Annotated in this window: 41 protein-coding genes and 3 pseudogenes (1 of these 44 running past the window's edge); 23 read left to right on the top strand and 21 right to left on the bottom strand. The window is 68.0% G+C overall.

Features of this window, described 5'->3' with window-relative positions; genetic code table 11:
* On the top strand, positions 1–558 hold the 3' portion of the coding sequence (locus ACO0M4_RS28890; RefSeq protein ID WP_430374026.1) for a hypothetical protein. The gene continues 957 nt to the left of window position 1, outside the view; the window shows 558 of its 1,515 coding nt (coding positions 958–1,515); its start codon lies beyond the left edge, outside the window; it ends in the stop codon at positions 556–558.
* Here the strand turns inward: ACO0M4_RS28890 and ACO0M4_RS28885 are convergent.
* From ACO0M4_RS28885 to ACO0M4_RS28840, 10 genes are all read right to left on the bottom strand, one after another.
* Positions 529–1,131, bottom strand: coding sequence for a hypothetical protein (locus ACO0M4_RS28885; protein ID WP_430374025.1), 603 nt, complete (start codon positions 1,129–1,131; stop codon positions 529–531). The genes ACO0M4_RS28890 and ACO0M4_RS28885 overlap by 30 nt on opposite strands.
* A gap of 146 nt (positions 1,132–1,277) precedes the next feature.
* On the bottom strand, positions 1,278–2,066 hold the full coding sequence (locus ACO0M4_RS28880) for a class I SAM-dependent methyltransferase (protein ID WP_430374024.1): 789 nt from the start codon (positions 2,064–2,066) through the stop codon (positions 1,278–1,280).
* A gap of 11 nt (positions 2,067–2,077) precedes the next feature.
* The gene (locus ACO0M4_RS28875; RefSeq protein ID WP_430374023.1) at positions 2,078–3,136 is read right to left on the bottom strand and encodes a hypothetical protein; all 1,059 of its coding nucleotides are present in this window, start codon (positions 3,134–3,136) and stop codon (positions 2,078–2,080) included.
* The gene (locus tag ACO0M4_RS28870; RefSeq protein WP_430374022.1) at positions 3,136–3,861 is read right to left on the bottom strand and encodes an SDR family NAD(P)-dependent oxidoreductase; all 726 of its coding nucleotides are present in this window, start codon (positions 3,859–3,861) and stop codon (positions 3,136–3,138) included. Before ACO0M4_RS28870 ends, ACO0M4_RS28875 begins: the two co-directional genes overlap by 1 nt.
* A gap of 70 nt (positions 3,862–3,931) precedes the next feature.
* Entirely contained in the window at positions 3,932–4,984 is a 1,053-nt protein-coding gene (locus tag ACO0M4_RS28865) for a nucleotidyltransferase domain-containing protein (RefSeq protein ID WP_430374021.1), read from the bottom strand.
* On the bottom strand, positions 4,984–6,009 hold the full coding sequence (locus ACO0M4_RS28860; protein WP_430374020.1) for a hypothetical protein: 1,026 nt from the start codon (positions 6,007–6,009) through the stop codon (positions 4,984–4,986). Before ACO0M4_RS28860 ends, ACO0M4_RS28865 begins: the two co-directional genes overlap by 1 nt.
* 5 nt (positions 6,010–6,014) lie before the next feature.
* Positions 6,015–6,881, bottom strand: a complete 867-nt coding sequence (locus tag ACO0M4_RS28855) for an alpha/beta fold hydrolase (protein ID WP_430374019.1) — start codon at positions 6,879–6,881, stop codon at positions 6,015–6,017.
* Complete coding sequence (locus tag ACO0M4_RS28850; protein WP_430374018.1) at positions 6,878–7,774, bottom strand: SMP-30/gluconolactonase/LRE family protein; 897 nt, start codon at positions 7,772–7,774, stop codon at positions 6,878–6,880. The genes ACO0M4_RS28855 and ACO0M4_RS28850 overlap by 4 nt, the downstream gene beginning before the upstream one ends.
* A complete protein-coding gene (locus ACO0M4_RS28845; RefSeq protein ID WP_430374017.1) occupies positions 7,771–9,099 on the bottom strand; it encodes a phosphomethylpyrimidine synthase ThiC in 1,329 nt (442 codons plus the stop codon). The genes ACO0M4_RS28850 and ACO0M4_RS28845 overlap by 4 nt, the downstream gene beginning before the upstream one ends.
* Positions 9,083–10,633: a condensation domain-containing protein gene (locus ACO0M4_RS28840; protein ID WP_430374016.1), complete on the bottom strand. Its 1,551-nt coding sequence runs from the start codon at positions 10,631–10,633 to the stop codon at positions 9,083–9,085. Before ACO0M4_RS28840 ends, ACO0M4_RS28845 begins: the two co-directional genes overlap by 17 nt.
* A gap of 477 nt (positions 10,634–11,110) precedes the next feature.
* Here ACO0M4_RS28840 and ACO0M4_RS28835 point away from each other — a divergent pair, with 477 nt between their 5' ends.
* The 9 genes and pseudogenes from ACO0M4_RS28835 (at position 11,111) to ACO0M4_RS28795 (ending at position 25,857) form a co-directional block, all read left to right on the top strand.
* On the top strand, positions 11,111–14,539 hold the full coding sequence (locus ACO0M4_RS28835; RefSeq protein ID WP_430374015.1) for an amino acid adenylation domain-containing protein: 3,429 nt from the start codon (positions 11,111–11,113) through the stop codon (positions 14,537–14,539).
* A gap of 20 nt (positions 14,540–14,559) precedes the next feature.
* On the top strand, positions 14,560–17,514 hold the full coding sequence (locus ACO0M4_RS28830; RefSeq protein ID WP_430374014.1) for a type I polyketide synthase: 2,955 nt from the start codon (positions 14,560–14,562) through the stop codon (positions 17,512–17,514).
* Between the two features lie 20 nt (positions 17,515–17,534).
* A complete protein-coding gene (locus tag ACO0M4_RS28825) occupies positions 17,535–18,344 on the top strand; it encodes a hypothetical protein (RefSeq protein WP_430374013.1) in 810 nt (269 codons plus the stop codon).
* Entirely contained in the window at positions 18,341–19,630 is a 1,290-nt protein-coding gene (locus ACO0M4_RS28820; RefSeq protein WP_430374012.1) for an MFS transporter, read from the top strand. The genes ACO0M4_RS28825 and ACO0M4_RS28820 overlap by 4 nt, the downstream gene beginning before the upstream one ends.
* A complete protein-coding gene (locus ACO0M4_RS28815) occupies positions 19,528–22,431 on the top strand; it encodes a non-ribosomal peptide synthetase (RefSeq protein ID WP_430374011.1) in 2,904 nt (967 codons plus the stop codon). The genes ACO0M4_RS28820 and ACO0M4_RS28815 overlap by 103 nt, the downstream gene beginning before the upstream one ends.
* Before the next feature lie 156 nt (positions 22,432–22,587).
* A pseudogene (locus tag ACO0M4_RS28810) lies at positions 22,588–22,737 on the top strand (serine/threonine protein phosphatase); the annotation flags it as partial.
* 196 nt (positions 22,738–22,933) lie between these two features.
* Positions 22,934–23,929, top strand: coding sequence for a UDP-glucose 4-epimerase GalE (galE, locus tag ACO0M4_RS28805; protein WP_430374010.1), 996 nt, complete (start codon positions 22,934–22,936; stop codon positions 23,927–23,929).
* A gap of 722 nt (positions 23,930–24,651) precedes the next feature.
* Positions 24,652–25,389: a hypothetical protein gene (locus ACO0M4_RS28800; protein WP_430374009.1), complete on the top strand. Its 738-nt coding sequence runs from the start codon at positions 24,652–24,654 to the stop codon at positions 25,387–25,389.
* A 147-nt stretch (positions 25,390–25,536) separates the two neighbouring features.
* Positions 25,537–25,857: a hypothetical protein gene (locus tag ACO0M4_RS28795; protein WP_430374008.1), complete on the top strand. Its 321-nt coding sequence runs from the start codon at positions 25,537–25,539 to the stop codon at positions 25,855–25,857.
* Positions 25,858–25,919: 62 nt separating this feature from the next.
* On the opposite strand, the gene ACO0M4_RS28790 is transcribed toward ACO0M4_RS28795, so the two are convergent.
* The 3 genes from ACO0M4_RS28790 to ACO0M4_RS28780 are packed head-to-tail and all read right to left on the bottom strand — an operon-like array spanning position 25,920 to position 28,005.
* On the bottom strand, positions 25,920–26,135 hold the full coding sequence (locus tag ACO0M4_RS28790) for a hypothetical protein (protein WP_430374007.1): 216 nt from the start codon (positions 26,133–26,135) through the stop codon (positions 25,920–25,922).
* A 51-nt stretch (positions 26,136–26,186) separates the two neighbouring features.
* Positions 26,187–27,485: a hypothetical protein gene (locus tag ACO0M4_RS28785; protein WP_430374006.1), complete on the bottom strand. Its 1,299-nt coding sequence runs from the start codon at positions 27,483–27,485 to the stop codon at positions 26,187–26,189.
* A 7-nt stretch (positions 27,486–27,492) separates the two neighbouring features.
* Positions 27,493–28,005, bottom strand: a complete 513-nt coding sequence (locus ACO0M4_RS28780; RefSeq protein WP_430374005.1) for a hypothetical protein — start codon at positions 28,003–28,005, stop codon at positions 27,493–27,495.
* Between the two features lie 181 nt (positions 28,006–28,186).
* On the opposite strand from ACO0M4_RS28780, the pseudogene ACO0M4_RS28775 reads away from it, so the two are divergent.
* The 8 genes and pseudogenes from ACO0M4_RS28775 to ACO0M4_RS28740 form a co-directional block, all read left to right on the top strand.
* Positions 28,187–29,095, top strand: a pseudogene (locus ACO0M4_RS28775) (transposase domain-containing protein); the annotation flags it as partial.
* A gap of 394 nt (positions 29,096–29,489) precedes the next feature.
* Complete coding sequence (locus tag ACO0M4_RS28770) at positions 29,490–31,106, top strand: Mu transposase C-terminal domain-containing protein (RefSeq protein WP_430374004.1); 1,617 nt, start codon at positions 29,490–29,492, stop codon at positions 31,104–31,106.
* On the top strand, positions 31,103–31,927 hold the full coding sequence (locus ACO0M4_RS28765; protein ID WP_430374003.1) for an AAA family ATPase: 825 nt from the start codon (positions 31,103–31,105) through the stop codon (positions 31,925–31,927). The genes ACO0M4_RS28770 and ACO0M4_RS28765 overlap by 4 nt, the downstream gene beginning before the upstream one ends.
* Positions 31,921–32,754 (top strand): AAA family ATPase, encoded by an 834-nt coding sequence (locus ACO0M4_RS28760; protein WP_430374002.1) that lies wholly within the window; start codon positions 31,921–31,923, stop codon positions 32,752–32,754. Before ACO0M4_RS28765 ends, ACO0M4_RS28760 begins: the two co-directional genes overlap by 7 nt.
* Positions 32,755–32,825: 71 nt before the next feature.
* Positions 32,826–34,217, top strand: a complete 1,392-nt coding sequence (locus ACO0M4_RS28755; RefSeq protein WP_430374001.1) for a hypothetical protein — start codon at positions 32,826–32,828, stop codon at positions 34,215–34,217.
* Positions 34,214–35,023, top strand: a complete 810-nt coding sequence (locus ACO0M4_RS28750) for a hypothetical protein (RefSeq protein ID WP_430374000.1) — start codon at positions 34,214–34,216, stop codon at positions 35,021–35,023. Before ACO0M4_RS28755 ends, ACO0M4_RS28750 begins: the two co-directional genes overlap by 4 nt.
* Positions 35,014–36,165 carry a hypothetical protein gene (locus ACO0M4_RS28745; protein WP_430373999.1) on the top strand — a complete coding sequence of 384 codons (1,152 nt, stop codon included), beginning with the start codon at positions 35,014–35,016 and terminating at the stop codon, positions 36,163–36,165. The genes ACO0M4_RS28750 and ACO0M4_RS28745 overlap by 10 nt, the downstream gene beginning before the upstream one ends.
* A 19-nt stretch (positions 36,166–36,184) precedes the next feature.
* On the top strand, positions 36,185–36,868 hold the full coding sequence (locus ACO0M4_RS28740) for a hypothetical protein (protein ID WP_430373998.1): 684 nt from the start codon (positions 36,185–36,187) through the stop codon (positions 36,866–36,868).
* A gap of 313 nt (positions 36,869–37,181) precedes the next feature.
* Here ACO0M4_RS28740 and ACO0M4_RS28735 read toward each other — a convergent pair whose 3' ends face one another.
* The 8 genes from ACO0M4_RS28735 to ACO0M4_RS28700 form a co-directional block, all read right to left on the bottom strand.
* Entirely contained in the window at positions 37,182–38,360 is a 1,179-nt protein-coding gene (locus ACO0M4_RS28735) for a Wadjet anti-phage system protein JetD domain-containing protein (protein ID WP_430373997.1), read from the bottom strand.
* Entirely contained in the window at positions 38,357–41,800 is a 3,444-nt protein-coding gene (locus tag ACO0M4_RS28730) for an ATP-binding protein (RefSeq protein ID WP_430373996.1), read from the bottom strand. Before ACO0M4_RS28730 ends, ACO0M4_RS28735 begins: the two co-directional genes overlap by 4 nt.
* Positions 41,797–42,387 (bottom strand): DUF4194 domain-containing protein, encoded by a 591-nt coding sequence (locus ACO0M4_RS28725; protein WP_430373995.1) that lies wholly within the window; start codon positions 42,385–42,387, stop codon positions 41,797–41,799. The genes ACO0M4_RS28730 and ACO0M4_RS28725 overlap by 4 nt, the downstream gene beginning before the upstream one ends.
* Positions 42,384–43,871, bottom strand: coding sequence for a DUF3375 domain-containing protein (locus tag ACO0M4_RS28720; RefSeq protein WP_430373994.1), 1,488 nt, complete (start codon positions 43,869–43,871; stop codon positions 42,384–42,386). The genes ACO0M4_RS28725 and ACO0M4_RS28720 overlap by 4 nt, the downstream gene beginning before the upstream one ends.
* A 130-nt stretch (positions 43,872–44,001) precedes the next feature.
* Entirely contained in the window at positions 44,002–45,363 is a 1,362-nt protein-coding gene (locus tag ACO0M4_RS28715) for an AAA domain-containing protein (RefSeq protein ID WP_430373993.1), read from the bottom strand.
* The gene (locus tag ACO0M4_RS28710) at positions 45,353–46,861 is read right to left on the bottom strand and encodes a hypothetical protein (RefSeq protein WP_430373992.1); all 1,509 of its coding nucleotides are present in this window, start codon (positions 46,859–46,861) and stop codon (positions 45,353–45,355) included. Before ACO0M4_RS28710 ends, ACO0M4_RS28715 begins: the two co-directional genes overlap by 11 nt.
* Positions 46,858–47,997 (bottom strand): hypothetical protein, encoded by a 1,140-nt coding sequence (locus ACO0M4_RS28705; RefSeq protein ID WP_430373991.1) that lies wholly within the window; start codon positions 47,995–47,997, stop codon positions 46,858–46,860. Before ACO0M4_RS28705 ends, ACO0M4_RS28710 begins: the two co-directional genes overlap by 4 nt.
* A 48-nt stretch (positions 47,998–48,045) precedes the next feature.
* On the bottom strand, positions 48,046–48,891 hold the full coding sequence (locus ACO0M4_RS28700) for a hypothetical protein (RefSeq protein ID WP_430373990.1): 846 nt from the start codon (positions 48,889–48,891) through the stop codon (positions 48,046–48,048).
* A 133-nt stretch (positions 48,892–49,024) separates the two neighbouring features.
* Between ACO0M4_RS28700 and ACO0M4_RS28695 the strand changes: the two genes are divergently transcribed.
* From ACO0M4_RS28695 to ACO0M4_RS28675, 5 genes and pseudogenes are all read left to right on the top strand, one after another.
* Positions 49,025–50,347, top strand: a complete 1,323-nt coding sequence (locus ACO0M4_RS28695) for a metallophosphoesterase family protein (protein WP_430373989.1) — start codon at positions 49,025–49,027, stop codon at positions 50,345–50,347.
* Positions 50,344–53,526: an AAA family ATPase gene (locus ACO0M4_RS28690; RefSeq protein WP_430373988.1), complete on the top strand. Its 3,183-nt coding sequence runs from the start codon at positions 50,344–50,346 to the stop codon at positions 53,524–53,526. Before ACO0M4_RS28695 ends, ACO0M4_RS28690 begins: the two co-directional genes overlap by 4 nt.
* A 117-nt stretch (positions 53,527–53,643) precedes the next feature.
* Positions 53,644–53,850, top strand: a pseudogene (locus ACO0M4_RS28685) (IS6 family transposase); the annotation flags it as partial.
* Between the two features lie 484 nt (positions 53,851–54,334).
* Positions 54,335–54,838 carry a hypothetical protein gene (locus ACO0M4_RS28680; protein ID WP_430373987.1) on the top strand — a complete coding sequence of 168 codons (504 nt, stop codon included), beginning with the start codon at positions 54,335–54,337 and terminating at the stop codon, positions 54,836–54,838.
* A 45-nt stretch (positions 54,839–54,883) separates the two neighbouring features.
* Positions 54,884–57,379, top strand: coding sequence for a Helicase associated domain protein (locus ACO0M4_RS28675; protein ID WP_430373986.1), 2,496 nt, complete (start codon positions 54,884–54,886; stop codon positions 57,377–57,379).
* The last annotated feature ends 292 nt before the right edge of the window (positions 57,380–57,671 follow it).

Below are 57,671 nucleotides of genomic sequence, written 5' to 3'. Positions count from 1 at the left end.
CGCCGCCTCGCCATGCTCCGACGCGTCCTCAATGACGGCTCGCTACCCCTGCGGAGCCGCGTCGTTGCCGCGCTCGTTCTCCTCTACGCCCAACCCGTCAGCCGCATCGTCCGCCTCACCACCGACGACGTCACCGACGACGGAACAACCATCGCCGTCCGCCTGGGAGAGCCACCGTCTCCCCTCCCCGAGCCCGTCGCCGAAGTGATGCGGGACTACATCCGCTCTCGCCGCCAGCACATGGCCTACGCAAGCAGCAGAAGCTCCCGATGGCTCTTCCCCGGCCGCCAACCAGGGCAGCCGATGAACCCGGTCAGCCTCCAGGCCCACCTGCGCGAGATCGGTGTCCCTCCGCAGCGCGGCAGGACTTCCGCGATCCGCCAACTCGTCCTCCAGGCCCCAGCCCCCGTCATTGCGAAGGCCCTCGGCTACCACGACAAGACCGCCACACGGCTGGTCACCGAAGCCGGAGGAACCTGGAGCCGATACGCCCCAGGCGACCACTCACGGCAACCGGCAACTCGACCATCAAGGAGTACGGGTCGTCCCCGCACCTGATCCGGAGCGGCCGTTGCTTCTCCGAGCCCACGGAATGCGAGATCGCAGAGCCGCGAGCCGACTCGGATCTTCACGAGGCACAGCGAAGCCGAACGGCGGCGGCGGCTTGAGCCCAAGTTCCCTGCGGGCAGCCACCAGGAAGGCATGATGCGCCTTGGCGAATGATCCATAGAGGTCCCAGCATTTCTCTCCTGCGCTGTTCCCTTGTTCGAGCCGGTTGCAGTAGTACAGCCGAATCGCATCGGCAGCGTGAAGTGTGTCGCGAGCTGCCCTGATGGTCTCCGGGTGGGCGAACACCTCCAGCTTGTTCAACTGCAACATGGCTTCCTTCGCCTCGTCCATCCCGTGATCGCCACGACTATTGGGCGGCAAGGCGTCCCAGTCGATCGCCCACACTTCCCTCATGAAGCGAAAACTGGCGTCGCCGAACGCCTCGATGACCGCAGGCAGGTGCTGCCACGCCTGCCTGTGACTCTCTTGTCGGCGGACAAGGTGGGCAGCAAGCGCGACGTTCACGACGCCGAACATGACTGCTGCTACTGCTGCGTAGGCACTCACTACGGTGGCGGACATGTCGATAACCTAACGCCGCCATCACAGAATGTGATCGGAGCTTACGGCCGCTTGGCGAATACGCGACACCTCAACATGCGAGCCCACCAGTCCCGAGGCCGGGGTAGTCCGGGCCACGGCTCAAGGTGGCCGCCCGGCTGGGCGGGTCAGCGGCTGCCGGTGCAGACCACATAGCCCTTCGGATCGCGCCACGGAATCGAGTTGCTCGCGAACCATCGCCGTACCTCATCGCCGATCCCCGCCGCGACCGCCTCTCGGTGTGGAGAGTCGTCTCCGACGCCGTAGAAGTTCATCAGTGCCTGTCCGAACGCGATGACCGGTTCAGGGGAGTCGAAGACAAGGTGGTTGTCGTGGACGACCGTGCTCACCTCGCTGAAGACGTCGGACAGTTGGGCCGGCAGGCCGGTGGAGTTCACGTCGGCATTGGGCGAAGCCATCGGTGCAAGACCGTGCAATGCCGCCTGCTCCCGCACGACGGAGGCGATGCGAGGGGTCACGTCGGCGTGGTTGACGACGGCCACGAACCGGCCCCCGGTGCGCAGGACCCGGCCAGCCTCCTGCAAAGCCCGCGGTACGTCGGAGACGTGGTAGAGCATGTGTCGGGCGGTGACGGCGTCGAATTCGCCATCTGGAAAGGGCAGCGCGATCGCGTCCCCGGTCACAGCCCGCACGTCAGGCAGGGCCAAGCAGACCTCGGTCGCGGCAGGGGAAGAGTCCAGCCCGCTCAGCTGGCCTGTGTGTCCGGACTCTCGCAGCCGGGACAGGAAGGAACCGGTACCGCAGCCGACGTCGAGCAATGATTCGGCCCTGCCCAACCGGAGCTGCGCGAGTACTGCGGCCTCCACGTCATCCGTGTGCTCGCTGTACCGGCGATGTGTCTCGATACGGGTCTGCAGTGGGCCGAGCCGCAGGTACTCGCCGGAGAAGATGGCCATGGGTGTTGTCCTCACAGTTGGCTTGCCGGGGCGGCGGGGAGCTTCATCATCAAGAGTGTCTGCTGGATGGAGCGCTTGTTGCGCTCGAAGTACGCCGCAGGGGTCTCCGCTGCCTTGATCTCCGGATGCCTCGCCATCACCTGCCGCCACACGTCCTGCAACAGGAACGGGAGTTTGCTCTGATCCGCGCCGCCGTCCGTCTCCCGGACGAGGGCGCCCATGTACTCGAAGGCCAGCTGCTGGTGGACGGTCACGTAGTCGGACCCGGGCCTTCCCTGGTATTCGGTCCCGGAAACGGCGTCCATTGGCCCCACGCCGAAACGGGCAGTGTGCGCCTCCAGTGCCAGACTCATCACTGGGAGAAACCGCTCGGCGGGCAGCACTGGGACGTTGTCGAGCGCATCGTGGGCGGCGAGCTCGGACGTAAGCAGCCGACGCAGGTCGTCAGGCAGCTCCCCGTCGAAGTGGTAGGCATAGCCGCCGTGGAGCATGACCACCGTCCGGAGGGCCTTCAAGGTCAGGCGGCAGTAGCTGTAGTCGAGGTCGGCACTGACCTCGCCCTGTGCCGAGCGTAGCCCGAGTGCTTCCCAGAGGTAGATGAAGATCGTGTACGCCAGGATCTCCCGCGCGTCGCGGGGTGTGATGGAAGTCGATTCGAAGGCAGGGACACTCCCTTCCGACAGAACGATGCCGTTTTCCTTGAAGTCGTAGCCCAGAGAAGTATCCAGCGCCGCGAACTGCCCGGACGACAGGGTCATCACATCGGCGTTGGGCAACTCGTTCTCGAGGAAGGAGGAGAAGGTCGCAGGTAGCACAGGCGGAAGCACGTCGTCATGGACCAGGAGCAGGTCGAGGTCGCTGTGCAGTGTCCACGCTCCAGCGGACGCACGGATGCACGGCTCCCCGCGTGACAGGGATCCCCCGATGATGAGGCAGCTTCCCGCCGGTGAGCGCCGCCCCAGCTCCACCAGGGACTCGGCGAGCGACGCAGTCGCACTTCCGAGCCGGTCCCGGTCCGGGTGCCGCCGCACGAGCCGGTCCGCCAGCGTCGCCACGGTCAGTTGGTCCATTACAGTACTCCCCAGCCGCCGTCTATCGTGATCGTCTGACCTGTCATCCATTGCGCCTCTGGCCGCAGCAACGCCGCCGCCCACCAGGCCACTTCCTGCGGCCGCCCCAGCCGCCCCAGCGGCATCCGGCTCGACGAGGACATCCGCAGGGCTACGGCCGCCGCCTCGTCGAGGCCGGCATTGCCAAGGATCGGAGTGTCCGTCGGGCCGGGGGCCACAGCGTTCACCCGCACGCCGTGCTCGGCCAGCTCAGATGCCCAACTTCGGGTGAGCGATTCGACCGCAGCCTTCGTCGCCGCGTAGGCGGCCTCCCTGGGCGCCGGGAGGCGGGCGAAGGTGCTGGAGACGTTCACCACGGCGCCGCAGTGCTCGATCAGCGCCTCACGGGTGTGGCGCATCACCGAGATTGGTGCCAGGACGTTGGTGCCGAACAGCTCCGCGGCGTCGCTCGGGCTGATCTCTGTACCGCTGATGTGAAACAGCCCGGCTGAGTTGATCACGTGATCCAGCCGTGCGAACCGCGCCAGAACGAACTCGACGGCCTGCCCCACCGCGTCATCCGCAGTGACGTTGACCTCAACGCTAGTGACGTTGGGGCGACCGCGAGCTACACCGGCAAGCCGCTCGCCGCCTCGGCCCCAGACCACTACCTCATGACCGGCCTCGGCCAGCAGATCGGCGACAGCCTGGCCGATACCGCTGGTCCCGCCTGTCACCACCGACACTGGCGGAGGACCTTTGTCGGCCGGCCACGTTAATGACTGCATGAGCATCTTCCACTGTTCCCTTGGTCTGTCAGAGCTTCATCTGAAGGAGTTGGTCCCGGTAGGTCCCGCTGCGGGCGGCGAAGAACGGCCATGGTCTATCGGTCGCGCCCGCGAGTTCCGGGCGGGCTGCGCAGACGGACCGCCATGCCTGCCGGAGTAGCCGGGCCACTTCCTCGTCCGGCAATGCGTCGGCCTGCTCGGCCCCGACGCGCAGCTGATCGAAGAGGTCGAGCACAAGGCGCTGGAGGTAGCCGACGTAGCGTCCCCCGACGGCCGACTCGAACAAGGAGCCGGTGATCGCGTCGGGATGAGTCGTCAGCCATCCTCTCCGGCGGTGCTCCGCCAGCCCCTGCATCAGCACGCGCAGGACAACGGCCACCGACACGGGCTCGCGATCCAGCCGGTTGTCCCGAAGCCGGAGCAGCCACTGCGACGCTCCGCCGAACTCGGGTCGGCCGTGATGGCCGTCGTGCAGGGCGAAACCGCCGTCGAGCATGACGACCGATCTGACCATGTTGAGTGCCACACGCGTCCGGAGGTACTGGACGTGACCTGGAGGCGCGTCCTTGGGCACCAGTTCGAGAAGGCCGGTCTCAAGGCATTCCACGAGCGCGAACACTGCCAGTTCGAGGGCGTCGCGCGGGTTCAGGTCCACGACTGCGTCTACGTCGGCGAAGTCCATGGGTCCGATCAGGAGGCCGTTGGTCCGGTACTCCCGGCCCAAGGCGGTCGTCAGATGGCTTGCCTGGTCGCTGCGGAGGCAGTAGACGCTCGCCTGCGGCACGGTTGCGCGGAACGCTGCCGACAGCTCCGAGTAGGGGCGATCGGCGATCGTGGCCGAGTGGACCACCAGGATGTCTACGTCGCTCAGGGGCGATGCGTCGGTGCCGGCCGCGAGGTAAGGCTCACCACGTGCGAAGGAACCGCCCAGCACCACGGCGGACTCCCGGGGAGCGAGCTCTGCGATCCGGTAGAGGCCGCGAGCCAGTGATTCAGCGAAGGCCAGACTCGCGGAGTCCGGTCGTTCGATCCGTCCGAGGAGGCAGTGCGAGAGTTCCTCGATACCGGACTGCCGCCTCATCAGATCCTCCTGTGAGTTGATGAGAGCTTCATGACCGTGACCTGGTCGGAGTAGGAGAAGAGACGCATGCCGAAGTACTCAGCTGGGTGGTGCGAGGCGCGCATCCCGGAGAAGGCGCCTGCGGTGCGGACCCACGCATCGAGGAGCCGCTCGGGGAATGCGCTCGGGGATGCGGTCCCGGGCGGGGCCTCCCAGAGACTCGACAAGACGTGGAGGGCCAGTCGTTGTTGCAGAGCGATGTAGTCGGCGCCGACGCCGGATTCGAACGGTCCGCCGCTGACCGCGTCGCCACTGCGGAATCCTGTACGGCCACCGTGTGCCCGGTATATGAGGCGCAGCGCCTCGATCGCCTCCCATGTGCCCAGCGTTGATCGCCGGGTCGGAGCGCTGAGCCACTGCGCAACGGCCGCTTGCATCTCGGACAGGCTGGGAAGTCCGACGAAAGGGCTACCCGGCAACGAGTCGAGGGCCTGCTGCACGGTGCGCATAACGCGATAGATCGCGAGCGGGTCCTCGCACGATTCGAGTGGCAGACTGTCCGATGCGGCCAGCAGCCGGATCGCCGCGGACCCGAACTCCATTCGGCCGGAGGCCGCATTCCCGGGCCCATAGCTGCCCATGTCGACAGAGCAGCTCAGCGGCCTCGCGCGGACGATCACGCTCTCGCCGAACCTGTGCGGGTCACATTCGCGCAGTTCCGCGTCTTGGGACTGGCTGACTACCTGGGCGTCGGTCCTTGCGGCCTCGAGCGCGGTGAACGAGTGCACCGCACTGTCGGGCAGCATCGACCCGTTGGGATGGACGAGAAGCACCTCAAGTGCGCTGAGGGCCCGTGCGTCATCGACGATGGCCGGATCGCCGCGGCCGAAGGCACCGACAACCCTTACCTGGCAACCAGGTGGCAGCGCCGCCGCCACTGCGAGGAACTGCCTCGCCAGAGGCTCGACCAGGACGCCATGCACCCCTGGACGGGGATGTCGGCGGACGAACAGCCCGGCCAGCACGGCCGCCATGTCGGTCGGCATCTTCCTCACTTCCCCCCCGCGCGAACCCAGGACGCGATGCGCCGACCGATGGCCGGCCCAGCATCCTGCGGAAGGAAATGGGAGCAGTCAGGCATCCAGACCACTTCCACCGGTGCTCGGTTGGTCAGAGCCGCGAGCTCGGTGTCGCGCGCGTAGCGCTCCGGGTTGCCCGGCAGGAACACGAGCATGCGCTGCGAGCGCTCGCCCATGAGCTCGTGGCGGGTTGTGACGGGCGTTTGTCCCATGGCTACCCTGATCGCGGCCGCCACCTCGGGGCGCTGGCGCATCACGAATCGGCCGTCCGCGAGGACCATCGAGTCCTTGTACGCCTTGTCCAGCGCGTCGGACCACCGTGAGAAGAAGGCCCGCTCCTCGGTGACCAGCCGTTCCATACTCTCGAAGGTGTATTCGGCGTCGATTGCCGTCGCCGTCGCCATCGCGCTGTCGAAGTCGACGGTCGGCGGGTCAAGATGGCCGCCATCCATAAGTGCGATGGCCGGCACCCGTTCGGGAACATGCGCCGCTAGCTGGACGGCGAGGTAGCCGCCCCAGGAATGTCCCACTGGGATTACCCTGTCGACACCAGCTTCATCGAGCACCCCCGTCAGCCAATCCACTATGACCGAAGTGGCGTATCCCTCCAGCGGCAGCGTGGGGGTGGCGCCGAAACCCGGAAGGTCGGGCGCGAACACCGTGAACCCGGCTTCAGTGAGCGGTTCGGCAAGATCATTGCCGTGGAAGCCGGTGTGCGCCCCGATGCCGTGTAGGAACATCAGAATTGGTCCGTCGACGACCGACTCGTCCGGCCGCCACCAGTGGAGCGTGCAGTGATCGCCGCGGACCGAGACCTGGGTCGTCTCGTAGCTGGTCATGGTAGGTCGGACTCCCTGCTGAGCGGCTTCAATGGAAAAGGTGTAGCGGGGACGCCCGGATCCGGAAGCCGGATGCTGTAGACGCCACCGGCATCGGAGTCGGAGGCCAGCGCGAAGTCGGGCCAGTCGCCGGTGGCTGTGGTGATGAACATCGTGCGGAGGTCCTCACCGCCAAAGGCGCAGGCAGTGACGTACTGGGTGGGCAGCTCGATCCGCCGGCCGGGTGCACCGTCGGCGCCCACCGCGATGACGCAGCCCCCGCCCCACAAGGCCACCCAAACGGTGCCACAGGAGTCGACAGCGATGCCGTCGGGGGAGCCCTGCTCAGCGGGGAAAGAAAAGAACGGCTGCCGGTTGGCCGCGGTACCGCTGTGGGGATCCCAGTCGAATACGTCCAGCCGCTGGGTGGTGCTGTCGACGTGGTACATCCTCGCCCGGTCGATGTCCCAAGCCAGTCCGTTGCTGATCGTCAGCCCGGCCTCGACGGGCTCCAGCCTGCCGGCGGAGCAGAGGCGGAAGAGCTCACCGGTCGGGCCTGTGCCGCCATGGGACATGGATCCGACCCAGAACCGGCCCGAGGGGTCGCAACCACCATCGTTCAGCCGATGCCCCGGAACGGAGAACTCGGCTATCCGCTTCCGGTAGCCGTCCAGGCCGACCACTACCAGGCCGGACTGGACAGCGCACAGGTAGCGTCCAGGGACGTCGGTCTCTGCGAGACAGCCGACAGGCTCACCGAGCTCGATAGACCGGACCACGCCAGCTGGATGGTCGCGAATGTAAACGGTTCCCACGTAGATGTCGACCCAGGCGAGACGCTGCTCGGACATCAGCCAACGCGGGGACTCCCCGAGCGAGGTGGAGTACCCGGCCAGCCGAACGACCTTTGTCATCGAGTCTGGTTGGGCTCACCCAACCTGGTCTTGCCGAGACCGAGCAGCACGTCCGCCTGGACCTCCTCGTCCTTCTTCACCACCACGTGCGGGCAGTAGATTCCGCAGATGGTGCACGGCTTGCCGTCCTTGAGGAGATCGTGCTGCATGAAGACCTGGTTGGACAGATCGGGGTAGAGCGAGAGCTCCGCCTGGTCGGCCCACGCGTTGAGCCGTCGTGCCTTGCTCAACTCGCGGTTGCGGACAACCTCCGGTTCGAATCCGTTCGCCAGGCTGATCGCCGAGATCGCGACCCGTACGTTGCGGACCGCCTCGGCGGTCTCGGGCGCGGTTGGCATGGCGTAGTGCTCGTTCTGCGTGATCGAGGCGAACATGTCGCCGCCGTGCTGTCCGGCGACAGCTACCCCGATGGTGTTGACGATGCTGTCGAGCGTCACCGCCGTGTCGACCACCATGGGTCCCGCGAGCCACAGCGGAGCGCCACCCAGGGCTTCCTTGTACGCAGGAATCAGCTGCGAGATGAGGTTGAGTGGGATGTGGCCTCCGGACTCGCACAGCACCTGCACGCCGCCGGCCAGGATCCGCTTGCGCTGCTCGGCGAGGAGGCGAATTTCCATCCACTTGAGATCGTCGCCGGCGTCCGCCGCGCAGCCAGGGCGGAAGATGTCGCCGAGGTCGAGGACCACCTCGTACCGGCGGCAGATCTCGACTATTTCGTCGAGCCACTCAACAAGCGGGTTCTCGCAGTGATGAGTCTGCATGTAGCGGGAGACAAGCCCACCACCGCGGGAAGTCGTCGGCATGATCCGCGAGGACTTCTTCATTGCCTCGATGATGTCCCACGACATGCCCATGTGGACGAGCGTGAAGTCCACGCCAGGTTCGAGGCCAGCCTCGAACTTCTCGAGGAACTCGCTTTTGGACATTTTCTTGCGGGGATTCGTGAACAGGTCGTAGGTGAGGCAGGCTCCAAGAGGTACCCCGACGACCTCCTTCAACTCGCGACGGAGTGCGATGCCCTCAGGGTTGGTGGTTAAGTCCATGACCGCGTCCGGGCGAGCGGCGAGGATCACGCTCATTGTCTGGACGATGGTCTCCCGGTCCCGATCCCGCGGGCCGAGGCCGATGAGGGCGGTGATCTTCCGGCGAGTGTTGGCACCGACGAGGAGCGGACGGTAGTTCTCCTGCGCGCGGCTCGCATTGCTGCGCAGAAAGATCACGGTTCCATTGATGACCTCCTCAGCGACGGTCCTTGGGTCGAGCTTCTCCTCCTGACACGTCGCCACGAACTTTGCGTCAGTGGCCAGATTATCGATCATCTTCATCTCCTCCGGTAGTAGCAAGATCATGCAGTGCTTCGATCAGAGCGGCTGCTAGCCGCGCGCTCTCGGCCTCCGGCAGAAATCCCTGGGGGTGGGCAACCTCGAAGCTCACGGTGGGGCCCTTGATCCGCACCCAGACGGCGATGCCCCACAGGACTGGCCCATCCCCCTCGGGGATCTCCTCGACCTCGCAGCCGTGCATTACCAGGTCGCAGCCGGACGCGACATCGACGTCCAGGTACAGCAGCGGTCTGCGCTGGGTGTGGCCCCACTCCTCCTCAGCGAACTCCCGGGTGAGGCGGTGCGCGGGATAGGAAGCGTGTGTCAACGACTGAAGCAGCAGTTCGCGCACGGCGGCCAGGGTCTCGGGGCTCGGCCGGTCGACCACGACCGGCACGGACAGCGGCATCATGGTCGAGAGGAACGACACCGTGCCGTCCAGGCCTTGTCGATCCCTGTTCCCAACCGGCACCATGATCGGCACACTCGATGCTGCAGTGCGTTCGGCCACGGCCCGAGCCAGTGCTGCCACGGTCACGGTCAGCCATGCCAGACCGTCGCGGTTGGCGCGCTGTGTGAGCGCAGCCGCCACACCGGCGTCCAGTACGGACCGGTGTCGGACGGAATGCTGGCGCTCCTCCGCAGCCGGCTCTCGCGACCCCTCGTAGACGAGCCCCATCCACGGAGACTTCCCCCCCACGACACGGTTCCAGTGCTCCTTCGCCGCCTGGCCGGCAGCAGAGGTGCAGAAGGCGTCCTCGATGTATCCGACTTCGTGATTCTGCGTGGGCGGATGGGGGTCCACCAGGGGTTCCACGCCAAGCATGCCTGCCCGGTAGTACTCGCCTATCTCACCGAGAACCACACGAATCGAGGAGCGATCGGCGATGATGTGCTCCACTGCGAGCCAGAACTCGTGCCGCTCCGGCTCATGCTCGATCAGCAGGAATCGGCCCAGTACGCCCTTGTCCAACGGGAGCGGGGCGGAGAGGTCCTCTAGTGCCTGCGATACCTCGTCAGACCGCGCCTGCCGGAGCGTCAATTCGGCAGCTTCAACGACCTGCTGCCTCTCCTCGGCCCAGGAAAAGGCCGTCCGAAAGGCGCTGTGCCGACGGACCACGGCCTCCACGGCCCTGGTCAGGCGCACACGATCAACAGGGCCTTCGATCCGATAGCCAGCGGTGATGAGGTGCGTCATGCTCCACCAGCCCGTGATCCCCTCCTCCCGTGCTCGTCGGACACGCATGAGGCGGGCGGCCTGGTTCGCGTTTACGGGATGCCAGGATGCCTCAGGCGTCGCCTCTTCAACCGTCGTCGTGCCGGACTCCGCCCGACACTCGGCGACGAGCGCTGCGAACTCGCCGAGACATGGCGCGGAGAGGAACCTTGCCAAGGTCACCTCCACGCCCAGATCGCGCCTCACCCTCGCCAGAACCCGTGCGGCCATAAACGAAGTACCGCCTAGGGCGAAGAACGATTCATCAGCTCGGGCCGGAACTCCGAGAATACTCTCCCAGATATCTGCGACCGAGGGCATTGTCAGGTCTTTATGGTGTTTTGAAATCACCATGAGCCTACATCGAGTCCCGTCTGGGTAGGTAAGGACGATTGCTAAAAGTGACCCACCAGGAAAGGACGACAGTGGGCACGGGAGAAACCTGTTGCCCACCTCCACGTCGAGCGGGAGAGACGAATTGGCGCTCCCGGCCGACCGCAAGTAAACACCCCGTTTACGGCAAGTTCAGAGCGTAGGCAGCTAAATGAGGCAACGTCAACCCTCTTCCTTAGGTGGCTAGTTGAGTCTGGGGTCGCCTCAAGTGTCTGATTTGACGCGACTATGTCAAAAAAGTTGCCATGCGCTCCGTGCTGTCCGGTTCGTGGCCAATCGATCACTCGATTTAAGTTGGCCGAAATTCCTTTGACAGGCGCCTTCTTGGCTGCTTAGCGTTGGCGTGTCTTCCACTGGCAAGTTGTCGAGCGCAAGCTCCCGGCCCCATGCGCGAGGTTGCAAGCAATGCCAGAAATCTACTCACACGTAATCAACCTCGTAGCGAAAAAGCTCGACCAAGACCTTGAGCTAATCAAGTCGGAATCGACCCGATCGAGCTTTACCTCGCTTGGCGGGACGTCCCTCCAGGGCATAGCCGTCACGGCGGAGGCGGACCGCGACTTTGGGCTCCGACTCGACTTTGCCGCGTTGTTGAGCCGCGCCCCTCTGGCATCCGTGCTCGCAGCGGCCGCCGAGCGCGGTCCGGCGTCCTCCGAAGCGCGGGCGCCCGCGAGCGCCGACATCCTACTGCCCACGCTTCCTGGCCAGTCGGCGATGCTTCTTGCCAGCAGGGTGAAGTCGGGCAGGGCGTTGCACCTGCTATTCACACTGGAATTCAGGGGCGGCGTTGATACCTGGGCACTGGAACAGGCGGTCGCCGCGCTGGTGGCTCGTCATACCTCCCTGCGCACGGTCTTCGTGGAGGGACCGAACGGGCTCTACCACCGGCGTGTACTTCAGAAATGGCGCCAGCCCCTCCATCGCGAGACTCTCGCCACCGCTGACGCCGCCGAGGGTGTTCGCCTTACCCAACAGGGTCTCGCCGCGGCCAGTGAGAAGCTGATTGATCCCTTCCGTGAGCCTGCGGTGCGGTTCGTGCTCACGGGACTTGCCGGGAATCCCGACACGTCTCTGCTTTCTCTATTGGTGCACCACGCTTTGGTCGACGGCGTCGCCATCGGGCTACTCCTGCGCGAGTGCGTGGAGCGCTACGCGGCGATCGTCACCGGCGGTGACACGGCCGGCTGCGAGACCAGCGCCGTGCTCGGACCGAGCGAGCCCGATCCCGTCGCTGTCGAGCGCCGCGCCAGCGAACTGGCTGAGCTGCCGCATCTTGTGACGCTGCCCACTGATCTCCCCGCGACCGACCGGCCGGACTACGGTGGCCAACGGCTCGCCTTCGAGCTGCCCGAGAAGCTGGCGGAGCGAACCGAGCAGCTGGCGCGTATTTGCGGAGTCACCCGTACCGCCGTCCTGATGACCGCCTGGGGAATCGCGCTGAGCAGGCGGTGCGGGCTCGGAGACTTCCTCATCGGTCTCTCGGTCGCCGGCCGAAACAGTCCTGAGGCCCAGGGCGTTGTCGCTCCTTTCACACATATGGTGCCGGTGCACTGGCGAACCGAGGAGGACGGTGCCACCACGGCTCAGATCGAGCGCACCGCGCAGGGGATCGCGGACGCGCTCTCGGCAGAGGCCCCGTTGGACGCCCTCGTGGCAGCCCTCGGCGCGGGTGGCGATCTGCGACGCACCCCCCTCGTCCAGGTGGCCTTCGCCGCCCACGACGAGCTGGTCCCCCAGTTTCTGCGCATGGGCGGAGTCGACGCAGTCGTTCACGAGGGGCACTGCGGCGGAGCCGAGTTCGACGCCATCCTTTACGTGCAACGCTGGCACGGATCGCCACGGCTGGCTCTGGAGTATCGGACAGCGGCACTGTTGCCCTGGGAGGCCGCAGAGCTTGCCGAGAGCTTCATCGCAGCGCTTGAACAGATGACCGCCCGCCCGGACCTGGCCGTGACATCCAACCGGGCCATGTCGGCCCGCCAGCGTGGTCTCCTGGCGAGCTGGCGTGACGGGGCAGTGGTCGGCCTCCACGCTGGCTTGTGGGAGCTGGTGGAGCGGCAGGCGCGGGCCAGTCCCCACGCGGTTGCCGTCCGGGACGGCACAGTCAGCTTGACGTACAGCCAGCTGGTCCGCGCGGCTTCAGCTCAGTCAGCGCACCTGGCCAGGGCCGGAGTGACACCAGGCAGTGGCGTGGCGGTGATTCTAGAGCGGTCCGCGTCGGAGATTGTCGCGGTGCTGGCAGCGCTCCGCCTAGGCGCGGCCTACATCGGCCTCGACCCAAGCGAACCGGACGAACGGCTCGGACAGATGCTCGCCGCCGCACGGCCCGCAGCCGTCATCGGAGCGACAGGGAATGCGCAACGGATCTCGGCACTGGCCGGGTTCGGATGCGCGACCGTCGACTCGGTCGACTACGCCGATCCGCCTGAGCTCGCCGCGCCAGATCCTGCCCCCTTCGACCCTGATCGGGTCGCCTACATTGCCTTCACCTCGGGCACCACCGGAAAGCCCAAGGGCGTGGAGGTGACGGAGGGTGGGGTTCTCCGCCTGGTGTCAGTTCCGGACTTCGTCCGGCACGGGCCGGGGGAGCGGATGCTCCGCCTGGCGCCGCTGTCCTTCGACGCTTCGACCTTGGAGATCTTCGTCCCGCTGACGTCCGGTGGGAGACTGGAGGTCTTTCCGCCAGGGCCCGTCGCCGCGACACAGTTGACCGAATTCCTCGTCCGATCAGGGACCAGCGTGGCGTGGCTGGCCGCAGGTCTTTTCCGGACGATGGTGGAGTACTCGCCCGAGGCCTTCGCCGGCCTGCGCCAGGTACTCACTGGCGGCGACATCGTCCCGGCCTCCCATGTGTCGGCCCTGCTCGGTCGATTCCCTGGCCTTCGAGTGACCAACGGCTACGGCCCAACGGAGAACACGACGTTCACGAGCGTCTACCACATTGATGGGCACTGTCCGCCCGCCAACCCGCTGCCGATCGGCCGACCCGTGCCCGGCACGAGCGTGGTCATCCTCGACGCTTGCGGCTTGCCCGTACCACCCGGAGGAATCGGTGAACTCTGCGCAGGCGGTTTGGGCCTGGCCCGCGGATACCTGGGAGACTCGAAGGAAACCGCGGCGCATTTCGGTTGGTCGGATCCGGAGACAGGAGCACGCCTGTACCGGACAGGCGACCTGACACGTTGGGATGGGGAGGGGAGACTGCACTTCCTCGGGCGCCAGGACGGGCAGGTGAAGCTGCGGGGGTTCCGCGTCGAGACCGAGGAGATCCGGCGGATCCTACTGCGCCACGCCACTGTCACAGACGCGCTGGCTGTTCCGATCGGAGCTGACGCCAGTGACCGGCGCCTCGTGGGTGTGCTTGTGACCGACCGCAGCCCCGACCTCGCCGAGGTACAGAGACTGTGCGCCGCCTCTCTACCCAGCCACTCGATTCCCTCGCTCTGGGCGGTCGTAGATCGGTTGCCAACCACCCCGAATGGCAAGGTGGACACCGGGAAGCTGGTGAAGGCCGCACGACCGCTAACTGCCGCTCCGACCGCACTGAGACGGGCCTCGACACCACCCGGCGTGCGGATACCGGAGACCCACGGCGAGGCCGGAGCCGCCGACCTGGAGTCAGTTATCGGGGCGGCCTGGTCCGAGGCCCTCGCCACCTGCGCGACGTTTTCTCCCGGCGACCGGTTCTTTGACGTGGGGGGTGGCTCTCTCCAACTCGCCCGAGTGCACAGCATCCTGCGGCGGGACCTCCCTGGCTACGACCTCGGACTGACAGAGCTATTCGAGTATCCGACCATCCGATCGATCGTCTCGCGACTGCGCGGGAAGAGTTGATGTACCACCAGGGAGAATCGATGCGGCACCTGGGACCGGACCCAATCGCTGTGGTTGGCCTTGCCGGCCGATTTCCCGGAGCGGACAACGTCGACGAGTTCTGGGCCAATCTCCTGGCAGGCCGTGAGTCGATCTCCCGCCTCGACGCTTCAGCACTCATACGTGACGGAGTGCCCGCCGCGGAGCTCGACTCCGGGGAGTACGTGCCTGCCCGGGGACTGTGCGATGGCATCGACTGCTTTGATGAGGCCCTCTTCGGCATGACAGCCAGAGAAGCCGAACTCACGGATCCGCAACATCGAGTCGCTCTCGAATGCGCCTGGGCGACACTAGAGTCGGCCGGCCACGCACCCGCGAACTTTGCTGGCGCCATCGGCGTGTTCGCAGGCGCCGGGCACAACTATTACCGTGACCACAATCTGACGGCTCATCCCGATGTACTGGAAGCGATGGGTCCGTTGGCCGTCCAGGTGGCCAGCGAGAAGGACCACCTGGCTACCAGGATCGCCTACCGGCTGGGCCTGCGTGGGCCGGCGGTGACCATCCAGACGGCCTGTTCGACCTCTCTCTCCGCCGTCCATCTGGCTATCCAGTCTCTCCGCGCGAGGGACTGCGACCTGGCGCTCGCGGGCGGTGTGTCGATCCAGCTACCACAACACAGCGGCTACCTCTACACCCCCGACGACATCCTGTCCCCAGACGGGCACTGCCGGGCCCTCAGCGAGGATGCGCGCGGCACCGTGCCCGGCAACGGCGTGGGTCTGGTCGCCCTCAGGCGGTTCAACGACGCCCTGCAGGACCGCGACCGGGTGTTCGCCGTTATCCGTGGCTCGGCTATGAACAATGACGGACCGGCGAAGGCTGGCTACACAGCACCCTCGCGCCGGGGCCAGAGCGAGGTCATCGACCGTGCCTACCGCCTTGCGGACGTCTCGCCGCGCACGGTTGGCTACGTCGAGGCGCACGGTACAGGCACACAGGTCGGCGATGCGATAGAGATCGAAGCCCTCATCGACGCCTACCGCAGCTACACGGCCGACTCCGCGTTCTGCGGCATCGGATCGGTCAAAACGAACATCGGACATCTGGACGCAGCCTCCGGCGTGGTCGGTCTGATCAAGACCGTGCTGGCGCTCCACAACGAGACCATTCCGGCAACGCTTCACGGCGACCGGCCTGCGCGACCCTTGGCCGACGGCAGCTCACCGTTCTTCCTCCAGAACCGGACTAAGCCGTGGCCGCGCACCGCGCGACAACCGCGGAGAGCCGCTGTGAGCTCGTTCGGAGTCGGCGGGACCAACGTGCACGTGGTTCTGGAGGAGACACCAGCCACCGTCCGGCCGCGGGTGGCGGACCATCCCGACGTTGTGCTCCTCTCCGCGCACGACGAGGCGAGCCTCGACCGGCTCACCGAGGCCACCGCCGCCCTCGCCAAAGCGCAGGTCGGGGAGACCGCACTGGCCGACATCGCCTACACCAGCAGGTCCGGAAGGTCGGAATTGGGATACCGACGTGCAGCGGTATGCCGTACAACCGAAGAGCTCCCCGCGGCCCTAATGGCAAGCACTGCCCGGAAAGCCACCTCTGGCGACGTTGCGTTCCTCTTCCCCGGACAGGGAAGCCAGCGACCGGCGATGGGAGCAGGCCTCTACCAGAGATTTCCCTCCTTCCGCCGAAGCATCGACGAGTGCACCGACGCGGTGCGCGACCTGATCGACGTGGACCTCGGGGCAGTTCTCCGAGGCCGACAGGACGACGCCGGCCGCCAAGCGCTGAGACCGACGGAGATCGCCCAGCCTGCGCTGCTCGCCGTAGAGTACGCAACAGCCCGCCTACTAATGGACTTTGGCGTCACCCCCGCGGTGCTGCTTGGGCACAGCATCGGTGAGTACGCCGCGAGTTGCATCGCCGGCGCCATGACCGTTCAGGACGCGATGGTCCTGGTGACGGCGCGAGGACGGCTCATGGCCACGACCGAACCAGGGGCCATGCTCCTCCTGTTCACCAACGAGGACGACGCGCTGCGGTTGCTGCCCGACAGTGTCGAGCTCGCCGCCGTCAACGCGCCCGAAATGGTTGTTGCCGCTGGCAGACAGGCGGAGATCCGCGACCTCGAAGCGCGGGCGCGCTCACGCGGAGTGGACACCCGGGTCCTCCCGGTCGACCGGGCCTTCCACTCCGCGCTCATGGATCCCATCGCTGACGAATTCCTCATGGAGGCCGAAAAGATCGACTACGAGCCGCTGCGTCTGCCAGTCATCTCGAATGTCAGCGGTGGCTTGCTTCCGGTTGGAAGCGTGCTGTCCGGAGAATACTGGCTCGCACAGCTCCGCAGCACCGTCGCGTTCGCGGACGGCCTGTTCACGGCACGGAAACTCGGGACGATGTCGTTCATCGAGGCGGGCCCGGGTCACGCGCTGACGACCCTGGTCCGGCAGACCCTTCGGGAGGACCAGCTACTCGCTCTGCCCGCGCTCCCCACCCCGGACCGCCCGGAAAGCCACGTGTCCTCCGCACTGAGCGCTCTCGCCGGCCTCTGGACCGCTGGCACCACGGTCGACTGGAGCCCGCTCGAGGTAGGCCCCCGCTGGCGCACTGAACTGCCGCCCTATCCGTTCGTGCGTCGCCGCCACTGGCTGGCCCCGCTGGACCGAGCCACAGATCCGGCACAGCCCGTTGCCCAGCTGGCGTCCCAGCAGTGCCTCACGTCCCCCGAGGCACCGCTGACAGCCGCTCCGGGCGCGAGCGACACGGCGCGGCTCGAGGAACTCGTCGCCGCCATCTGGCGCGACCTTCTCGGAGTCGAAACGATCGACGTCGACGAGAGCTTCTTCACGCTCGGAGGCCAGTCCCTGCTCGCCGTGCGCATGCTCGCCCGAGTCCGGTCCACTCTGCGGGCGGAGGTCGAACTTGCCGACTTCCTCAGCACTCCCACCGTCCGGGGAATCGCCCGAACGGTGGTCGCCCAGGCATGAGACGGTCAACCGGAGAATCCATGGCATCAGACTCGAAATCCACCGTCGAAGAGGTGAACGCTGGCCAAGGGCCGGCGGTTCTGTGTGTCGACTTCCGACGCTTCGACAACCAACCTAGGCTGGCCGATCTTCTTGGGGACGGCAAGCTGCACACCTACCGACTCGATCCGGTCAGGCTGCTCGCCCAGGGCAACGTCGCACGCTCCCTGGACGAAATCGCGACCGGCTACGCCGAGCGAGTGCTGGACGAGATCGGGGAACCGGCCGTGGTGGCGGCGACCTGCAATGCTGCCACTCTGGGACTCCGACTGGCCCAAAGAATCGGCCGCACTGCTGCCCGCCCGGCCCTGCTCCTAGTCGACCCCAGCTGGCCCACTCCGGCTAGCGTCGGGCAGGAGTTCGCGGCATTGCGATCCACCATCGCGAGCCCGGCCGTGGGCGGCGGTCCCGCCGAAGCGGACGTCGATCCGTTGGACCTTCAGGCCATGCTGGATCTGCTGCGCACCGACCTCGTAACGGTGCTGAACGCCGACGGCGTCGCCGACGACGAGGCGCCATTCGTGATGGAGTCCCTGCTGCCCAGGTACCGAGCCTGGCTCGGACTGCTCGTCGCCACGTGCGAGGACACCGCGCCGCCCCCAAGCGGACCGATCCATGCCGTGCTGGGCTCGGACAGCTGTATACCCGACTGGGCCGACGACGCGTGGGACCTCACACGAATGCCCGTCTCCAGCGCGGACATCCTCACGCCCGGCACCCCAGCCGCGGAGCACCTGCACCAGCTCGTCCGCTCCCTCATCTCCCCCAAACCTGGAGACTTTTCGCGATGAGTACTGCTCTCAGCCGGTTTCTGCCCCCGCCGGGCCCGGCCAGGCAGCTAGTTGCGTCGACGCTGGTGGTGAGCCTCGGATTCAGCCTTTACGGTGCCGCGAGCGCGCTGTACTTCAACCGGCAGGTCGGACTGTCCTCGTCCCAAATCGGCCTGGGATTCACGATCGCCGCACTGATCAGTCTCCCAATCCGGGTACCCATCGGATACCTCGCCGACCGCTACGGGCCAAGGGAGATCACTGCGGTCATGGAGGTCTTGCTCGGGCTTGCCCTCGTGAGCCTGTGCTTCGCCCGCTCCTACCCGCTCTTCCTCGCCGCGATCATCCTGGTCACCATCGCTGAGACCGGATCCAACGTCGTCTTCGGATCCCTCATCTCCGGTGTGTGCGGACGCGACGAGCGCGTCAAGCTCTCCGCCTACATGCGCAGCGTCTTCAACGGCGGGTTCGCCCTCGGCTCCGCCCTAGCTGGCGTGGTGCTCGCGTTCGACACCCGCTTCGCTTACCTGGCCGCCATCGGTGGTTATGGGGTCATGCGGATGCTCGTCGGAGTGACGCGGCTTCGCCTACCTCACGTCGCCCCCAGCGGTGCCTCGGCGCGGTCTGGGCCCCGCATCATGGCGCTGCGGGATCTTCCCTACGCGACCCTCGGACAGTTCAGCAGCATCTATCTGATGTCCGACAAGATCCTGCTGATAGGCCTCCCTCTCTGGCTCGTACAGCACACTTCGGCGCCGCGTTCCTATGTGGCCATCCTGCTGGGTGTCTCGACTCTCATCGTCACCGTCTTCCAGGTCCGGGCCACGCGCAGCGCGGACACCACGGACGGCGCCGCCAGACTCCAGTCGTGGTCACTAGGCGCGCTCGCGGCGTCCTGCGTCCTAGCTGCATCCGCTTCATACGGCAGGTGGTGGTTTGCCTGCGCGCTGCTTCTGAGCGCCGTGATCGCGCTGACCCTCGGAGAGATGTGGGGAGCAGCGGCGGCTTGGCACCTGCGCTACGAACTTGCCAACCCTGCGGCGCAAGGCCAGTACGGCGCGGTTTTCAGCCTCGGGACAGCGATGCCGAACGTGATCGGTCCGCTCCTGGTGACCGCGCTGGTGAACCAGTACCTGTTCGTTGGATGGGCTGTGTTGGCGGCCCTCTTCATCACAGGCGCGCTCACCTCCCCAGTCGTCGTTCGATGGGCCCGATCGACCCGAGACCGCTACTTCGAGACTCCGCCAGCCGAGCAGGAGCAGGTGTTGTCCGAGCAGGCGGTTACCCCGGAAGGCGGTGCGACGTGATGTGGGCCCGAGCCTCCGCCCGGCCGATAGTGGTGAGCGCGACACCGCGTCAGCTCTACCTTCAGCGACTTGGCGACGGATCCTTTCACCGGACATACACCGTTGCCGCTCCGCTCGCCCACGCGGTCACACCGGACATGCTCTGCGACGCGCTGACCGCAGTCGTTGCGTCGCACGACGCTCTGCGCGTGCGGATTCGGGTCCAGGGAACAGCACGCTTTCAGGAGGTGACCGACAATGTCGAGGTCACCGTCACGCGCTCGGCCGTGGCTGAGGGCGAACTCGCGGCTCACCTGCGGAAACTCGCCGACACCCAGATTCCCTTCACGGAGCCACCGCTGCGTTGTGTCCTGGTCGAGCCGGCTCAAGGGCCGCGCATTCTGTGCCTGAGCGTGGCCTGCTCCCTAGCCGATCTTGCGGCTCTGGAGGTGCTTCTCGATGACCTTCGCGCCGCCCTCGCCGGATTGCCTCTCCCGATTCCGGAGACCGGCTGGGCGGAGTTCTCAAGAGAGGCAGCCGAGCATCATCTCTTCGCCGACGAGCGACAGGAGCGGCGCGCGTACGCGGGGCCGCCGATGACCTCGCGAGTGCTGGCCGTCCCCGAAGCAGGCGGCGAGATGGAGGAGCTCACGTTCTTGTTGCCACGCGACGTCCTCGCGGGGCTGGAGCACCACTGGAACCTGCAGGTGATCCTGACGGGTCTGTTGGCCGTCGTGCTGGCCAGATCAGGGAGCCACGATGAGGTCGCCACGGGCGTTGCCGTATCGAACCGGGATCACCCTGGATGGCGGCGTCTGGTTGGCTCGGTGGAGGCAGTGGTTCCAGTCGCCGTGAGTCTTCGGCCGGGTACGACGTTCTCGGACGTTCTGACGGAGGTCGAATCGCAGCTCAACAGCCCCGACTGCGGGGAGGAGTCCGACCTCGACTCACCAGGAGTGGAGGAGACCCGGCTTGCCCGCCGCTGCACCAGCCTTGTCCGGGTGCTGGAGCACACTTGCCGGCTGGCCGATGACAGCCCGGTCGGAGCCGCGCGGAGAGTCACCGCCGCCCCGTGGCCATACGACTTCGTTCTGGATATCGGGTCTGAGCCCCGCGCCGACCTGACCGGGACTCTGGCGTACGCGCCGGATCGTTACTCCGGGTCGTACGCTGCGCTACTCCGGGACCGTCTGAAGGTTCTGGCCGAGGCGGCGTGCCGTGCGCCCGACGGCCTGGTGAGCGATCTTCCGATCATGACGGCGGATGAGGCGGACCTTCTGAGGACGTTCGCCGGTGCAGACGGCAAACCGGCGGATCTGCGCCGCCTCCACGAGATCATCCTTGATCGAGCGGACCGGGAACCCCATCGGACGGCGGTGCTCGATGCGACCGGCTCGCTGACCTATGGCGCACTTGCAACTCGCGCGCGGCACATAGCGGGCCGCCTCAGGCGCCGCGGAGCCGGCCCGGATGTGGTCGTGGGTATCTGCGCGAGCCGGTCGACCGACCTGGTCGCGGGCATGCTCGGCATCCTTGAGGCCGGAGCTGCGTACCTTCCGCTGGATCCGTCCGTGCCCGCCGAACGGACGGGTCGGCTGCTTACCTCTACCCGCACTGTTGTCGTACTGGCGGACCCTGCTGGTCTCGCAGCGCTTGCACAGTCCTCGGCCGGCACCGTCGTGCTTGACCTTGAAGCCCTGCCGCTGGCCGCCACATCTTCATACCCGGTAGAACCGACACCGCGACCGGGTCAGACGGATCTCGCCTATGTGATCTTCACCTCGGGTTCCACGGGACAGCCCAAGGCGGTCGGCGTACCGCACTGCGGCATCGTCAACCGCCTGGTGTGGATGCAGGACCGGTACCGGCTGACACCCGAGGATGTCGTCCTGCAGAAGACGCCGATCACCTTCGACGTTTCGGTGTGGGAGCTGTTCTGGCCGCTCATGGTCGGCGCTGCCCTCGTCATGGAGGCCCCCGGTGCTCACCGGGACCCGGAAGCCATGGCAGCCACGATCCGCCGTCACGGGGTGACCGTGGTGCACTTCGTCCCGTCGATGCTGGCGTTCTTCATTGAAGAGCTTGCCATCAGCGAGTGTCCCACGTTGCGGCATGTCATCTGCAGCGGCGAAGCCCTGCCGGTTGACACCGTCAACCAGTTCTGCCGGTTGAGCGACGCGGAGATCCACAATCTCTACGGACCAACGGAGGCTTCGGTCGACGTGACCCACTGGACGTGCGAGCGAGTCGAGCCAGGGCCGACGGTGCCGATTGGGCGACCGATCGCCAACACCATCACCGTCGTGCTGGATCCCCTAGGGAGGCCGACGCCGCTCGGAGCCCCCGGAGAGCTCCACCTGGGCGGAGCGGGCCTGGCACGCGGCTATCTGGGGAGGCCCGACCTAACGGCTGAACGTTTCGTGAGTGACCCGACTGGTCTGACCACAGCGGGGCGTTTGTACCGGACTGGTGATCTAGCCCGTTGGCTGCCCTCCGGCGCGCTGGAGTACCTGGGGCGCAATGACCACCAGATCAAGTTCCACGGGGTGCGGATCGAGCCCCGGGAGATCGAGGTTGCGCTAAAGGCCGACCCTGCGGTTGCCGAGAGCGTGGTCGTCCTACGCAGCGATGTGGGGGTCACTCCCACCCTGGTGGGCTACGTGGTCGGCCATTCCGGTACGGAACCCGATCCTGCCGCGCTGCGGACCGGGATGACTAAGCTGTTGCCCGCAGCGCTGATCCCCTCCGTTGTCGTAGTACTGGACCGGCTCCCCATCAACGCGAACGGCAAACTCGACCGCTCAGCTCTGCCGTTGCCCTGAGCCTGGGTCCATAGTCCAGTATCGCGTCAACTGAACCTTTCCGGGATCCGTGGAGATCTCGGACTGTCCCGAGTTGGGTGGAGCCGAGTTGCTTGGTTTCAGGCTCCTGGCGGAGTGCGGAGTTCGTACTCCACCGGGCTGAGCGGAGTGCCTGCGGACTTCATCATCCGCGCCTCCGCCGCCGGCGAGCGCCCCGCCGAGGTGCTGCGGTTGCTCATCCACGCCATCCTCGACTACCAGCACAACAACCTGCCAGCCGATGCCACCATGCTGCTCTTCGAATGGCACTCGCAGCAACACCCGTGAAGGAGTATTGCGCGCTCCGACGTCCTGACAGGCCGTGAGCCCCCAGGATGCGCTGGACAGGACCACAGACGAAGGAGACGCCGCCTGATGCCCCACACACCGCACCCCGCCGCAATCGCCGCGGCTCCTGCGGAACTCCGCTAGCCTTGCTGCCGTCGCCTGCTGGGTCTGGAACGAGGCCGGGAAGAGAATCATCGTGTCTTGCCTTATCGCCGGTGGAGCCGGTTACATCGGAAGCACCGTCGCTTCGGCCTGTTTGGACGCGGGCATCACCCCGGTGATTCTCGACAACCTCGTTCGAGGACGGGCCGAGTTCACTGATGGGCGGATCTTCTACGAGGGCGACATCTCGGATGGGGCCCTGATCGACCGGATCTTCTCAGAGCAGCCGGACATCTCCGCGGTCGTGCACTGTGCGGCGTTGATCGTGGTGCCGGAGTCCGTCGAGGACCCGATCGGCTATTATGAGGCGAATGTCACCAAGAGCCTGGCGTTCGTCAGCCACCTGAACCGCAACGGCTGCGACCGACTGATCTTCAGCAGCTCGGCCTCCATCTATCAGGCCGAGGACGGCTCTTCCGTCACCGAGGACTCGCCCCTGGCGCCGCAGAGCCCCTATGCGCGGACCAAGGCGGTGTGCGAGGAGATGTTCGCCGACGTCGCCGCAGCCGGAAAGTTGCGGGTGCTGTCGCTGCGCTACTTCAACCCGGTCGGCTCCGACCCCCTGCTGCGCACCGGTCTTCAGCTCAAGAGGCCCAGCCACGCCCTGGGCAAGCTGATCCAGGCCCACCAGGAGGGCATGCCGTTCCAGGTCACCGGTGTGAACTACCCGACCCGCGATGGAACGGGTATCCGCGACTACGTGCACGTGTGGGACCTCGCCGCGGCCCACATCGCGGCGATCGACGGCTTCGACTCGATCCTGACCGCGTCGAAGCGGTCGATCGCGATCAACCTGGGTACCGGCTCCGGCACCACCGTCCGGGAGCTGTGCACAGCGTTCAACAACGTCGTGAGCACGCCTCTGGCCACGGTCGACACCGACCCGCGACCTGGTGACGTCGCTGGCGGATACACCCGAAGCGAGCGGGCCGAGAAGCTGCTGGGGTGGACGCCGAAGCTGTCCCTGGAGGAGGGCATCAGCTCCGCCCTGGACTGGATCCCGGTGCGCGACGAGATGCTGAAGGACTGAGCCGTCTCGCTCTCACCCTCCGGGGCGCCCTGGCCTTGGTGCAGGTCGGCTTCGAGGGCGAGCAGGCGTCGCATGGCCGGAGCAAGCCAGGCGACATCCCACCGGTGGTCTGCCGGTGCATCCCGATAGGCGCTGTCCTCCAGCTCGTAGAGCTCGGCGTCGAGGGAGGAGGCCGGCAGCTCCTCCGCACGGGCCAGGGCGGCCGCGGATGCCTCGGCGGCGTGCAGCTCTGACAAATCTGTTAGTGATCACTAGGTGAGTTATGTGCTGGCCTGGGGGTCTAGTGATCGTTTCAGGATTTCTTGCTGTGGTGTGGTGCGTCTCTGAGCTGGGGTTTCCGTGGAGGTTCGGAAGCTGGAGAGGCTCTGAAGTGCAAGTTCAGTGATCGTCTTGGAATGTAGTGATCGGCGCGGGATTTCTCTATTGCTGCCTGCGTGGTTCAGGTGGATTGGTCTGTGCTGGGCAGGGGGCTGGCGGGTCGTGCCTGAGTGGCGGCGACAGGGCCAGCAGGCGGCCTTGCGGGGGCGCTGGCCAGGGCTGACCGAGATGTGTCGGCCCGCGACGAGGAAGCCGTGCTTCGACGTACCGATGACGCGGGTCGATCCCGGTCAGGAGGCGGGACTGCGAAGGGGCTCAGCCCAATTGGGGCCAACCTGCGTCCGTGGTCTCGTTCATATCCGTTTCCCGGTGGGATGTCAGTGCCCGCTCATAGTCTTTCTGTCATGACATCAGCGATGCCCAAACGGCCGGTCAGTGAACTCCCGGGCGATCCCGCCCGTCTTCACCTCCACTACGGCCACGGACATCCCGCAGTGCCGTACGACTACGAGGACACCTTGGAACCCTGGCACGTCGCGGTCACCTACGGGACGGCGGGCGACGAGGAGTGGGAAGACGAAGAAGAACGGGGCGGCCACGCTCCGGCCGCGGGCTCCAAGATCGGGCACCTCATCCTGTGGAGGCTGCGTGACCACACCGGCGACAACCGGTGGGAGGTGGCGGACGCCGAATCCGGCGATCTCGAGGTCATCGTCTCAGCCGTCCTTGGCCGTTCCGGACGCACGGGATACAGCGCCGCGTTCGAGAAGGCGGTCACACATCCCGTCGGGGATCTGCTGATCCTCGACCGTGTCAGCCTCGACAAGGCGTGGAGGGGTTTCGGGCTGGGCCCGGCGCTGGCCGTCGAGGCGATCCGCCGCCTGTCCGGGGGCTGCTGTGCGGTTGCGGTGTTTCCCGGCATGGGCGAGTACCCCGAAGACCGCGAGCAGGTCACCGAGGCCTATCGCCGCCAGGCGAAGAAGAAGATCGCCGCACTGTGGGAGAGCATCGGCTTCCAGCCGTTCCGCCGCGGGGTATGGCTCCTGGACACCGCCCTGCGCCGACCGGAGGAACTCATGCAGGCCCGCCGCGCTCAACTGCGCGCGCTCGGCAGGGCCTTCCAGCAGCCCGGGTTTGTCTGAGAGCGGCCCGGCGGACGCCACGGCTGGCGCAGACGGCACCGGGGCGTGTCGGCGAGGCCGCGTACGATCCGGCTCTTCCTGCGGGCGCCGCATCGAGCGGATGACACGAACAGTGAAGGAACAGAGACAGAGGGGGAGCGGGGAACGATGGGGGAGAGGCAGCTGGTGGACGACTTCCTTGTCTTCGCCGGCGCTCCCCGGATCGGGACCCACGACGACCACTACGGTATGCCGAAATGGCCTGCCTGCGTGGAAGCGGCAATGCGCCGGCTGCGCGGCGAGGACGAGGAGTTCCTGCACGCACGGGGCGGCTTGATGACCCGTATCGGCCCCGCTCCCGGCCCCGTCACTGCGGACCTTGAGGCAACCCGGGAATTGCTGCTGGAGTCCCCGTGGGAACTGGGCGCCGAGAACCTGGGCTGGTTCGCCTGGAACCCGATCCTGCAACCACGGAGCACGACACCCTAGGCGCGGTTTCGCTAGGACGGTGACGGCCCCACGGTCCTCGGCTGAGTCCGGCTGAGGGGTGGTCAGCCCTGTTCGACAGCGATACGTGCCAGGAGTTTCAGCAGGGGCAGGTCGGCTGCCACGACATCGACTGCGTTGCCGAAGTCGTTGAGGATGAGATCCTTCTTGCCGTGTGCCAGACCGTTTCGGATGGCGTAGAGGTGCTTGGCGGTATCGATGCCGGCTGTTGTGAGAGCCTCCACACGACCAAATGCCCGTTCTTTGAGCACGGAGAACACCTCGACGGGCTCCTCGGCGTGTTCCGGGAGAAATGCTGGTGTAGGTTCCCGTTATTTCTGTCGTCCGCAGTCTGCGTGACCTGCGGCTTCGGATGGGTGTCTCGACGTTTTGTCGGTGGTTTCGTCCCACCGTTCTGTCGAATTCCTAGGGGCCGGGAACCCGCGGGTGTGGAGTTCGTGGGCTGCGGCGCTGCGGCCCTCGGGGGTGAGCGAGTAGTAGGTGATGCGACGTCCAGGACCGCGTCCGGGTGTCGCTCGACGCATCCAGCTGTCGTCGTCTTCGGGGCGGCTGGTCAGCCAGCCGGCTTGTCGGAGTCGCCGGAGCTGGTCTGAGACGGTTCCCTGCGGCAGGCCGGTCCGGGTGTGGACCTGCGCTCCGTAGAACTCCTCGTCGGTGTGGTCAAGAAGGTCCTGGAGCAGCGTGAGGGTTTCCTGGCGGATGCGGATGCGCTGGACGGCGATGCCGTCGAAGGGCTTCAGGGGGCCGCGCTTGCGCCGGTGGCGGAAGGCGGCCGTCGCGTCGGCGATCGTGCCCGCGTCGGGTAGGGGGAGCATTTGGGCGGGGGAGAGAGCATCGTGCATCAGTGTCTGGACGTCGGGTTGCTGAATGCCGCGGAGCAGTGACTTGCCGCGTGCGGTCGGGCGTTGGGGTGTGGTCTGGACGGAGCGGTGGTAGAGGTTGTGGCCGATGTCGCCTTCGAGGCGCTGGAATTGCGTGGTCAGGGCGGTCTGCATGGCTCCGAGGTAAGTGCCGGCGGTGGTGAGGTTGGGGAAGGCCATGGCGATGTGGAAGCGGTGCAGCCGGAGCCAGCCGTGAAGGGTGCCCTCGACTGCGGCGCGGATGTCGCGGGGGATGGACGTGGCGAGCTTCGCGACCATGACGGTCTGGCTGTGAACGCCCTGCGGCCGCAGGGGGATGCCGAGTTGCTGGAGTCGGCGACGGATCGTCTCGTCTTCGGTGCCGACCTGCTGGGCGATGGCGTAGGTGGAGCGGTGGTGGGTGAGGTATTGCTCGCGCAGCCAGGCTTCGTCGATGGGCAGGGGGCGGCGGGAGCGGTAGATGGTCAGTCCGACGGCTTCGGCTTGTTCGACCACGATGTGACGGGGCAGGTCGATCTCCTGCGCGATCTGGGTGAGGGTCTTTTCCTGCTGGGTGTATTCGCGGTCAAAGAACTCGGGTGTGAGCATGGCGCGGGCTCGTTCGCGCAGTCGCCAGGAGACCAGCGGCGAGTGACGGCTGGTCCATTCCTGCGGTTCGGCGCCGAGGTGTTCGAGGGCGAAACGGACGTGAGTGATGGTCGTGCCCAGTTGCTGGGCGGCATCGCGGGGAGTGCGTTGCTCGGTGAACACGATGCGCTCAAGGGCGCCCAGGTCGATGTCGGTGAGTGGCCGGCCGGCCGGGCAGGGACAGGTCGGCGGCGCACTGTTCGGGCGGCTCCCAGGTGAGGGGTTCGGCGATGCGCAGTTGGTCGAGGAGAGAGCGGGCGTGGGTGTGCAGGGCATGGCGTTGGTCGAGGGTGAGGGTGGGCAGGAACGCGAGGTAGCGGCTGCGGTCGCCGGCTGACTGCCAGGCCATGGGGTGGGCGGGGTCGGCGAGGTCGGAGCCGGTCAGCAGCTGGTGGAGGTAGCGCTGGGCCTGGACGAAGCGGGGCGTCTGGGAGGTGCTGGCGGGAGATTCGCCGGGTTGTGTCCCGGTGTCGAAGCAGAGTTGTTTCCAAGCGTCCCAGGTGATGGGCTCCCCTGGGATGAGAACCCGGCGCCGCTGGTAGTCGATGGCGCTGCCATGGTCATCGAGATGGTCGGCAAGGCGACTGAGCGCGGTGAGCACATCCGGGTGCTTCTCGATGCTCCGTCGTAGGACCAGGCCCATGGTGTCGGACAGGTAGGGGTGGAGCCCAAGGCCGGGTAGTTAACGTTTCCGCAAGTCACGCAAGCCAGTTGAGGGATTTCCGACGCAGAACAACGGAGCTCGTTGGTACAGGCAGTCGTCCAAGACAGCTTGTACTTGAGGAGCTCCGTTGCCGTTTCATCATGTCCTGCCGGCCCCGGTGATGGCCATCACCCGTACGGTCACCGTGGCCGCGGGCCGGTTCGCGCCCGGCCATCTGGGGGAGCTGACGGCTATCGTTCCGTTCGAGCTCGTCGACGCGGTCTTGTCCGAGACCAGGACGGTGCAGCGGCGGCTGCGTGATCTGCCCTCAAGGGTCGGGGTCTACTTCCTCCTCGCGATGTGCCTGTTCCCCGAGGTCGGCTACCGGCTGGTCTGGAACAAGCTGACTGCCGGCCTGTCCGGGATCCCGGTAGCCTTCCCGACCGCGAAGGCATTGCGTGACCTGCGCCGCAGACTCGGTAGCGCGCCGGTGCGGGCGTTGTTCGAAGTGCTGGCGGGGCCGCTGGCCCGGCCGACGACGCCGGGTGTGCGGTTCGGCCCGTATCGGACGGTGTCGTTCGACGGCTGCAGTTCGATCAGGGTCCCCGACTCCGAGCGGAACCGCTCTTGGCTGGGGAGGACGGCCCACCACGGCTATCCGACGGTGGAGTTGATGACGCTGGTCGAGACCGGCACCCGGGCTCTGATCGGTGCGGTGTTCGGCCCGACCGCTGAGGGGGAGACGAGTTATGCCGGCCGGCTGCTGCATCTGCTGGGACCGGACATGCTGGTGCTGTGGGACAAGGGGTTCGACGGGAACGACTTCCTCGCCGCGGTGACCGCCAGCCGCGCCCAGGTCCTGGGCAGGCTCCGCAACAACCGGCGCACCCCGGTCCTGGCCCGCCTGGCCGACGGTTCGTACCTGTCGGTGCTCGGCACCGTGAAAGTGCGGGTCATCGACGCGCAGATCACGGTGACCTGCGCGGACGGCATCGTCTTCACCGGCTCCTACCGGCTGGTCACCACCTTGACCGACGCCCGACGCTACCCGGCCACCGCGCTGACGGGGCTCTACCACCAGCGCTGGGAACACGTGTGAGGTTCGGGGAAGGCGCCACTGGGGTGTTCGGGTTTTCGTGCCATTGATGTGGGCTTGTGTTTGTGCTGGTCGGCTGGTGTTTCGGTTGATTGATTTTGGTGGTGATGTTCCGAATTTGGTGGTGGTGTGATTCCGGATCGGCGGGTGTCGCGTTCGTCGGATCTCCTTCGTGGTGTGCTCTGTAGCGCATGAGGGTGTGGGGTGGTGGGTGGAACGGGGATTTGTCACTCGTCCAGGTGGTCGCAGGGACGTGTGTCGGGGTGTCGGCTTTAGCGTCTCATCTGTCGCGCCTGTCACGGGCGTTTGCGTGAACTGCCCTGTGCAGGGCGGTAGTTGACGTCACGGAGGCTGGTGCTGTGATCACTGCTTGGTTACCGGTTCGCTCGTGGCCTCGGTGTCGGCTCCGGTGACGGAGGATGGCGATGCTCCTGGGGCCGGGGATGACGGTCTGGGGCGGCATCGGGACGAGCTGCGTCCCGCCGCGGTACGCGAGTTGCTGCGGCTGCGCGGGGCGGGGGAGTTGACGTCGGCGCATGTACGGCTGGTCGCGGATGCGGTGGGGGTGCACAAGCGGACGGTGTGGGACTGGCTCGCGCAAGCGGAGCGGACGGGCAGTGTGGAGAAGCCGGAGCGGCGCCGGTTCACGATCACTGATGAGGTGATCGAGGTCCTCGCCGATTACCAGGGCAACGTGAAGCGTGCTCACGAGCATTTGGTGCGCGTTGCGAAGAAGGCCGGCCAGAAGCCGGTCGGGTTGACGACGCTGCACGATGCGATCGCCCGGGATCTCGATCCGGGTTTCATGGCGGGCCTGCGCGAGGGGATTCCGGCGGCCCGCGGGTTCGATCCGTGTTTTCAGCGGCCGCAGGTGGCGCGGAACACGGTGTGGGAGGGGGATCACAAGCAGGCCGAGACGGTGGTGATGATGCCGGACAAGAAGCCGTCGAGGGTGTGGGTGACGTGGTTCGAGGACCGCGGTACCGGCTATGTGATGGGCTGGGCGGTCACCGCCGGCTCCGCGCACCGCGGCTCCGTCCTCGCGGCCGTTCGTGCCTCCGTCCTGCGTGAGGCGCCTTACGGCCCGGCCGGCGGGCTTCCGCGCCTGGTCCGTGTCGACGGCGGCGCGGACTTCCTCTCCAAGACCGTCCTGCGTGCTTTCGGGCTCCTTGGTGTACCTGTGCACCGGGTGCGCAGTGCCCGTCACAAGGGCGGTATCGAGCGGTTGAACCTGACGAGCATGACGCGGTTCTTCGCTGATCTGCCCCGCTACACGAAGGCGCCCCGGCTCGATCACCGGCGCCGCGTCGGAGACCAGGACCCGCCGCTGACCTTCGAGGCGTTCGTGGGCCTGCTGGGGGAGTGGGTCCACCGGCACAACACCGAGCACGTCCTTGAGCGCATCGGGATGACGCCGCTTGAGGCCTGGCAGTCCGATCCCGCCGAGATCCGGCCCGAGCTGCGCGCCTTCATGCTGGAGAGCGACAACAAGGTCCACAAGATCACCAGTCACGGGGTCGAGTTCGCGGGCCGCTACTACATGCCCGAGAACGGGGTGGGGCGGATCGGGCTCGAGGTGCGTGTGCGGTGGATGCCGCACCACGCCCACGAGATCGATCTGTACACCTTCCGTGGCAACCGCTACCTGGGGCGGGCCTTCCTCAGTAACGAGGCCAGCGAGGAATTGCGTGCCAAGGTGCTCCTCGAGCGCGACGAGCACAGCAAGGCCTTGCGCCAGGCCCTGAAAGGCTCCGCCGAGCGCCGGCGGGAGCGGCACCTGCCGTCCACCGAGCCCGAACTGCCCGTCCGCGCGATGCGGATGACCGAGGCCGAGGCCCGCGCCGAACTCGACGGCGCCGCTTCGCCCGTCGTACCCCGCCGCCGTACACAGCCGTACCGGCCCCTGACTCCTGTCCCGGCTGCGTGGAAACGCCCCGGTCAGGACTCCACCGACATCGCATCCACCGACACTGCATCCCAGGACTCCAAGGACGAGGTCTCGTGACAACTGCCCCTAAACGCAAGCACATAGGCCAGCGCCGCCAGCCGGCCGCCGCTCCGGCGAGCGAGGCATCCAGGCGCCGTCCCGACCTGCGCCCGCAGCACTTTCTCGGTCTGAAGGACTCCACGCTGGTCGCCACGGACACCCTGCTGCAGATCAAGGACACGGTCATCGACACCGTCGAGTCGCGGGCGATGTCTGTGATCTACGGGGACCCCGGGCTCGGCAAGAGCTTCTCCACGCGGGCCACGATCCAGGAGATGAACCCGGACCTGATCCTCCCGCTCGACTTCGCCCGCTCCCGGCCCGGGCCGAAGGACCTGCGCGAGGAGCTGTTCCATCAGATGCGGCTCAACTGCAAGATGCCGGGGACGCCGACCGCGTTCGACAAGCTGCTGCGCGAGTCTCTGCCGCGGCGCCCGTATGTGATCGTGTGTGATGAGGCGCAGCAGTACCGGCGGGAGAATTTCGAGTTCCTGCGCAAATTGTGGGACAACTGCGATCCCCAGCCCGCCATCGTGTTCGTCGGCGGCCGTGAGGCCTACGAGACGCTGCAGAGCGACCCGGCGCTCGCTTCCCGGATCTACATCCGCTTGGAGATCCTCGCGATGACCGAGGACGAGATCCTCAAGACCGTTCCCGACTCCCATCCCGTGTGGCGCGGCGTGGACGAGGCGCTGCTCAAGCGGATCGACACCCAGTACGCACTCGGCTCGTTCCGTGAGTGGGTCAAGGTCACCAAGCATGTCCTGAAGGGCATGGAGTACCTGGGGGCCGAGGCGGTCGACGAGGCGGTCGTGGACTGGGCGCTGGGCCGATGCTGACCACCGAGTCCACCGGGCCTTCTGCGCGGGCCGTGTGGGGCGAGGCGGCCGCGGCCGGGCCGTTCGCCGTCCTGGATGACGACGCTGACTCATCCGGCCTGCATTTCCTGCGCGTTGAGCAGATGCGCACGCTGCTCACCCCCGGCATGCTCGCCGTGGGCGCCGCGCTCGCCGACGCCGCCTCCGAGCGCCGGTTTGTGTGCGTGCTGGGCGACGTCGGCATCGGTAAGACCTTCGCCGTCCATGTGGCCGGCCGCCGTCTTGGCGACCTGCTTCCGCTCGAGCTGCGGGCGCAGCCGGCGCCGGCGGACCTGCGCCTGGCCCTGCATCGGGCACTTCGGCTGCCCGGTGGGGCGCCGGCTGATCCGGGGGCCGCGGACACACTGATCCGCCACGCTCTGGCCGATCGGCCGCGGATCGTCGTGGTCGAGGATGCCCACCGGCTGTCGGCGTCCTGCATGGAGTACCTGCGTTTCCTGCACGACGGTGTCGCGGGCGGGCTGTGCGTGGTCCTCATCGCCGCCCGACGCGGCGAGAGGCGTCTGCGCGCCCAGCGGATGCTCGCCACCCGCACCGCCGGCTGGCTGCGCCTTCAGCCGCTGACCCGTGATCAGATCCCGGTGGCACTGCCCGCGTTGCACCCGGTGTGGCAGGGCGTCGATGCCGGTGACCTGCTGGCGCTGGACGCCCGGCTGGCTGGCGGCGCGCTGCTGCGCTGGACCCTGATCACCCATCACACCCTGCGGCTGATGGCCCGCGCCCAGGCCGCCATGCCCGATGCGCGGCTGCTGCAGGTGGTGGCCGACCGCATCGACGGCGGACGGTGACCTTGACGATGACCTCGCCCGCTCCCGTTCCCGCGCCGGCCGCCGCCCCAGCATCACCGGCGGGAGGACCGGTGCGACTGCTCCTGGACACCGACGACGACCGTGCGGTGCACCGGGCCGCCTGCCGGTGGGCGGACGCGGCTTGCGGCAAGATCACTGCCGACCCCACCCCGCACACCACCAGCCCCGCCTACCTCGCACTGGATGTGCTGCGCGCGATGGGCCGCCTCGGGTTCTCCCGCGAGGGCGCGGAGCGGATGTCCACCGACCCGGCCTGGCGGGCGGTGACCTGCTGGAGCCTGGCCACCGATGTACGGGAGGTGATCGTGCTGCGCGCCCACCGTCTCACCGTCGAGCGGCTGAGCCGCTTGGCCGCCTGGCGCGCCGAGACTGGCATCCGCCTCACCCTTCTCGCCCATACCCCTCAGCCGGCCGACATTCGGCGCCTGACGGAGCAGCTCACCGCCGCCCAACTGACGGACGTGGCGTGTGTGACGGGTACGGCGGCAGTCCTTGACGCGATCGGGCCGGCCGTCGCCGACCGCCGTACCGGCCCGCCTCCACTCGATCATGTGCAGCCGCTGCCTGCCGTACCGCGCAGCTCAGTTGCCGCCTTCCGGGCCCAGTGCTGGCGCCGTCAGAACGGGGCCGACTTCGCGCGCACGGATGCCCAGTACCGTGCCGGCTACGCCGCAGCCCGCACCTGGTTCTCCCGCACCCTGCCCCCGAAGCCGTCACCTGCCGGCGGCAGCAGCGATGAGACCGGCCACCCGGCCGAGTTCACTGAACCGACCGCCTTCGACCTGCGGGAAACGGAGGCGCTGCGGTTGTTCCTGTCCCGGCTGACGGTCTCAAGCCCCAGCCCCGAGCACACCGTGGCCCGTGTCCGTGGCGCCCAGGCGGGCCTGCTGACCTGTGCGGTGCTGCTGAACGTGCCCGACGACCTCAATCGCCGTGCGGGACCGGGGATCACCACCGTGCCCCTGACCCCGCACACCGTGCACACGATCACCACGCATCTGCCCAACCCGCTGCGCGCCGCCGCGATCGCGGCCCTGCTGTTCACCGGCACCGCGGCGCCGGTGCTGGCGATGACCCAGATCACCGGTGTCGACGCCACGCATATCGCTATCGACCGCGACGCACGGATCAACATCGGCGCCCCGCCCGCCCCGCGGCACCTGTACGCGATCCCGCCCCGCGCCCGCCCGCTGCTCGCCGCCGCGCTCGAATTCCGCCGCCGCACCCCGCGCACCGCGCCCGCGCACGGCCTGTTCGCGAACTGCTTCGGCACCGCACCCCGCCTTCAGGCCCTGATCGCCGACGCGGGCCTGCCGGTTCCCGCCCTTGACCACCCGCACACCGACAACGACTGGCACACTGCTGCCCGCGGCTGGCACCTGCACACCCCCGCCCCGATAGCCCCTCAGGTCCTGCCCCGCCTTGGGCCGGTGCGCCCATGAGCGGCCAACTCCCCTCCGGCGAGCGGGACATGACGGACGTGCTCGCCTTCGATCTGGAGTTCTGCCGCCAGCGCTCCCAAGAGCGCCATCTCACCGACGGGGACCTGGCCGCGCTGTGCGGCATCCCCGTCGCCGACTGGGGCAGGCGTCTTACCCCGCACACCCTTTCCGCCGCGGCCCTGTTCGCCCTGGCCCGCGCCCTGGACACGTCCCCCGAGTCACTGCTCGACTCCGGGCTCGCCCGCCCGCTCTCTCGCCCGGCGGCGGGGGCGGCCGAGCCGGCCACCGTGCTGCACGCAGCCCTACTTGAGACCGGCCCGTTGCACCCCGACGATGCGGCCTCGGCCCTTCAGTGGCCGGCACGCCAACTGCAGCGGGCCGCACAGGACCTGGCCGCCCGGCTCGAGCAGCAGGCGGGCCCGCACCGGCTCGTCCACACCGACACCACCCTCCACCTGGCCCCGCAGCCCGGCCTGCTCACTCCCGAGCAGGAGCAGAATCTGCACGAGGGCGGTCACACCGCCGCCAGTCTCAGCCCAGGCGAGGCCGCCGCCCTGACACACCTGCTGCACACAGCCGCCCGCGGTCTTGTCCCCGCCGTGCCTGCCGGGCAGATCCCGCGCCTGGCCGCACGCGGGCTGCTCGCCCCCGACGACGGCAGGCAACCGGCCCCGCACCCGGACGTGTTGTTCGCCCTCGGCCTGGCCGCACGTCCCCTGCCCGCCACCGGATCGGTCGCCGATGCCGAGGCACTCGTCCCCGCGGCGACCGGTACGCCACCGCCCGGGAAAGGGGCATGGCGATGACGACGTGCGAGACGGCCGCGGGGGAGCGGGCCACCGGCCCGTGGCGTCCGGCGTGGTCACCCGGCGGCACCCGCCCCGGCCTGCCCCCGCTCACCGTGGTGCACGACCGCGGCGACGACTACGCCTTCATGGCCGCCGCCCTGGCCGCCCACACCCCCGCCCACGGCCGAATCACCGTTCACCCCACCCCGGTGGCGAGCGCCCCCGCTTCGCTCGCCCACGACCTGCTGCGCAGTCTGGGCAAACACCTCCCAGTGGACGGGAGCCCAGAGGCCGTCGGCTGGGCGGCACAGGCCGAGATCGCCTGGCGCGCGGTAGCCGCCTGGATGTCCGTGCTGCGCATCGGCCACATCGTCGTCACCCGGGCCCACCGCATCAGCTCCCGGCACTTCGAACCCCTCCTCGCATTGCGGGAGTTGACCGGGATACGGCTGACCCTGCTGTGCCACGGACCGGTGCCACCCGCCCTGGCCGCCGCCCTGCCGGCGCTGGCGCACGAGCAGGTGCACACCCTGGCCGCGGCCCGCCACGCCCTGGAGGCCGCCGAGCCGTACGGGGCACCCGCTCCCGGCCGGTTCGTGTGGTGGGAGGCCACCGCGCAGTTCCCGCCCCGCCCAGGTGAGCCGTGTTTCCTGCTGCCGGTACGGCGCAGGCCCTCCCGCACCGATATCGAGGCGGCATCGAAGCGTCTGGGCCGCACCGTGCTCCCGCTGCCCGCGGCCGGCCGCTTCGGCCCCGAGCCGGATGAGCACACCGCGCTCCTCGCGCACCGGCTGCATGCGCGCATCGCTCACCCCGTCCACGCCGCGGCGCTGGCTCTGCGCATCCTCACCGGCCGCCCGGCCACCCAGCTGCCCGGCCCCGCCGCGTCAGGGGCAGGCGCCCGGACACCCTCCGGCCACCCGGCGGGGACACCGTCGTGGGCCGCAGGCTTCATCGCGGCCGGGCGCTGCTTCGGGAACCTGGACCGGCTGTGCGGCGAGGGTCCGCTGCGGCTGACCGGCTGGGACCAGGCGGCCGTCGGCGAAGCCGCCCGCATCTGCGCGCTGCACGAGCCCGAGGCGTCCGGCTTGCGCAGAGGACGAGCCTGCGCACGGCCGGGCAGCACACGCAAGAGCCGTTCCATCCCGACAACCCGCTGACAAAGATCAGGGAGCAGAGATGAACGAGCCGGACCCCGAACTCTTCGACGCGATCCGCCGCGATCACCGTGGGGGCGAGAGGCTGCCCGAGTCCCTGGCCGAGCGCCACGGCGTTGATCGCCGGACGGTCATGGAGGCGATCACGACCGTGCTGCCCATCACGCTCGACATCCCGGCCGACGAAGAGCAACTGGGCGAGGTCCGCCAGTGCTTGGAGATGCTGCTGGAAAAGGACCAGGCCAAGGCACCCGAGCAGCGCCGTGGAGTGTTCGAGCTGTACCAGGAGCTGACCTTGTGCACCGGCAGGTGCCCGGTGTCCTACCGGTGGGTGTGGCAGTACATCACCCACTACCGTGCGCGGCACGCCGGCGCCGGTCCGGCCGAGACTCGGTCCTACGAGCACACCTGGGCGGGCGCCACCGGCTCGGGCAAGGCGGAATTCGTCACCGAGCTGATCACCGATGCGGTGCGTGACCTGGCCGGCCTGGCCATCGAGGGGGCGATGCCGGCCGTGGACGGCGCCGAGCTCGGCCTGGTCAGTCTCGGCGCCGCCCGCGCTCGTATCGACCAGGCCCTGCACGAACTCGCGCTGACCGGCCTGATCAGCGGTCTCACCCACGCCCGGATGAGCGCCTTCACCCACATCCCCGAAGACGACCTGGTCCAGCGGGTCGAGCACTACCACCGCCTCATGACGACCTGAACCCCTGCTCTGCTTCGCCCTCGGCCAGCGGTTCGCCATTCCAGGTCTCGGTCACTGCCGGGGTTCGTCGAGGCTGGTTGTTGTCGTCAGCCTGCAGAGGTTGCCCGACGGGCTGCCGGTCAGCGCTGGCGGGTGACGAAGTTTCCGGGTGCGTTTGTCGTGCTCGGCCGCGCCCCGTACGCTGCGGGCCTCGTCAGGGCGGAGGCCGGAGCGCAGGGAGCTGCAGCCCCTCGCCGGACGGACGCGGGAGTGGCCTTGTCCTCGACGGCCACGGTCCTGGTCCGCGGCCGTCCGGTGTTTGCAGCCTCGGGTGTCATTCCTGGTGCCGCGTCAGAGCCTCTCGCACGGCGGTGATGGCGATGCGCTCCTGCTCCAGGCGCAGGTGCGGCCGGTAGACGCCGGTCCGCAGGTCCTGGTCGAGGTGGGCCTCCTCGGGGGTGAGGTGTGTCAGGCCGCCGCGTGCCTGTGTCTTCTCCTGGCCCCAGTGGGACTCGTGGGCGAGGAGGGTGGCACGGTCCATGAGCAGTGACGTGGTGTGCGGGAAGCGTCCTCGGACCTGGTCGAGGATGGCGAAGCCATGGGTGTCGATGTCGCCCCAGTAACAGAGGTCGACATCGTCGAGCCAGGGCAGATGACGCAGCAGGGCGGCGGCGTATCCGGAGCCGAGGATGGCGATGGCGTCGGGGACCGGCGGCAGGGAGAGGTAGGTGATCTCGTTCTCGAGGACGAAGACGGTGCGCACCCCCAGGGGCCAGTTGGCCAGTTCCTCGGCGCGGACGGTGAGTTCGCTGAAGGGCAGGGGAGAGGCGCCGAGGTAGCGCAGGCGGATGTAGATGGGCTTGGTGCGAAAGCCGTAGCGGGCGACGAGATCGCTCTTCGGTGCGCTGGTGTTGACGCGGCTTTCAGGGAGCACACAGTCGAGGAGTTCGGCGAGGATTCCTTTGTTGGTCTCGATGAACTTGGTGTCCACGCCCGGGGTGTCGATCTCGCGCAGGTAGACCGCCTCGGTGTCGTGGTCGCGGATCCAGCACGTGGTGCGCACGAGCCGGTGCCAGTCTGCCGCGTGGGCGAGGACCTTCATGGGATGGTCGGCCATCCACCGTGCGATGCCGGGGTCCTGGCGTGCGGTCTGCTCGTGCAGGGTGTGGAAGTGGTCGACCTGGGTGGTGACGCGGAGCAGCGTCCAGAGGCGGTCGCGGGTGTCGACCCAGGCTCGGGCCGGGACGGTGTTCGACGGGATGCCGTTGCGGCCTCCGATGGATTTGGTCTGGATGCGCAGATGGGGGTTCCGGTCGGGGGCCCAGCACTGGGCCCAGGCGAGTGCCTGCTCGTAGTGCTGCAGGGCGTCGGTCGCGGTCGGGCCCTTCAGCGGCACTCCGATGGGTTCGAAGGGGTGTCCGCCCGCGGCGGCGGTGAGGTAGCGGCCGCTGGTCCACTTGCGGCGCAGGGTTTGCACCACATGCTCGGGGCGGGTCCATTCTGCCGGGGTCACGGCTGCTCCTTCGGGGGCTGGTTCGCCTGCTGGGCTGCTGCCTGCTTGTGGGCGCGGAACTCCTCGATGGTGAGGTTGTTCAGGCGGGAGCGGGTCTTGTCGGGGCGGTCGACGTAGCCGACGCGGGTGACGTGGGGCTCGATGACGTGGAGTTTCTGGAGCGGGGTGACGACGAGGAGTTGCAGGCCCAGGCGCTGGAACAGGTCGAGGGCGAAGTGGGCGGAGGGGTCGTCACCGCGTCCGAAGGCTTCGTCGATGGTGACGAAGTGGAAGGTCCTGGGTTTGACGGCGGTGGGGTCGATGCGGAACTGGTAGGCGAGGGAAGCCGCGAGGATGGTGTAAGCGAGTTTCTCCTTCTGGCCGCCGGACTTGCCGCCGGAGTCGGAGTGGACCTCGTACTCGGCGTCGTCCTCGCGGTTGAGCTCGCTGGCGGAGAAGTCGAACCAGCGCCGCACGTCGGTGACCCGGGCGGTCCACTCCTTGTCGAGACGGGTGTGCTCCGGGCGGCCCTTGAAGCGGTCGAGGAGCGCCTTGACCTGGAGGAACTTCTCTTCGGTATACGCGTCATCGGCGTCGTTCGAGAGCGCTTCGCTGGTGCAGGCCCGCAGGTCGTGCTGGAACTCGCGGACCTCCTTGTTCGGCGTGGGGGCGGCGTTGAGCCGGATGTAGCGGCCCGGGTTGTAGTCGATGCCGGCCAGCGAGGTGTTGATCACGTCGATGCGCTCGCGGATCTGCTGCTCCTGAGCGCCTAGATGGGCCTGGAAGGAAGCGATGTCGCGGATGACGTTGGTGCGCAGGTACAGGAGGAACTGCTCCTCGAACCGGGGCAGGTCCTCGTCGGTGAGCCGGCTGTGCAACGCGCGGTAGCCGTCGGCGGATTCGATGGTGTTGTCCAGCTCGGCGGTGTGGACCGGGTACCTGCCGCGGAAGGCGGTCATCAGCCCCGCTGCCTGGCTGCCGGCGTGGCGCAGGGCGTCGTGGCGGCTGCCGCTGCTGCGCAGCAGACGTGCTTCGGCATGGCGCTCGGCTTCGTCCAGCATCTCCAGGAGGCCGTCGCCGTCACCGTCGGCTGCGGGCAGGAACTTCCTCAGGGCTTCTTCGTGCTCCGCCAAGCCGTCGAGGTCGCACTGTGCGAGGAACGTGGTGGTCCTGCCCAGCAGGTCGGCGATGTGCTGGACGTCGCGGCGCAGGCCGCCCAGTTCCTCCTGCCCTGTGGTGAACGTCTTGCTGCTCTGTACGATCTCGTCCTCGGTCCGCTGGAGCTGTGCGGTGAGCTTGTCCAGACCGGCTTCTGCCTCCAGGGCGCTCTTCTGCTGCTCGAACTGCTCGATGTCCGCGACGGTGCTCTGCCAGTCGAGTTCCGTGTAGGTGTCGACGCTGGCCAGCAGGGTGAGGGCGGCACTGGTTCCGGCGCGGGCCCGCTGCTGCTTCTCGAGTTCCCGGGTGGCTGTAGTGATGTCGGCGCTTTCGCGGGTGAGGCGGGTAGCCTCGGCGAGGAGGGCGTCGAGCTTGGCCTGGTTGCTCCAGCCCAGCACCCAGTTGCGCCGGTCGTCGATGCGGTGGGTGTCGTTCTTCTCGTGGCGGCCTCCGCCGCCCTTGACAAGGCCCTGCCGGGTGACGGCGGGCCGGGTGGCGCGGGCGAACGCGTCCAGATCTTCGGCGCACAGGTAGTCGGCACGCGAGCGCAGCCGCGCGGCGAGCCAGTCGTGGGCCCAGCTGTCGGACTTGAGCTGGAGTTTGCCGGTCAGCAGGGCGGGGTCGTCCGGGAGCGTGGTGAGGGGTGTGTGGGCGGGGACCTGGTAGTAGACCAGTCTGAGGCCCAGGTGACGGCCGTTGACCCAGGCCGAGACGGTGTCGTAGTGGGCGTGGGGGACCAGCAGGGACAAGGCGAACCCGTGCAGTACGCGCTCGGCGGCGCCGGCCCACTCGGCTTCGTCGTCGCGGACCTGGATCAGCTCGCCGGCGAACGGCAGGACCTCGTCGGAGACGCCCGTGGCGGTGGCGAGTTCGCGGCGCAGGGCCAGCAGCTGGGCGGGGATGCTGGAGCGCTGCTGCTGCAGGCTGGTGATCTCGCGCCGCAGCAGGTCGGTCGCGGTGGTGTTGTCGTGGCGCGCGACGGCGAGATCGTCGAGCTTCCCGCGGGCCTGCTGCTCTTGTTCCTCGGCCCGGGAACGGGCGGTGGAGATCTGGTCGGTGCGCTCGCGGAAGGAGGCGGCGTCGGTGACGGGATCCATGCCGGCCTGCGCGAGCCAGGTGCCGTACTCGGTGGCGCGCTTGCGGCGCCGTTCGCGTTCGCGGCCGAGCTCTTCGATCCGGCCGGTCAGGGAGATGAGCTTCTCCCCGCCAACGCCATCGATACGGCGCCGGAGGCCATCAGCCGTCCCGCGCAGCTGCTCCAGCTGCCGCTCGCGAGTGGACTGCAGTTCCTCCAGTTCCGCCGCACCGGACATCAGTGTGGTGTGACGTGTAGTGAGGAGCCGGTGGCGGTGCTGGGCGAAGAACGCGGGGACGGCATTGCGGCGCCTGTCCAGGGCGGTGATCTCCCCCTGGACGGTGTCGTACCGGTTGCATGCCACCACGATCGGCGTCAGGTCCTCGATCATCCGACGGGCCCGGACGACTTCGTTGTGGCTGGCGGTGAGCGCGTCGAAGTGGGCGACGATCTTGTCGACGGCCGTCTTCGCGTCGAACGGCTCCAGCATCCGCTCGCGGACGAACTCGTCCAGGCTGCCCACGGCCTTCATCGACACCGTCTGGTGGAACAGGTCCAGGGCCTGCAGGCTGGGGATGCCCAGGCCTCTGAGCAGTGCCTTGCCGTACTGGGTGTATGTGCTGCCGTGGAGGGTGGCCCCGCGTTGTTTCAGCTGCCGGCGCAGGTCGGTGATGTCGGTGCCGAAGCCGGTGAAGTCGGTGTCGATGGACAGCGGTGCCTCGGCGGTGAGGTAGATCCGCTCGGGCTGCCCGGTGCTGGTCGGGGAGGCCCAGTAGAAGACCTGTGCGAGCGTGAGGTGGGTGCCGAGGGCGTAGTTGGTGAAGACGCCCAGGATCACGCTGTAGGAGGTGTGGTCGCGCAGCCCCACGGGGCGTGTGGTGTCGGAGGCATCGACGCGCTCGTTCTTGTGATGGCCGAGGACGTAGGACCGCAGGTCGCGCTCCCTGGCGTCGGCGCCCGCCGCCTTGTTGTAGGCGATCTTGTGGGCGGGCAGAAGCAGCGTGGTGAGCGCGTCCACCAGGGTGGACTTGCCCGATCCCACGCCCCCGGTGAGCAGGGCGCAGTGCCCGTCGATGGTGAAGGTGCAGGTGGTGCGGTGGAAGGTGCCCCAGTTGAGCACTTCCAGGCGGGCGAGCCGGTAACCGGGGCCTACGTCGAACGTGCCGGCAGGCTCTGCGGTCGTTGCCTGCCGTGGGATGAGCGCTGCCGGGTCGGTGGTAAGGGTCATGCGTCGTCCTTGGCCGTGGTGGAGGCAGCGTCGCGGTAGGTGGCGAGGAGGTCGTTGAAGTCGTTGAGGGCCTGGGCGTCGACCAGGGCCTTGATGTGGCGGCGGACCTCGTAGGCGCCGGTCTGCTTCGTCTGGCGCAGTGCCTTGAGGTCGACGAGCTTCTTGATGTGGGCGTCGATCTGGTCGACGAGCTGGGCTTCGTTGCTGCGCGGTGGGAGGAAGCCGCGGATCATCTCGACCAGGTCGTCACGGGTGAGTACCAGGCGCGGGTCGGCGGAGTCGGCGTCGCTGTCCGCGAGTCGTCCGCGCAGCAGGACGAGCATCAGGCTGACGGGGAACGAGAGCCGGTGTCGGGTGACCAGCCGCGGCACCGGGACGCCGTCGTCACGGGAATCGAGATCCTGCTGCCGGACGTAGGCGTAGCCCTCGGCGCGGTCGATGACGACGTCGAGGCCGATCACGCTGAGGTAGTCGCCGATCGCCGCCTGCTGGCTGACGATCTGCTCCCAGACGGCAGGGGCATCGCTCTGATAGAGCACGCCCGCCTTCAGCAGGTGGACCACGGGGACGGCCAGGGCGTCGCTCACTGATGCTCCGCCTTTCCGGCGGCGGTGCCGCCTTCGTCGCGTACGAACGTCACATGCGGCACTCTCGCCTGCGTGTGCCCGGGCACGTGGACACGCGGGTAGACCAGGAGGTCGGTGCGGTCCGGGTCCACGATCATGTCCAGGCCGGGGTGCTCCACCTGGAAGTAGGCGAGCAGTTCCGCGAGCCCCAGGGTCAGCGGGTGGTCGTCGACGATGACGGCCAGGTTCGCCTGGCCGCTCGGGCTCGCGGCGACCGCCTCCAGGACATGACCGGTCAGCGCCTCGGTGTCGACGTGGACGCCGGAGAAAAGCTCGGAGATGTCCACCTCCGCGTCGTCGGATTCCTCCACCGCGGCGGTGTCCAGCTCGATGCGTTCGACCGGCATGTACAGCCGTCGCTCCATCGGCAGCGTCCGATGTGCCTGAGGGACGTCCAGCGTCATGCCGGGCAGGTCGGCCCGGCCTTCCAGGGCGGTGACGTGATGCTGGATGGAGCGCACCAGTGCCAGGACGCGGCGGTCCTCTGCTCGGCTGCGGTCGACCAGGAAGCGGCGCAGCTGCTCGGTCAGCTGCCGGACCGTGTCCTGCGTGTTCTCGGCCGCCTCTAGCCAGGCGAAGGGGATCTTCAGCAGGCTTTGGCTGGCCCTGCCTTCCAACTGCGGCAGCTGGTTGACCTGTTGCAGCAGCTCCCGTAGTTCCTGCTGGCGGCGGGGGGAGAGGAGGTAGTCGAAGAACGCCTGGAAGCTCTGTCCCTGATCGGACCGGGCGATCTCGTCGCGGTCCAGCAGGAACGCGGCCAGTTGCTCTCCCTTCCCGCCCTCGGCGGTGGCGACCTGGTGGCGCAGACGTACGTCCAGTTCCCGGAGATTGGCCTCCACTTCGCGGAAGTCCCGCAGGAGTTCGACCGCGGTGCTCTCCACCTGCTGGTAGCGGTCCAGCAGTGCGAGCGGGGACAGCATGTCGACCTCACCGACGCGCAGCCGTGCGATCTGGGCGTCGATCGCGTCACGCTCCCGGCGCAGTTCGTCGATGCGTGTCTGCGGATCGGTCTCCGTTCCGAACGCCATCTGCCGCAGGAGCGCGACGATGGTGTTCAGGCGGGACTCGGTCCCGATGAACGAACGTGCGGGCAGGTCCCGCACCCAGGCCACGGCCTTCTCGAGGGCCGCAGTCGCGTCGAAATGCGCCTCGTCCTCCCCAGGCGGGTAGTACTTGCGCAGCCAGCCGTTCTTCGTCCATTCCGCCAGATAGGCGTCGGCGGATCGGGGAAACGAGCCGGGCTTTTCCTCGTTGAGGAGGTAGAGCCGGTCGTCGAGCCGGGACTCCAGTACGGTTTCCGGCACACCGCGCGCGTTCTCGTCGACGAACACCGTGCCGCAGAACGACAGCACCAAGGCGGCGTTGTCCGCACGCAGCAGCACCCATGCCGGATGGCGAACAAGCTCCGTGACCTGGTCGAAATCCACGCAACCCCCCGATCGCATGCAACATCTGTCCCGCTCTGGGTACGGCAGATGAATTCACTGTAGAAACCGGCACTGACAAAACCCGAAAAACGAATGAATTTGCGAATCCTGCTGGAATTTCCCCCGGGCACAGGCACCCGCGCAGGTGTCATGCGGCGACGCGGTGCCGGGCGAGCTTGTCCAGCATGACCTGGTTGGCTTCCCAGCCGTCGGGGAACTTGGCGCGCACGGACAGATGGACCGGGTCGGTCGAGGGGTGGCTGTCCAGGAGGTCGGCGATGCCCTCGCGGGCGACGACGATGCACGCCTGCCGGTGGCGGGAGGCGAGTACACACAGCCGTCCGGCCTCGAGGTGGAAGGCCGTGGCGTCCCGGCGGCCGGACAACGGGTGTACGACGATGACGACTTCGAACTCGCGGCCCTGCAGCCGGTTCGCGGTGTCCACCGCCACGTCCGACGCGCGGGGGCTGCCGGTCCGGGCGAGCGCGGCCCGGACCAGGTCGGCCTGGTCGCGGTGGGCAACGCCGATGGCGATGTCACCGGCGTGCAGGGGCCGGCCTCCCGGGTGGCGCTCGCAGGTGGCGACCGCTCCGCGGTCGAGCAGCCGGCCGGCGAGGTCGGCGGCGGTCTGGAGGGTCTGGGTGTCGGTACGCGGGACATGACGGCGGGGCAGTTCGTGCAGGGCCCAGCCGGTGGTGAACGCCTGCGCGAGGGTCTCGTCCAGATCGGCGCGGGCGAGCCCGGCGGTGCGGAACTTCAGGGCACGCGTGTTTTCACCGGTTCCGGCGGTGAAGCGGGCGAACGGGTAGAACGCCTGGGCGATGGTGGGTGCGGCCGAGGACGGCAGGCGCCAGGACACCGGCAGCCGGTGCACAGGAATGTTCTGGTTGTGCTCCAGCATCACGCTGACGCCGTTCTGCGTGGGGTCGTGCGGCAGCCCGATCCAGCGCTCGGTACCGACGATCGTGAACGGGTCCAGCTGGCCGGGGTCACCGACGAACAGGCCCCGCTCGAAGCGTTCGACAATCTGCAGCAGCATGTCCGAGCGCATCTGGTAGGCCTCATCCAGAATCGCCCAGCCGAACGCGGCGTCTCGGACGGTGGCCCACTTGGCGGCGGTGGCGACGATGATCCGGCAGCCGGCCAGGTCGGCCAGGGTGCGGCCGACGGCGGTGTTCGTCAGAGTGCCAAGGGCCGGAGACGGGGTGTAACTGGTGGCGCTCAACCGTCCGACGGCGATGCCGGGATGCTCTCTGGCCAGACGCACGACCAGGTCGTCGACCTGGTTGTTGGTCTGGGCGACGATGATCGGGCGCTCGCCGCTGTCGGTGAGCTCCTGGGCGGCGCGGACCACCAGGGTGCTCTTGCCGGCGCCCGGAGGGGAGTCGACGACCACGGCCCTGTGACGCCTGTCGGCCATGTCCGCGAGGATCGCCCTGGTGGCAGCGGCCGCGGCCGCTGCAGGGTCGGGCACGGCCGGTTCGGGCGTTGTGCTGGTGTCAGTCCTCATTGCCCCACTCCTCTGCGGCGGCGTCCTCGGGAACGGCGGAATCGGTGCCGCCCCCGTCGGCGGCACTGTGTGTCCACGGGGTGGCGTCGGAGGCCGGGAACTGCGGTGCCGGGCGCCACCCCGGGTCGGGCAGATAGGCGATGCGCTGGCCCGGTTCCGGGACGGTGCCTTGCTTCGGGACGCGGCCGCGTCCCATGCCGCCGGTGATCTCCACCGTGACCCGTGTGGTGGCGCCGTCGGGGAGGACGGAGACGATCATGGCTTTGTGTCCGGCCGGCATGGACGGGCTGACCAGCTTGGTGTCGGCGGACAGCCGCACGGGATCCTCGGTGCGGACGGTGATGCGCGGCCGTGGCACCCGCCTGTTCTTGTCCGTGGTGACCGTCCGGCTGGGTTCGGCTTCCACGACCGTCCCGGCGAACGCCTCACCTGCGCTGCGCCGGTCGGCCAGCACGAAACGATCGTCGAACGCCATGTCGGACTCGAATTCGGCCAGCGCGTGCTCCAGCCAGCCCAGCCGCCGGGCCGCGCCGATCGCGGTGTCCCGCTTGCGCTGCGGAAGCCCGCCGGAGTCCCGGTAGTCGGAGTAGTCCGTGAAGGCCTTGCAGTCGCCCTCGAAGCGCTTGGCGGTCCGCGGTGCCTCGGGCACGGAGCGCAGCAGTGATATGGCCTGCCACACCATGCGCCAGGTGGGCTGGATCTGTCCCGCGATCAGCTCCCGCAGTTCGGTCTCGGCGGCGGCCAGCGCGTGCGGGTCGCCGAGTGCGTGGGCCGTGTCGAACTTTCTGATCGCCGGGGCCAGGTCGCGGTTGTCGAACTCGGGGGAGGTCGACGGGCCCGCCGGCGGGCACACGTCCGGGTTCTCCGCGTCGGCCATGGCCTGCTCGACGCTCAAGCCCGACGGGGGAGCGATCCAGGCCATCAGGGAGGCGAGGTTCTGGTCCTCGAGCGTGCTCTGGCCGGTCGCCCAGTGCTCGGTGAGCAATGCGGTGACGGGCAGCAGCATGGAGGTGCCGGTCTGTTCGGCCCTGTCGACCAGGAACGTCAGCCACATGCCGAACTCCGGTACGACGTCCGGCACCGCGTAGGGACCGGACGTCGCACGGAAGCGGCACATGCGGCCCAGGTCGGCCAGGGCTTTGATGCCGCCGGGGTTGGGCACCAGGATCTGAGGCGCGTCGGTGTACCGGGAACGCTCGCCTTCCCCGCGGCGGTCCTGGCGGAAGGAGTCGATGTAGTCCATCACGATCCGGCCGAGGCCGGCGGCGAACGCGAACCGCTGGTCGCGGTTGCGGGGCTGGGCCACGACGAGCAGGGTCCCGTTCCTCTTGGCGGAGCCGACCATCGCGGCCAGCGGAGCCCCGGCCTCTCCGGCCATGGCCAGCGGGACGATCACCAGCGGCCGGCCCGACAGGTGCTGGTGCCGGAACTCGGTCAGGGGCACCGCCTGCATCGACTCCATGGCCTGCACGTGGGCCAGCGCCGATAGCGTGCTCATGCCGCACCCCCGAGGTCTTCCAGTTCTGCGCGCAGCCGTGCGGCGTGCTGCAGGGCTGCGGCCATCTCCACCTGGTCCTCGCTCGGCGTCAGTTCTCCGCGAGCCAGCCCCATGACCATGGTCGTGGTGTCGATGCCGCCGAACTGCTCGCGCACCACCGGCCCGAGGACATCCAGCGAGGCTTCCGCGCGGGCGCGGGAGCGGCAGTAGAACGCCATCTCGCAGTGGTTCAGGCAATCCGGGCGGTACGTCACGAGGACCTGATCCAGTGCCTCGGTCAGCTCCTCGGGAGGGCGCCGGGGCCGATCCTCCGTGTCCGGGGCGAGGTCGAAGGTGAGGTCCTCGGGCAGCAGGTCCACCAGGTTCCCGATGCGTTCGATGCGGGACAGCTGACGCGTCAGGGCGGCCACCTGCTTGCGGGCGTCGACGAACGCCCCGGTCGGCCGGTTGGTGAAGTCCTTCGGCGCGACCAGCACGATCGTGTCGGAGACGGCCTCCTCGCTGATGCCGGCCCGCCCGAGCAGGTCGCGCAGCGCGATGATGTACGCGCATGCCTGCGTGGTCGCCGCCCGTACCTGGGCGGGGGCGGCCTGCTCGTCGATGATCGGGAAGCTCTTGATCTCCACGACGTGGAAGCGTCCGTCGATGCGGAAGGCCACCAAGTCCGGTTCCAGGTACGCCTTGTGCCCGCCGATCTGCAGGCGCAGCACCGGGTGGTCGAACAAGGTACTGTCGCCCTCGCCCCGGGCGGCCCGCAGTAGGACCTCCTCGGTGCGCTCATGGCGCTCCTTGGAGCGGCCGTCGCCGCCGACGTCGTTCAGGTCCTCGTACCCCACCTCGGGCAGTGTCAGCTCCAGGGTCTCGCGCAGGACGCGCAGGAGCTCCGCGCAGCCGTTGTCCTTCACCATCGCCTCGAAGGCGTTGCCGCGGGTGATGGCGAAGGAGGACTGGCCGAAGGACGGGGGGTGGCCGATGTGTGTGGCGATCGCGGCCTTGTCGGAGCCGGCGGCGTCCAGCAGGGCCCGCAGCGTGCAGCGCGGGTTGTTCTCCAGGGCCGCCAGCGACCGGGCGTTGTAGTCCAGGCGCTTCGCGGATCCGCGCAGTGCGTCGAGGCGGTCGTCGACTGGTTCTTTCACGGTCTCGTAGATCCTTGCGAAGGATAAAAGGATGCGGGGAGATGGAAATCAGGCGCGGGCGGACCGCAGATGCGTGACGCCCCGCAGGGGCGCGCCGAACAACTGCTCGTCGTCACCGAGGGACTTGCGGGCCCGCCGCGCGGACGCCGTCCGGGTGGCGCGGTCGGTGTCGGTATGCACGTCCAGCTCGGTCTGGGCGGCGCCGATCACCTGCTGCGCATCCAGGGCGCCCTCGTGACTGGAGGCGTTCTTCGGCATGGCGTCGGGGATGTTGACGGCGAAGCGCCACAGTAGCCGCAGGGCCTGCGGACTGGGCCCGTCCGCTGCGGACTCGGCGGAAGTACGCACCGCTTCGGCGATGCGGATCGCGCCGGTGAGGAAGTCCACACGTGGGGACAGCGGGCCGATGACGCGCTGCTCCAGCGTCCAGGTGCTGATGGTGATCAGTGCCCGCACCGGGGTCAGCAGGTCGTGCGCCAATGCCGGGCACAGGTAGTACGGCCGGGCTCCCGGGCTGGAGCGGTAGGAGCGTTCCTCGTCCCGGCGCAGGCTGGAGAGCTTGGATGCGGACAGCTCTCCCGGGAAGAACGCCTCGTGCACGCCGACGATCAGCTTGGGCGCGGCCGGGACACCGAGGAGCATCAGGGCGCGGTGGACGTGTTCGCGTGCCGGGAGCTGCGATCCTCGGGCGGCCGGAGCAGCTTCCGGCGCTGGGCGGGGCGGGGCGGCCGCCGGTTCACCGGCGTCGACGAGGGCGTCCCAGGCCCGCTCGGCGCGGCGCAGCTGCATCCGCAGCTCGCCGGCCCGTTCGGTGTCACCGGCGGCAGTTGCGTCGCGGATCGCGCGGCGCAGGGTGCCGATGCTCTTCTCCAGGGCGTCCAGCGGATCACTCATGCACCAGACGGTACCAGAGTTCCAGAGTTTTCCAGACTCTTCCTGTGATTCGAGGTACAGTCGGCGTCACCGAACCTCCGGCCGCGGCGGCGCAACCCGCGCCGCCCCGCAGGCCGTTGCTCTGGAGGCACCCGTGACGGGACGCGTATTCCACACCTCCGACTGGCACCTGGGCCGCCAGATCGGCCGTCATCGACGTGACAGCGAGGTCGACGCCGTCCTGGATGAAATCATCGCCATCGCCGAGGACTACGCCCCCGACCTGATCGTGCACAGCGGCGACCTTTTCGACAGCCCCCGCCCCAGCCTGGACGACATGCGCCGCGCGGCCCAGTCACTGCGCCGCCTCGGCACGATCGCGCCCGTGGTCGTCGTCGCCGGCAACCACGACACCACGCACGTCCTGACGTTCCTGGAGTACGTCCTCAACGACATGGGCGCCCGCGAAGGAGACCAGACCCGGGTCCGCTTCGCCACCGACGCCCGCCCCGACAGACTGCTCCTCGCCGAATACCCGACCAGGAACGGGGAGTTCACCCTGCGCATCGGCGCACTGCCCTACCTGCACCCCAACCGCTTCACCTACGACTTCGCCGACCCCGCCTTGACCACCGCGACTTACGCCGAACGGATGCGCACCGTCCAAGCCGAGGTCTACCGCCGCCTGACCGCCGACCGCGGCCCCAGGGATGTCCTCATCTACGCCGCCCACCTGTTCATCGAAGGAGCCCTCCCGTCCTACTCGGAGCGGCGCATCTCCCTGAGCACCGAGTACGCGGCCGCAGCCGCGGACCTGCCCGACGTCGCCTACGGCGCCCTCGGCCACATCCACAAACCCCAGCCCGTCGGCCGTGCCGGATTCCCCGCCTACTACGCCGGCAGCCCCCTGCAGATGGACTTCGGCGAGACCGGCGACACCAAGAGCGTCGTACTCGCCGAGATCGGCCCGGACACCAATCCCCGCATCGAACTCGAACCGCTCACCGCAGGCCGCCGTCTGGTGCGCCTCGAAGGAACCCTGGAACAGATCGCCCACCGCGCTGCCCGCGTGGGGGACGCCTGGGTGAAAGCAGTGGTGAACGTCGACACTTTCGACCCGTCCCTGCCGGCCACCCTCGCCAAGATGCTGCCCCAGGCGACACTCGTCGACATCGACGAGCGCCGTACCGGCGCAGCCCACCGCGTGCTGGACCGGCAGACCTCCACCGCCGAACTGCCCGACATCGACGGCCTGCTGCACGACTACCTCGCCGACCGCGGCACTGGTGGCCCGGCCCTGGACCGCGCCATGGCCGCCTTCGCCCACCTGCGAGCCGAACCCGACCCGGAGGACCCCGCACCGTGCTGCGAGGAGACGCTGCTGACCGCGGCCATCGCCGGCCAACCCCTCGACACCCTTGACCGCTCCAGCCTGCTGACCGGCATCGACACCACCGACGCGGAGACCACGCGATGAAACCGATGACACTCACCCTCACCGGATTCCGCAGCTACCCCGCCCAGGCCACCGTCGACTTCGCCGGCAAGAGCCTGGTCGCGGTCCTCGGCGACACAGGCGCCGGCAAGAGCAGCCTGCTCGACGCCATCGCCTTCGCGCTGTTCCGCAAAAGCTCCTGGGACGCCAAGGAACCCCGGCAGCTCATCGCCGACGGCGCACAGGCCATGAGCGTCGAACTCACCTTCGTACACGACGGGCAGAACTGGCGTGTCCACCGCACCATGCACGCCACCAACCCGAACGCGGGCCGGCACCACCTGAAAAACCTGGACACCGGTGAGGAGACCGACGGCGCCACGGCCGTCGACAACCGCATCAAGACGGTGCTGCAGATGAGCTACGACACCTTCCTGCGGGTCGGGCTGCTCCCGCAGGGCAAGTTCGACCAGCTCCTCACCGCTGCTCCCAAGGAGCGCAGCGAACGGCTCCGTGAGCTGTTCGGTGCCGAATCACTGGAAGCAGTGCGGAACCTGGCCGCCCGCCACGGCCGCACGCTCCAGCAACTCCTGGGCGATGCGAAAGCCAAACGGGCCCCCATGCCGGACAACCCGCGGGAGACGGCCGCCGCAGCCGGTGCGGCCGCCGACGCGGCCACAGCCCAGGCCGAACGCCTGAACACCGCCGTCGTCCGCATCACGGCGCTGCAAGAAGAGATCTCGCAAGCCCGGGACACTGCGGCGGCAGCCACCAGCGCTTGTCAGAGCCTGGCAGCGCGCCAGGTGACCGACGCCGACACCGTCCTCGACACGCTCGAGTATGCCGCCACCGACCTCACCACACGGCGCGATCTCCTCGACCGGCGTGCCGAGCAGGCTGCGGCCAGGGAAGAGGAACTGACCGGAGCGATCAGCGCGGCGGAGAAGCAAGGAGAAGGCCGGGACGCCCTTGCCCAGGCCGCACTGCTCCTGAAGACCCTCGCAGAAACCGCCGAGGAACACCGAGGCGAACGCGACCGGCTGGTCTCCCTCACCACACAACTCGACGACGAACGCGATGCCATCGCCACGGCGGAAGCGGAACTTGCCGAACGGGCCGCACACGTCGAAGCGACGGCAGAGGAAGCCCGTGCCGCCGCCGAGACCAGCAAGCAGATCCGTACGCACAGCACAGCTGTCCGCACCGCGTTGGACGCGGCCCTCTCGACGGCCCGGCGCGTCGCTGACACCACGCGCGCCCACGCCACCGCAGTGGGCCGGAAGGAATCTGCCCACAAAGATCTCGGCCCGGTGGAGGCCGAGGCATCTGCGGCCCACAAAGATCTCATCGCGGCCGAGACACACCTGGAGGCGCTGCGGTTGCGGAAAAAGACAGCCGCGATCGCCGCCGAACTTCACCCCGGCGACGACTGCCCTGTATGCCGCCGGCAGCTCCCGGCCGACTTCCACCCCGTACCGGCCGACGCGGAAGAACTGACCGAGGCGCACACGCAACGAGAGCAGGCCAAGAGCGCACACAACAGGGCCATCGACCTGCGCGCCGAAGCCCGCGCCACCGTGACCGCCGCCGATGAAGCGGTGCTCGAACGTGACCACGAGCACCAAAGCGCACAGCAGACGGCGCAGGAGACGACCCAGGAAGCAGAACGAGCCTTCCGAAGCCTGGAGGCCCTGGCCACCGAGGCAGGCACAGACTTCGACGCCCGGTCAGCCTCAGCAAGACTGACCGCCGCTACCACTGTCCTGGCCGCCCCCACCGTCGCAGCACCGCACCAGCAGCACCCCGAGCAAGACACCGCAGTGATCACCCACGCCATCGCCGCATGCGAACACGCGGCCGCCGCACACGCCGAAAAGCTGCAAGCCGAGGAGCACCGCCGCACCGCTGGAATCGAAGCGGACCGCAAAACACTGACAGAACGCAAGAAAGTGCATGATCGCGACAAAAGAGATGCATCCGCAGCTCAAGAGCGGCATGCCCGGGCCGTAACAAGGACCGCCGCCGACATTGGCATGCTTCCCCCGCGGATCCAGGTGATGCTGTCGCACGACCCGATCGACATCGTCGTCGGACAGACGGACGCCGCCACCACAGCAGTCAACGCCCGGCAGGCCGAGCTCCAAGAGCTGCTCGACCAGAGGGAAGCAGCCCGAGCGGAGAAGACCGCGGTGCTCGCCGATCAGCGCACGCTCGACCACGACACTCACGCCCGCCTGGAACGTCCCCTCGGCAGATTGCGTGACAACCTCGACGCGTGGGCCCAGGCCACAGACCAAGCTCGCACCCGACTCGAGGAGGCCGACCGGCCAGCGCTGCCAGAGGCTCCCACCCAGCCGACGATCGCCGAGGTCCGCCACTACGCCGCTGCCCTGTCGGTGACGACCTCAGTACTCGGCGACAAGCTCATCGAGCGAGCCGCCATGGCGACAGAACGCGCATCCGCCGCCGAAAGCCGCCTTGGTGAGCATGCAGCCGCGCTCGCCGACATCGACGACTTCGACGCCTCAGCCGACCTGGCCACACCTACATCACTTCACCCCCTCGTTGCCGCAGCCGCGCAGGCAACCAAGGAAGCCGAAGACCAGCGCTGCAAACAGCGAGAAGCACAGGACCTGATCAAGCCGGCCGCTGACCTGGACTTCGCCATCACCGCAGGCGAAACCCGCTATGAAGCCCTCGATGTACTACGCCGCGAGTTGGTCGACGCCAAGTTCCTGGGCCACCTCACCACACTGCGAACTCGCGCACTGCTCGGCGTCGCCAGCGACCTGCTCGGACAGATGTCCGACGGTCGATTCGGTTTCGCAGACGACTTCGACATCATCAGCCGCAGCTCCGGGGTCGCCCACCACCCGAATCGCTTGTCAGGAGGGGAGAAGTTCATGGCGTCCCTCGCCTTGGCCCTGGCACTTGCCGAACTGCATTCCCGCAGTGGGCCGGCTCTCGGCTCCCTCTTCCTCGACGAGGGCTTCGCCGCTCTCGACACCACAGCCTTGGACCTGGCACTGGAGGTACTGCGCGCCCAGGCCGGGGGCGACCGCTTGGTGATGGTGATCAGTCACCTACACGCCGTTGCCGAGGCCGTCGATGATGTGCTGTGGGTGGAGCGGACCGCCGTCGGCTCATCCGCCCGGTGGCTCACGCCGGCTGAGCGGGACGACATGGTCCAGGACGACCTCGCCAGCGGACTGCATTCCTAGGTTCGCTGTTGAGACCTTGCCGGGATCGACGACTACAGTCTGCAGACGGATCACCGGCCGGGCTGACGCTCCAGCTTGCGCGAGTCGCACACCAGCAGGGCCGCATACAGTATCCCGGAGAACAGCCACCAGCCCACGAGGCAACGGGAGCGGGCCATGCGCCGCTTCACCTCCGCGGGGCACGCGCAACGGTTCCTGCCCGCGTTAAGCGGCATCTCACCCCACTTCCGGCCCCGACGCCACCTCCTCACAGCCCGTGACTATCGCACCGAGATCACCCACCGCCTCACCGTCTGGCGCCAGGTCACCGGCTGCGCTGCCTGAAGCAGCCGACACCACCAGCCGGCAGCGCCCTCAGCATGTCTCAACTACCCATCCAGCACCACACGTTGACAGTTCCGCCGGAAGAGTTCGCTGTCCCCGGAGACTGGCTCGATCAAGCCTGCCTGGTGCCGACCCGGGCGCTGAACATCGCCAAGACAGCGATCGAAGACGCAGCCGAGGCGGTTACATGACGTGTCTCCACGGCGACGCGGACATCGGCAAGACCCTCGGGGCCGCCACCGCGCTGCGCAAACCCAGGTCCGAAGAGCTGCTGCGGCACGCAGGAAAACATCAGCACCGAAGCACACTTGACACCTGCAAGGGTACCGAGTGGGCCGAGCAGGCAACGCTTCCTCGCGTACCACCGCTACCCCGCTTTCGAAGGCACGCCGCTTTACCAGAAGATCTACCGCTGTGCGGCGTGTTCGTTGCTCTACAGCTGCCGCGCAGGGGGGCGCGCGATGATGAACTGTGATGCCGAGGAATGAGCCTGCTGGAGGCGGCCGTGGAGAGAATCGTGATCGGCGCTGACCATGTACACAATGCGGCCACGGTCCGCCGTCGGCAACGGCAGTTCGTGCCGCCGTCCGAGTTGCGCCCGGACCTTCCGACCAGGGCCGACACCGCCCTGCTGGACCAGCTGTTCTACGCGACGGTGGACGAATGCCACGAGTGCCGCTCCAGGCTCCTCGACCGCGTCGCAGGCGACGTATGGACGACACGCAAACTGATCGACTGGGCATGCCTGATCACTTCGGAGACATACGGCGGGCTTCCCGCGGAGCTTGTAGATGATGACGCGTCGGCGGATTCCGTCTTCCGCCCCTCGGCCACCTTCCGCCGACTCGCTGCGCAGTACCACAACCCAGGACCGACCAACGCCATCTACGACGCGTGCACAGCTGCGGAGCGCCGGGAAGCGGCGGACACCGCCGTCGCCCTGGTCGACGGACTCCAGATGTGGTGGACGGACTTCCTCTACCAGTAACCTCCCCTCTGCCCCGCGACGTTCAGCCGATTCTCCCAAGGACCGATGGCCACCAACCCCAGCTCTGCCATCCCGGACAACTACACGCCCCCAGCCGACTCCTCTGTTCTCGCCCGCCGGGTGCTGCGCCCGGATCAGCAGGCGGCGGTGGACAGTGGGGTACGCGGCCTGCGAAAGCCGGGTTCGCGTGGCCACATGGTCTCCGCATGCGGCACCGGCAAGACGCTGATCGCCCTGCGTACGGCCGAGGCCCTCGACATCCGGTTTCTGCTGGTGGTGGTGCCGTCGAGGGACCTGATCGCACAGTGGGCGGCTGCGGCTCGCGCGGACGGCCGCATGGAGCCGTTGATGGCGGTGTCGTCACTGAACGCGGACAAACACCCCGTGCTGGCCAAGGCAGGGGCGGTGTCCACCGGTTCGGGGGAGTACCTGGCGTACTGGCTGGCCCAGCGCGCCAAGAAGAACGAGCCAGCGACCGTGCTCGTGACCCTCGATTCCCTCCTGCGGATCGAGGAAATCCGGCACTCCGTCTTCCCCGCTCCGGTCTTCGATCTCGCCATCGTGGACGAAGCGCACCGCACCGCGGGCTCCTGGGACAAGGAATGGACCATGGTCCACGACTCCTCCCGGATCCGCACCGATCGCCGCCTGTACCTGACCGCCACGCCCTATGAGTGGGAGGCACCGCGCCTGGCCGAGGCCCCGGATGTCCGCCCGCGCCCGAAGCGCACCGCGTCGACCGCACCGGCGTGGGAGTCCCCGTCCCTGATCGCCTCGATGGACGATCCGAAAGTCTTCGGCCCCCGCCTGCACACCTACACCCACGCCCAGGCGATCGAGGACGGAGTCCTGGCCGACTACCAGCTCCTGGTCCCCACCATCACCGGCACCGACCTGCGCACGGTCCTGACCGACCCCGACCACGCGCACACCGGTTTCGCCCCGACCGCGCGCCGGACAACCGCTCTCCACCTGGCGGTCCTCAAAGCGATGACCGACCACGACCTCAAGCATGTGATCGTCTACTTCCAGCAAGTCGCCGACGCCGCCGACTTCGCCCGACAGTTCCCCCACACCCTGCGCACCCTCCCACCCGAGCAGCGCCCCTCCTGGGCCGGCACCCTCTCCATCTCGTCGATCAACGGCAACCACACCCCCGACCAGCGCACGAAAATCCTCGACCAATTCGCGAAGGCCGACCGCGCCGTGATCACCAACGCCCAGGTCCTCTCAGAAGGAGTCGACCTGCCAGCCGTCGACGCCATCGTCTTCGCCTCCCGCACCGAAAGCGTGCGCCGAATCGTCCAGGCCCTAGGCCGCGCCCTGCGCAAGCCCCCCACCGTCGACGTGAAGACCGCGAGCCTGGTCATCCCGGCCTACATCCCACCCGACGCCGACCCCACCGACCTCCTCGACACCCCCTACGAGGCCCTCTGGCTGATCACCGCCGCGCTGCGCCACCACGACCAGACCATCGCCGCCTCCGCCCCACGTAAGACCACCGCGCACCGCCTGGACGGCGACACACACCGCCTCCTTACACGCCGATTCCGTTTCGACTTCACCCTCGACCCTGGCACGATCGCCCGCGCCATGGACCTACTGGCCTGGCCCTCAGCCGGCGCCGTGCTCTCCGCACCCCGCCGTACCGGCCTGGCAGCGGCCATCCGCTACCACGCCGAACACGGCCACCTGAAGGTCCCGGTCGACTACACCGACGCCTACGGCTACCGCCTCGGCCAATTCATCGACGGCCAGCGCACCGCCTACGACCAAGGTTCCCTTACCGCAGACTGGGTCAGGGAACTTGAGGATCTGGGCATGATCTGGGACGCCCATGAGGCCGCCTGGCAAGGGCACATGGCGACCGTCGAGGTCTTCCACACCACCTACGGCCACCTCGCCATCCCCGCCATCGAACCCGGCGGCCAATTCCTCATCGACCAGCGCGCTCTGGCCCGCAAGAACCACCTCCACCCGGACCGCGAAGCCCAACTCGCCGCCCTCGACGCCGACTGGACGCTCCCTCACGGACCCGACTGGCACCGCAAATACCACCTCCTGCGCCGGCACATCGAAGCTGGCCACCACGTAGCCACGCTGCGCCGCGACACCGTGGTCAACGGCGTGAAGGTCGGCAGCTGGCTGCACCGACAGCTCACCACCTGGAACAAGCTCTCTGACGGCCAACGCGACCGCCTGACCCACCTCGGCCTGACTCTGGATCAAATCTCGCTGCCCGTACACAAGACGACATCCGACGAGGCCCGACCTAGCGGGAGAACACGTCGTACCTTCGAACAGATGACGACACTGCTGCGCGCCTTCATGGAACGGCACGGCCGTGTACCCGGTGCCCGGGAGTGGATCGAGGTCGACGGGCAGCGAGTCATGATCGGCCCGTGGCTCTGCAAGACACGCACCAAGCAGAACTCCGATCAACTACCCCAGAAACATAGACAGTTGATGCGCGAAATCCTCCACGAGGACTGGCCAGCGACGACCAAAGAAGAGGACGCCGATCTCTCGGAGATCCCATAGTTTTTCTGCTTCCTTATGAGTGTCAGCGTCCTGCCCGTACCGATATGCTGGAGCAGCAGCGGGAGAGGCGCACCCAGAGGAAACCCGCACGATGCCTCGACCACCGCCACCCCACAGTGCCAGCCAGCCCTGAAGGCAGACGCGGAGCGGACGCCTTCTCAACCACCGTAACCACTATCAAAGTTGCAGGTAGACATAGCACGCGGAGGAGGGGAGCAGATCACGGAGTGATCGGCTCACCACAGCAGCGCGGAGCGCTGCTTGCGCGTGCCTGCGGAGCAGGCACGCAGCC

The organism is Streptomyces sp. RGM 3693 (genome assembly GCF_050471125.1).
Lineage (GTDB): Bacteria > Actinomycetota > Actinomycetes > Streptomycetales > Streptomycetaceae > Streptomyces.
Note: the sequence above shows the minus strand (reverse complement) of the source record. Positions and strands in the feature narration are given on the sequence as shown.

What these genes read in the sequence shown, in the direction of transcription:
- ACO0M4_RS28780 (WP_430374005.1), bottom strand. Translation starts at nt 28,005, where the DNA reads ATGGGCCTGGTCCTACGACGGAGCATCGAGAAGCACCCGGATGTGCTC.
- ACO0M4_RS28855 (WP_430374019.1), bottom strand. Translation starts at nt 6,881, where the DNA reads ATGACCAGCTACGAGACGACCCAGGTCTCGGTCCGCGGCGATCACTGC.
- ACO0M4_RS28740 (WP_430373998.1), top strand. Translation starts at nt 36,185, where the DNA reads ATGAACGAGCCGGACCCCGAACTCTTCGACGCGATCCGCCGCGATCAC.
- ACO0M4_RS28745 (WP_430373999.1), top strand. Translation starts at nt 35,014, where the DNA reads ATGGCGATGACGACGTGCGAGACGGCCGCGGGGGAGCGGGCCACCGGC.
- ACO0M4_RS28860 (WP_430374020.1), bottom strand. Translation starts at nt 6,009, where the DNA reads ATGCCGACCGACATGGCGGCCGTGCTGGCCGGGCTGTTCGTCCGCCGA.
- ACO0M4_RS28750 (WP_430374000.1), top strand. Translation starts at nt 34,214, where the DNA reads ATGAGCGGCCAACTCCCCTCCGGCGAGCGGGACATGACGGACGTGCTC.
- ACO0M4_RS28820 (WP_430374012.1), top strand. Translation starts at nt 18,341, where the DNA reads ATGAGTACTGCTCTCAGCCGGTTTCTGCCCCCGCCGGGCCCGGCCAGG.
- ACO0M4_RS28825 (WP_430374013.1), top strand. Translation starts at nt 17,535, where the DNA reads ATGGCATCAGACTCGAAATCCACCGTCGAAGAGGTGAACGCTGGCCAA.
- ACO0M4_RS28760 (WP_430374002.1), top strand. Translation starts at nt 31,921, where the DNA reads ATGCTGACCACCGAGTCCACCGGGCCTTCTGCGCGGGCCGTGTGGGGC.
- ACO0M4_RS28835 (WP_430374015.1), top strand. Translation starts at nt 11,111, where the DNA reads ATGCCAGAAATCTACTCACACGTAATCAACCTCGTAGCGAAAAAGCTC.
- ACO0M4_RS28830 (WP_430374014.1), top strand. Translation starts at nt 14,560, where the DNA reads ATGCGGCACCTGGGACCGGACCCAATCGCTGTGGTTGGCCTTGCCGGC.
- ACO0M4_RS28885 (WP_430374025.1), bottom strand. Translation starts at nt 1,131, where the DNA reads ATGTCCGCCACCGTAGTGAGTGCCTACGCAGCAGTAGCAGCAGTCATG.
- ACO0M4_RS28800 (WP_430374009.1), top strand. Translation starts at nt 24,652, where the DNA reads ATGACATCAGCGATGCCCAAACGGCCGGTCAGTGAACTCCCGGGCGAT.
- ACO0M4_RS28840 (WP_430374016.1), bottom strand. Translation starts at nt 10,633, where the DNA reads ATGCCCTCGGTCGCAGATATCTGGGAGAGTATTCTCGGAGTTCCGGCC.
- ACO0M4_RS28880 (WP_430374024.1), bottom strand. Translation starts at nt 2,066, where the DNA reads ATGGCCATCTTCTCCGGCGAGTACCTGCGGCTCGGCCCACTGCAGACC.
- ACO0M4_RS28720 (WP_430373994.1), bottom strand. Translation starts at nt 43,871, where the DNA reads ATGCGATCGGGGGGTTGCGTGGATTTCGACCAGGTCACGGAGCTTGTT.
- ACO0M4_RS28715 (WP_430373993.1), bottom strand. Translation starts at nt 45,363, where the DNA reads ATGAGGACTGACACCAGCACAACGCCCGAACCGGCCGTGCCCGACCCT.
- ACO0M4_RS28675 (WP_430373986.1), top strand. Translation starts at nt 54,884, where the DNA reads ATGGCCACCAACCCCAGCTCTGCCATCCCGGACAACTACACGCCCCCA.
- ACO0M4_RS28815 (WP_430374011.1), top strand. Translation starts at nt 19,528, where the DNA reads ATGGGCCCGATCGACCCGAGACCGCTACTTCGAGACTCCGCCAGCCGA.
- ACO0M4_RS28690 (WP_430373988.1), top strand. Translation starts at nt 50,344, where the DNA reads ATGAAACCGATGACACTCACCCTCACCGGATTCCGCAGCTACCCCGCC.
- ACO0M4_RS28850 (WP_430374018.1), bottom strand. Translation starts at nt 7,774, where the DNA reads ATGACAAAGGTCGTTCGGCTGGCCGGGTACTCCACCTCGCTCGGGGAG.
- ACO0M4_RS28875 (WP_430374023.1), bottom strand. Translation starts at nt 3,136, where the DNA reads ATGGACCAACTGACCGTGGCGACGCTGGCGGACCGGCTCGTGCGGCGG.
- ACO0M4_RS28710 (WP_430373992.1), bottom strand. Translation starts at nt 46,861, where the DNA reads ATGAGCACGCTATCGGCGCTGGCCCACGTGCAGGCCATGGAGTCGATG.
- ACO0M4_RS28845 (WP_430374017.1), bottom strand. Translation starts at nt 9,099, where the DNA reads ATGAAGATGATCGATAATCTGGCCACTGACGCAAAGTTCGTGGCGACG.
- ACO0M4_RS28865 (WP_430374021.1), bottom strand. Translation starts at nt 4,984, where the DNA reads ATGAGGCGGCAGTCCGGTATCGAGGAACTCTCGCACTGCCTCCTCGGA.
- ACO0M4_RS28730 (WP_430373996.1), bottom strand. Translation starts at nt 41,800, where the DNA reads ATGACCCTTACCACCGACCCGGCAGCGCTCATCCCACGGCAGGCAACG.
- ACO0M4_RS28680 (WP_430373987.1), top strand. Translation starts at nt 54,335, where the DNA reads ATGAGCCTGCTGGAGGCGGCCGTGGAGAGAATCGTGATCGGCGCTGAC.
- ACO0M4_RS28700 (WP_430373990.1), bottom strand. Translation starts at nt 48,891, where the DNA reads ATGAGTGATCCGCTGGACGCCCTGGAGAAGAGCATCGGCACCCTGCGC.
- ACO0M4_RS28795 (WP_430374008.1), top strand. Translation starts at nt 25,537, where the DNA reads ATGGGGGAGAGGCAGCTGGTGGACGACTTCCTTGTCTTCGCCGGCGCT.